We start from the raw sequence: 57,050 nt of genomic DNA on the forward strand, positions 1-57,050 counted from the left end.
CACAAGGTGTCAGCCGTTCGAGCAGCCGTTCCCCATCACGCGGTATTCGAGAATGTGCTTCTGGCCCTTGGAGTCCTCGTAGGTCATGCGGGCTGGCACGACTTCGCACACATTGGGCACTTCGCTCATGGAAATGACGCGGGCAATGTCCAGGTGCTGCGAGTAACTGTACTGTTCAACCGGAATCTGCTCGGCATCTTTGGCTTCGCCGGCCATCGCCGCGCCGCAAAGACTGCCAAGTACCAATACCAGTAAAGCTTTCATTTTCAATTTACCTGTCTAAGGTCGTGAGGGGGCACGCGGCGCTTATGGCGCCGCGAGTATTGCTAGTTTCAACTATCGGGTTTGGATGGGGATTAACGCTTGCCTTCGTGGGGGCTGTTACCAGTTGTTAATCGCCTTGCCGTTGCTGGCGAAGTGAATTTTATGGCTGCCGCCAAGACTGAAACAGTGGGTCTTTTGATAAAGTGTTTTGACAGAATCTGTAACAATCCTCTGATAAACCGCCCCCGTATTTTCTCGTCTGGGCTGTAAGGTGCGTGCCAGAGCGCTTTGTCGGGACGGGCGTACCAAATTACTACCAACGTCGAATGGCTTTTGTCGCTCTGGTACAGTTACAAACGGTTCCATACAAAAACAACTATTACACCGAGGTAACACAGATGAGTGCGGCTCCACTGTATCCCGTTCGTCCCGAGGTTGCGGCCACCACCCTGACCGACGAGGCCACTTACAAGGCCATGTACCAGCAATCGGTGATCAACCCGGACGGCTTCTGGCGCGAGCAGGCCCAGCGCATCGACTGGATCAAGCCGTTCACCAAGGTCAAGCAGACCTCCTTCGACGACCACCACGTCGATATCAAATGGTTCGCCGACGGCACTCTGAACGTTTCCTCCAATTGCCTGGACCGCCACCTTGAAGAGCGCGGCGACCAGCTGGCCATCATCTGGGAAGGCGACGACCCTTCCGAGCACCGCAACATCACCTACCGCGAACTGCACGAGCAGGTCTGCAAGTTCGCCAACGCCCTGCGTGGCCAGGACGTGCACCGTGGTGACGTGGTCACCATCTATATGCCAATGATCCCCGAGGCCGTGGTCGCCATGCTGGCCTGTGCCCGTATCGGTGCGATCCATTCGGTGGTGTTCGGCGGCTTCTCGCCCGAGGCGCTTGCCGGCCGTATCATCGACTGCAAGTCCAAGGTCGTGATTACCGCCGACGAAGGTGTGCGCGGTGGCCGGCGTACCCCGCTCAAGGCCAACGTCGACCTGGCGCTGACCAACCCTGAAACCAACAGCGTGCAGAAGATCATCGTGTGCAAGCGCACCGGCGGCGACATTGCCTGGCACCAGCACCGCGATATCTGGTACGAAGACCTGATGAAGGTCGCCTCCAGCCACTGTGCACCGAAAGAGATGGGTGCCGAGGAAGCGCTGTTCATCCTTTATACCTCCGGCTCCACCGGCAAGCCGAAGGGCGTGCTGCACACCACTGGCGGCTACCTGGTATACGCCGCGCTGACCCATGAGCGCGTGTTCGACTATCGCCCGGGCGAGGTGTACTGGTGCACCGCCGACGTGGGTTGGGTCACTGGCCACAGCTACATCGTCTACGGCCCGCTGGCCAACGGTGCCACCACCCTGCTGTTCGAAGGCGTGCCGAACTATCCCGACATCACCCGTGTGTCGAAGATCGTCGACAAGCACAAGGTCAACATCCTTTACACCGCGCCAACCGCCATCCGCGCGATGATGGCCGAAGGGCAGGCTGCTGTTGAAGGTGCCGATGGCTCCAGCTTGCGCCTGCTGGGCTCGGTGGGTGAGCCGATCAACCCCGAAGCCTGGAACTGGTACTACAAGACCGTGGGCAAGGAGCGTTGCCCGATCGTCGACACCTGGTGGCAGACCGAGACCGGCGGCATCCTGATCAGCCCGCTGCCGGGCGCTACCGGCCTCAAGCCGGGCTCGGCAACCCGCCCGTTCTTCGGCGTTGTGCCGGCGCTGGTGGACAACCTGGGCAACCTGATCGAGGGCGCTGCCGAAGGCAACCTGGTGATCCTCGATTCCTGGCCGGGCCAGTCGCGTTCGCTGTACGGCGACCACGACCGTTTCGTCGATACCTACTTCAAGACCTTCCGTGGCATGTACTTCACTGGTGACGGTGCGCGCCGCGACGAGGATGGCTACTACTGGATCACCGGCCGCGTGGATGACGTGCTGAACGTGTCCGGTCACCGCATGGGTACTGCCGAGATCGAAAGTGCCATGGTGGCGCATGCGAAAGTTGCCGAGGCCGCGGTGGTGGGTGTACCGCACGACATCAAGGGGCAGGGCATCTATGTGTATGTCACCCTCAACGCCGGTATCGAGGCCAGCGAGCAGCTGCGCCTGGAGCTGAAGAACTGGGTGCGCAAGGAAATCGGCCCGATCGCCTCGCCGGATGTGATCCAGTGGGCGCCGGGGCTGCCGAAGACACGGTCGGGCAAGATCATGCGCCGCATCCTGCGCAAGATTGCCACGGGTGAGTACGATGCCCTGGGTGATATCTCGACCCTGGCCGACCCGGGCGTGGTGCAGCACCTGATCGATACGCACAAGGCCATGAGCCTGGCTTCGGCCTGATAGAGGGCTGGTGCACGCTGAAGGCTTTGTGCGATCCCTGTGGGAGCGGCTTTAGCCGCGGAGAGCCCAGCGCGGTGGATGGCACCGGCGTTGCCGGTGTTCGCGGCTGAAGCCGCTCCCACAGGGTAAGGCGTGTGCTGTACCAATAAAACCCCGCCCGGGAAACCGGCGGGGTTTTTGCTTTACTGTTACCCGACATTCATCGGTAACTATTCTGTCACCGGCGCCGCACAAGATCGGGGCGCCAGGAAACAATTCCGGCCTGTTTCGGTGCGTTTTCACAGCCTTTTTTTGCAACGCAGCACGCTGCACTTGCCGTAATACAAGGCTTTGCCAATAATAGGCCCGGGAATTGCTAGTACTATAGGTTCTATTTCTTGCGCTCTTGCATATTTTGCAATGGCTGTCAACATCGCCCGCTTCGGTTTCAAGCGCTTCTGTAAGTAGTTGTCGCTTTGAAGAAATATCGACTACCGGGCTGTCGTTAAAATGCCACTCACTCGCTCGTGGTCTGCGACCTTGGTCGAACCCTGCGCGGCTCGCGTTGTACCCATTCGCATATCGGGCAGCCGTTACCTGCCTTGTATTGCCCAGTACCGATGGAGTTACCTGATGAAGAAGCTCGCACTGCTTGGCGCCCTGGCGCTGTCCGTGTTTTCCCTGGTGTCGCAGGCCGATGAAAAACCGCTGAAAATCGGCATCGAAGCCGCCTATCCACCCTTCGCCTTCAAGCAGCCAGACGGCAGCATTGCCGGTTTTGACTACGACATCGGCAACGCCCTGTGCGAAGAGATGAAGGCCAAGTGCACTTGGGTCGAGCAGGAGTTCGACGGCCTGATCCCGGCGCTGAAAGTGCGCAAGATCGACGCTATCCTGTCGTCCATGTCGATCACCGACGACCGCAAGAAATCGGTCGACTTCACCAAGCGCTACTACCTGACCCCGGCGCGCCTGGTGATGAAGGAAGGTACCGCCGTCAGCGACAGCCTGGATGAGCTCAAGGGCAAGAAGATTGGTGTGCAGCGCGGCTCGATCCACGACCGCTTCGCCAAGGAAGTGCTGGGCGCCAAAGGTGCCACCGTGGTCCCTTACGGCACCCAGAACGAAATCTACCTGGACGTGGCGGCTGGCCGCCTCGATGGCACCGTGGCTGACGCCACCCTGCTGGAAGACGGCTTCCTCAAGACCGACGCCGGCAAGGGCTTCGCCTTCGTAGGCCCGTCCTTCACCGACGCCAAGTACTTCGGTGACGGCATCGGTATCGCCGTGCGCAAGGGTGACAAGGCCAACGTCGACCGCATCAACGCGGCGATCGATGCCATCCGTGCCAACGGCAAGTACAAAGAAATCGAGAAGAAGTACTTCAACTTCGACATCTACGGTCCAGACTCGAACTAAGACGTCGGGTTTCACCTGTGCAATGGTGCAAACAGCAGAAGCTCTGAGGTTTGCACCATTTTTCATTCTCTAGGTCGAGGACCTCATCATGTTGAAAGGCTACGGGGCAGTCATCCTCGACGGGGCGTGGCTGACGCTTCAGCTCGCCCTGTCGTCGATGGCCCTGGCCATCGTGCTCGGCCTGATCGGTGTGGCGCTGCGCTTGTCGCCGGTGCGCTGGCTGGCCTGGCTGGGCGATCTGTATTCCACGGTGATTCGTGGTATTCCGGACCTGGTCCTGATCCTGCTGATCTTCTACGGCGGGCAGGACATCATCAACCGGGTTGCGCCGCTGCTCGGTTATGAAGACTACATCGACCTGAATCCGCTGATCGCGGGTATCGGTACCCTGGGCTTCATCTTTGGTGCTTATCTTTCGGAAACCTTCCGCGGTGCATTCCTCGGTATCCCGAAAGGCCAGGCCGAAGCGGGCGTGGCGTATGGCATGAGCAACCGCCAGGTGTTCTTCCGCATCCAGGTGCCGCAAATGATTCGCCTGGCGATCCCGGGCTTCACCAACAACTGGCTGGTGCTGACCAAGGCCACCGCGCTGATTTCGGTAGTGGGCCTGCAGGACATGATGTTCAAGGCCAAGCAGGCGGCCGACGCCACCCGCGAGCCTTTCACCTTCTTCCTGGCGGTGGCGGCCCTGTACCTGGTGCTGACCAGCATCTCGCTGCTGGCCCTGAAGTATCTCGAGCGCCGCTATTCGGTGGGCGTCAAGGTGGCTGAACTATGATCTTCGACTACAACGTCGTCTGGGAGGCACTGCCGATGTACTTCGGCGGCCTGCTGACCACCCTCAAGCTGCTGGCGATTTCGCTGTTCTTCGGGCTGCTGGCGGCCATTCCGCTGGGCCTGATGCGGGTGTCCAGGCTGCCAGCGGTCAACCTCGTGGCGTGGCTGTACACCTACGTGATCCGCGGCACGCCGATGCTGGTGCAGCTGTTTCTGATCTACTACGGCCTGGCGCAGTTCGAGGCGGTGCGCGAAAGCTTCCTGTGGCCGCTGCTGTCCAGCGCTACCTTCTGTGCCTGCCTGGCGTTCGGTATCAACACCAGTGCCTATACCGCCGAAATCATCGCCGGCAGCCTCAAGGCCACGCCCCATGGCGAAATCGAGGCGGCAAAGGCCATGGGCATGTCGCGCATGAAGATGTACCGGCGCATTCTGCTGCCGTCGGCCCTGCGCCGGGCGCTGCCGCAGTACAGCAACGAAGTGATCATGATGCTGCAGACCACCAGCCTGGCGTCGATCGTCACCCTGATCGACATCACTGGCGCTGCGCGCACGGTCAATGCGCAGTACTACCTGCCTTTCGAGGCCTATATCACGGCGGGCGTGTTCTACCTGTGCCTGACCTTCATCCTGGTGCGCCTGTTCAAGATGGCCGAACGCCGCTGGCTCGGCTACCTGGCGCCGCGCAAGCACTGACCGCTTTGTGAGAATCGACAGCATGTACAAACTCGAAGTCCAAGACCTGCACAAGCGCTACGGCAGCCATGAAGTGCTCAAGGGCGTGTCCCTGTCGGCCAAGGCAGGCGATGTCATCAGCATCATCGGCTCCAGCGGTTCGGGCAAGTCGACCTTCCTGCGCTGCATCAACCTGCTGGAGCAGCCGCACGCCGGCAAGATCCTGCTCAACAACGAAGAGTTGAAGCTGGTACCGGGCAAGGACGGCGCGCTCAAGGCCGCCGACCCGCGTCAGCTGCAGCGCATGCGCTCGCGCCTGTCGATGGTTTTCCAGCACTTCAACCTGTGGTCGCACATGACAGCGCTGGAAAACATCATCGAAGCGCCGGTGCACGTGCTGGGCGTGAACCGCAAGGAAGCCCTGGAAAAGGCCGAGCACTACCTGGCCAAGGTGGGTGTCGCTCATCGCAAGGACGCCTTCCCGGGGCACATGTCCGGCGGCGAGCAGCAGCGTGTGGCAATTGCCCGGGCGCTGGCCATGGAGCCGGAGGTCATGCTGTTCGACGAGCCGACCTCGGCGCTGGATCCGGAATTGGTGGGCGATGTGCTCAAGGTGATGCAGGCGCTGGCCCAGGAAGGCCGCACCATGGTGGTGGTTACCCACGAGATGGGCTTTGCCCGTGAAGTGTCCAACCAACTGGTGTTCCTGCACAAGGGCCTGGTGGAGGAAACCGGCTGCCCGCGCGAAGTGCTTGCCAACCCGCAGTCGGAGCGCCTGAAGCAGTTCCTCTCCGGCAGCCTGAAGTAAAAACTGCAAATTTGCACCAGAATAGGGCATGCTGCGCGGCGAGCGCAGCCTGACCCGGCGCACAGACTCGAACGACCTCAGGTTTCGGACCGCACCCTATGACCACCCAGCGAATCGGTTTTCTCATCTGGCCCAGCACCAGGCCCTTGACCCTGGCGCTGGCCGAGGAAGTGTTGCAGGTGGCGCAGCGGGTGCACCCGGAGGTGGCCTACGAGCTGGTCTTCCTGCAGGCGGAGCCGGCGCAAGAGGGTAGCTGGCGCTTGCCGGGCGAACCGTGGAACGGCCGCCTTGAGGGGTGCCACAAGCTGTTCCTTTTGGCTGACGAGCAGCCGTCGGCGGTGGGGGCGGCGTTGTCGGCGGCGCTCAAGCAGTTGGCGCGCAGTGGCTGCATGATCGGTGGCCTGTCGGCAGGGGTCTACCCCCTGGCGATGCTGGGCCTGCTCGACGGTTACCGGGCTGCGGTGCACTGGCGCTGGCAGGATGATTTTGCCGAGCGCTTCCCCAAGGTGATCGCCACCAGCCACCTGTTCGACTGGGACCGTGATCGCCTGACCGCTTGTGGCGGCATGGCCGTGACCGACCTGCTGCTGGCGGTGCTGGCTCGTGACCATGGAGCGGAGTTGGCCGGAGCGGTGTCGGAGGAGCTGGTGGTCGAGCGCATCCGCGAGGGTGGCGAGCGCCAGCGCATTCCGTTGCAGAACCGCCTGGGCTCCAGCCATCCCAAGCTGACCCAGGCGGTGCTGCTGATGGAGGCCAACATTGAAGAGCCACTGACCACCGACGAAATTGCCCAGCACGTGTGCGTTTCGCGCCGGCAACTGGAGCGTATCTTCAAACAGTACCTCAACCGCGTGCCGAGCCAGTACTACCTGGAGCTGCGCCTGAACAAGGCGCGGCAGATGCTGATGCAGACCAGCAAGTCGATCATCCAGATCGGGCTGTCCTGCGGCTTTTCCTCAGGGCCGCATTTTTCCAGTGCCTACCGCAACTTCTTTGGCGCAACGCCGCGGGAGGATCGCAACCAGCGGCGTAGCAGCAGCCCGTTCGAACTGAGCTCGGCGCCTGCCGAAAAAGGCTGATTGCCCTGTAGTCTGTACTGGCCCTATCGCTGGCAAGCCAGCTCCCACAGAATCACCACAGGCCTTGATGGTTACGGGGCACTTGTGGGAGCGGGCGAGCCCGCGAATCGGCCGGTACAGGCAACCACGCTTCTATATGTGTACACCCGTTCACCCAGCCCCCTCTCTCCCGTACACTGCGCGATTGCGACAGTGTTTGTCGCATTGCCGAAAGCCTTGTCAAAACTGGGTTTTGCGCTGTAACAAGTTGTCGCTTGGCCGCAAGGACAGGCGCGGATCAGTCCTTACAATCCCCCCATCGCTCGCCACTTCCAGGCCAGCGTTCCTCTTCAGGAGACTCAGATGTCCGTTGAGCAAGCCCCGGTGCAACGTGCCGATTTCGACCAGGTCATGGTCCCCAACTATTCTCCGGCGGCCTTCATTCCTGTGCGAGGCGAGGGTTCCCGCGTCTGGGACCAGTCGGGTCGCGAATTGATCGACTTTGCCGGTGGCATCGCGGTCAACGCCCTGGGCCACTGCCACCCGGCACTGGTCAAGGCCCTGACCGAGCAGGCCAACACCCTCTGGCATGTATCCAACGTGTTCACCAACGAGCCGGCCCTGCGCCTGGCCCACAAGCTGGTGGACGCAACCTTTGCCGACCGAGCGTTCTTCTGCAACTCCGGCGCCGAGTCCAACGAGGCCGCCTTCAAGCTGGCCCGTCGCGTTGCGCACGACCGCTTCGGCCCGGAAAAGCACGAAATCATCGCCACCGTGAACAGCTTCCACGGCCGTACCCTGTTTACCGTCAGCGTCGGTGGCCAGCCGAAGTACTCCGATGGCTTCGGCCCGAAGATCACCGGCATCAGCCATGTGCCGTACAACGACCTGGAAGCGCTGAAGGCACAGATTTCCGACAAGACCTGCGCCGTGGTGATCGAGCCGATCCAGGGCGAGAGCGGCGTGGTGCCGGCCGACAAGGCCTACCTGGAAGGCGCGCGCAAACTGTGTGACGAACACAACGCCCTGCTGATCTTCGACGAAGTGCAGACCGGCGTTGGCCGTACCGGTTCGCTGTATGCCTACCAGCACTACGGCGTTACCCCGGACATCCTGACCAGCGCCAAGAGCCTGGGCGGCGGTTTCCCTATCGGTGCCATGCTGACCACCACCGAGCTGGCCAAGCACCTGGCCGTCGGCACCCACGGCACTACCTACGGCGGCAACCCGCTGGGTTGCGCTGTCGCCTGCGCGGTGCTGGACGTGGTCAACACCCCGCAAACCCTGGCCGGCATCAAGGCCAAGCATGAGCGCTTCAAGGTCCGCCTGGAGCAGATCGGCCAGAAGTACAACCTGTTCAGCCAGGTGCGTGGCGTTGGCCTGCTGCTGGGCTGCGTGCTGACCGAGGCCTGGAAAGGCAAGGCCAAGGACGTGCTCAACGCCGCCGAGAAAGAAGGCGTGATGGTGCTGCAGGCCGGCCCGGACGTGGTCCGATTCGCGCCTAGCCTGGTGGTTGAAGACGCCGACATCGACGAAGGCCTGGACCGCTTCGAGCGCGCCGTGGCCACCCTGACCAAGGGCTGATCCGCCTGCAGTCCCTTCACCGGCCCTGGCCCAGGCTCAACCCGAGTCTGCACCGGGCCGGTGATACCCGATTCCAGTGCAGGTGCCGGTGCACCTGCCGTTTTCCCGTGCTGCCGTGAGCGGCCCGTATTCCAAAGGAGTGACACCATGCTGGTGATGCGCCCCGCGCAAATGGCTGATCTGAACGAAGTGCAGCGCATGGCTGCAGACAGCCCCATTGGTGTCACCTCGCTGCCGGACGACACCGCTCGCCTGGGCGACAAGATCGCCGCATCCGAGACTTCCTTCGCCGCCGAGGTCAGCTTCAACGGTGAAGAAAGCTACTTCTTCGTGCTCGAGGACAGCGAAACCGGCAAGCTGGCCGGTTGCTCGGCCATCGTAGCTTCGGCCGGCTACTCCGAGCCGTTCTACAGCTTTCGTAACGAGACCTTCGTGCACGCCTCGCGCGAGCTGAAGATCCATAACAAGATCCACGTGTTGTCGCTGTGCCATGACCTGACCGGCAACAGCCTGCTGACCAGCTTCTATGTGCTGCCGGAACTGGTGAACAGTGGCTGGGCCGAGCTCAATTCACGTGGCCGCCTGCTGTTCATGGCCGCTCACCCGGAGCGTTTCGCCGACTCGGTGGTGACCGAGATCGTCGGCTACAGCGACGAGCAGGGTGAGTCGCCGTTCTGGGATGCCATCGGCCGCAACTTCTTCGACCTCAATTACGCCGACGCCGAGCGCCTGTGCGGCCTTAAAAGCCGCACCTTCCTCGCCGAACTGATGCCGCACTACCCGATATACGTGCCGCTGCTGCCTGACCTGGCTCAGGAAGCCATGGGCCAGGTACATCCGAGGGCGCAGATTACCTTCGACATCCTCATGCGCGAAGGCTTCGAGACCGAGCACTACATCGACATCTTCGATGGTGGCCCGACCTTGCATGCGCGTACCTCGGGCATACGCTCGATCGCCCAGAGCCGGGTGGTGCCGGTGAAGCTCGAGGACACCCCGGTCAAGGGCGGGCGCCCGTACCTGGTGTGCAACGGCCAGTTGCAGGACTACCGCGCTGTACTGCTGGACCTGGACTGGGTGCCGGGCAAACCCGTCAGCCTGAGCCCTGCAGCCGCCGAGGCGCTGGGGGTGGGCGAGGGGGCCAGCGTGCGTCTGGTTGCGGTCTGAGGTCTGGCGACAGACGTTTCGGGATTGATGCGTTAGAAGAGTTTCGCGCCGGCCGCCGCCGCCGCAAAAGGAGATAGCATGATCGTTCGTCCTGTACGCAGCAGCGATTTGCCTGCGTTGATCGAATTGGCACGCAGCACCGGTACCACCGGGCTGACCACGCTGCCGGCCAACGAAGAGCGCCTGGGGCATCGTGTTGGCTGGGCGGAAAAGAGCTTCCGTGGCGAAGCCGAGCGTGGCGACACCGACTACCTGTTCGTGCTGGAAAACGACGAAGGCATGGTGGTGGGCATCAGTGCCATCGCCGGTGCCGTCGGCCTGCGCGAACCTTGGTACAACTACCGGGTCGGCCTGACCGTCAGCGCCTCGCAGGAGCTGAAGATCTACCGCGAAATCCCCACCCTGTTCCTGGCCAACGACCTGACCGGCAACTCCGAGCTGTGCTCGCTGTTCCTGCGCAGCGACTATCGCTCCGGCCTCAACGGCCGCCTGCTGTCGCGGGCGCGCATGCTGTTCATCGCCGAGTTCCCCGAGCTGTTCGGCAAGAAGATCATCGCCGAAATGCGCGGCATGTCCGACGAGCAGGGCCGCTCGCCGTTCTGGGAAAGCCTGGGCCGGCACTTCTTCAAGATGGAGTTCAGCCAGGCCGACTATCTCACCGGCGTGGGCAACAAGTCGTTCATTGCCGAACTGATGCCGAAGTTCCCGTTGTACACCTGCTTCCTCTCCGAAGCGGCGCGCAACGTGATCGGTCGCGTGCACAAGGACACCGAGCCGGCGCTGGCCATGCTCAAGCAGGAAGGCTTCAACTATCAGGGCTACGTCGACATCTTCGATGCCGGCCCCGCCATCGAGTGCGACACCTCCAGGATACGCGCCGTGCGCGAAAGCCAGACCCTGGTGCTGGCGGTGGGCACGCCGGGCGATGACGCGACGCCTTACATCATCCACAACCGCAAACGCGACGACTGCCGCATAACGGCCGCACCTGCGCGGCTGGCTGCCGGTACCCTGGTGGTCGACCCTCTGACCGCCAAGCGCCTGCGCATGGGTGCCGGCGACAACGTGCGCGCCGTGCCGCTGTCGGCAAGCCGGGAGGCCCAGTAAATGACCACGCATTACATCGCAGGCAATTGGCAGGTTGGCCAGGGTGAAACCCTGCAGTCGCTCAACCCGGTGACGCAAGCCGTCGTCTGGGAGGGGCAGGGCGCTGACGCCGGCCAGGTGGATGCCGCCGTGCAGGCTGCGCGTCAGGCCTTCCCGGCCTGGGCGCAATTGAGCCTGGAAGCGCGTATCGATGTGCTGGAGAAGTTTGCCACGCAACTGAAAGCGCATGCCGAAGCCATGGCCCAGTGCATCGGCGAGGAAACCGGCAAGCCCCTGTGGGAGTCGGCGACCGAAGTCACCAGCATGATCAACAAGGTAGCGATCTCGGTGCAGAGCTACCGCGAGCGCACCGGCGAGAAGAGTGGCCCGCTGGCCGATGCCACGGCCGTGCTGCGGCACAAGCCCCACGGTGTGGTGGCGGTGTTCGGCCCGTACAACTTCCCCGGCCACCTGCCCAACGGCCATATCGTGCCGGCGCTGCTGGCGGGCAACTGCGTGGTGTTCAAACCCAGCGAGCTGACGCCCAAGGTCGCCGAGCTGACCGTCAATTGCTGGATTGCCGCCGGGCTGCCGGCGGGGGTGCTCAACCTGGTGCAGGGCGCGCGCGAAACCGGTGTGGCGCTGGCCGCCAACCCGGGGATCGACGGCCTGTTCTTCACCGGTTCCAGCCGCACCGGCAACCTGCTGCACCAGCAGTTCGCCGGCCGCCCGGACAAGATCCTGGCCCTGGAAATGGGCGGCAACAACCCGCTGGTGGTGGATGAGGTCAAGGACCTGGATGCGGCGGTGTATACCATTATCCAGTCGGCGTTCATTTCCGCCGGCCAGCGCTGCACCTGCGCCCGTCGTCTGCTGGTGCCGCAAGGCGCCTGGGGCGATGCGCTGATCGCGCGGCTGGTCGAGGTGAGCCGATCCATCACGGTCGGCGCGTTCGATCAGCAGCCTGCGCCGTTCATGGGCTCGGTGATTTCACTGCAGGCAGCGCGAGCGCTGATTGCAGCCCAGGCCGAACTGGTCGCCAAGGGTGCCGTTAAGCTGCTGGAAATGACCCAGCCACAGGCCGATGCCGCGCTGCTGACCCCGGGCATTGTCGATGTTACCGCTGTGGCCGAGCGCCCGGACGAAGAGTTCTTCGGCCCGCTGCTGCAGGTGATCCGCTATGCCGACTTCGATGCCGCCATCGATGAGGCCAACAACACCCAGTACGGCCTGGCCGCCGGCTTGCTGTCCGACTCCCGCGCCCGTTACCAGTACTTCTGGCTTCGCAGCCGCGCAGGCATCGTCAACTGGAACAAGCAATTGACCGGTGCCGCCAGCAGTGCACCGTTCGGCGGCGTGGGCGCCAGTGGCAACCACCGCGCCAGCGCCTATTACGCGGCGGACTACTGCGCTTACCCCGTGGCTTCGCTGGAGACCGCCAGCCTTGCCTTGCCGGCGACCCTGACGCCGGGCATCACCCTATAACAACAGGTCACGGAGCCTAGCCGATGAAATCCTACGAAGTGAATTTTGATGGCCTGGTGGGGCCTACCCACAACTATGGCGGCCTGTCCTACGGCAACGTGGCTTCGCAGAGCAACAGCCAGCAGGGGTCCAACCCGCGCGAAGCCGCGCGCCAGGGCCTGGCGAAGATGAAAGCGCTGGCCGACATGGGCTTCAAGCAGGGCGTGCTGGCGCCGCAGGAGCGCCCGGACGTGGCCGCACTGCGCCGCCTGGGCTTCGGCGGCAGCGACGCCGAAGTGATCCAGCGCGCCGCCAGGGAGGCCATGCCATTGCTGGTGGCCAGCTGCTCGGCCTCGAGCATGTGGGTAGCCAACGCTGCCACAGTCAGCCCCAGTGCCGACACCGCCGATGGCCGCGTGCACTTCACCGCTGCCAACCTCAACTGCAAGTACCACCGCAGCATCGAGCACCCAACCACCAGCCGCGTGCTGGGTGCCATGTTCAGCGATGACAAGCACTTTGCCCACCACGAGGCACTGCCTGCCGTGGCGCAGTTCGGTGACGAGGGTGCGGCCAACCACACGCGCTTCTGCCGTGCGTATGGCGAGGCCGGCGTGGAGTTCTTCGTCTACGGCCGCAGCGCCTTCGACAGCCGCTACCCGGCGCCGCAGAAGTACCCGGCCCGGCAAACCCTGGAAGCCTCACAGGCCGTGGCCCGGCTGCATGGCCTGCGCGATGACGGCGTGGTCTACGCTCAACAGAACCCGGCCGTGATCGACCAGGGCGTGTTCCACAACGATGTGATTGCGGTGGGCAACGGCGAGGTGCTGTTCTATCACGAGGACGCTTTCCTCGACACTGACGCGGTACTTGGCCAGCTGCGAGCTAAACTGGCCAGCAAGGGTGGCAACTTCCAGGCCATCTGCGTGCCACGGGCAGCGGTGACGGTGGAGGACGCGGTGCGTTCCTATCTGTTCAACAGCCAGCTGCTCAGCCGCGACGACGGCTCCATGCTGTTGGTGGTGCCGGAAGAGTGCCGCAACAACGAGCGGGTCTGGGCCTACCTGGGCCAGTTGACCAGCCAGGGCGGCGCGGTGAAAGAGGTCAAGGTATTCGACCTCAAGCAGAGCATGCAGAACGGCGGTGGGCCGGCTTGCCTGCGTTTGCGCGTGGCGTTGAAGGAAACGGAACTGGCAGCGGTCAACCAAGGCGTTATCATGACCGCCTCGCTGTACGACACCCTGCTGCTGTGGGTCGACAAGCATTACCGCGATCGCCTTGGCGAGGCGGACCTGGCCGACCCGCAATTGCTGGTGGAATGCCGTACGGCACTGGACGAATTGACCCAGATCCTGAAGTTGGGCTCGGTGTATCCGTTCCAACGCCAACCTTGAAGAGAGACTTTGCAATGACCGACGCCCTGCGCCTTATCCTGGAAGATGAAGACGGCACCCAGCTGGAAACTTCCTGCACCCGCTTTGCCGTGGTCTGGCAAGGCAAGGAAGTGTGGATTCAGCAGGATGGTCGTGGCCAGCTGTTGATCGGCGTGGATGTCGAGGAAGACGACACCGAGTACGCCAACCTGCTGCTGCGCCCGATGGCCACCAACCTGGTCAGCCTGCAGCTGGAAATGGAACCGGCGGAGGTCGGCGAAGACGACGATCACGTCCATGGCCCCGACTGCGGCCACCACCACTAAGGAAGTACCTATGCTCGCCCTTGGCAAATTGCTTGAGCTGACCCTCACCGATCACGAACCGGCCGAGAAGACCCAAGTGACAACCAAGGGCGCGCGTTTGCGCTGGCTGGGGGAGGGCGCGCTCGAAGTGCGCCCGGCCGAAAACGAGGATTGCGGGCTGGATTTGCTGTTGTCAGCCGGCATTCATGGCAACGAAACGGCACCGATCGAGTTGCTCGAGCGGCTGCTGCATGGCGTGGCCAACGGCAAGATCATACCCAAGGCCCGGGTGCTGTTCCTGTTCGGTAACCCGGCAGCGATCCGCAAGGGCGAGCGCTTCATCGAGCAGGACATCAACCGCCTGTTCAACGGGCGCCACGAGCTGTCCAGTGGCTTCGAGGCATTGCGTGCCGCCGAGCTTGAACAGTTCGCCCGGGTGTTCTTCAGCAAGCCGGGGCGCAGCCGCCTGCACTACGACCTGCATACCGCCATCCGTGGCTCGAAGATCGAGCAATTTGCCTTGTACCCTTATAAAGAGGGGCGCAAGCATTCCCGTCGCGAGCTGGTACGGCTGGCGGCGGCGGGCATGGAGGCAGTGTTGCTGCAGAGCAAGTCTTCAATCACGTTCAGCGCCTTCACCTACGAGCAGCTGGAGGCCGAGGCCTTTACCCTGGAACTGGGCAAGGCCCGACCGTTCGGGCAGAACGAGCTGGTCAACCTCGACAAGCTGGAAGCGAGGCTGATCCGCATCATCGAAGACACCGAGCCGCAGGGCGAAAGCTCGCTGGATGGCCTGCAGCTGTTCAGCGTGTCCCGCGAGATCATCAAGCACAGCGACAGCTTCCACCTGCATCTGCCGGCGGACATCGAGAATTTCTCCGAGCTGAGCAAGGGCTACCTGCTGGCCGAGGACCTGGCCGAGACGCGCTGGGTGGTCGAGGAGGAGGGCGCGCGCATCATTTTCCCCAACCCCAAGGTCAAGAATGGCCTCAGGGCGGGGATTCTGATCGTTCCTGACTCCGGCCAGCGACTGGGCTGAGCTGGCCCCGGTACCCTGGGCTCACGGCTGTGTCCGCAGTTCCAGTTGCAGCGCCTGGCGCAGCCCGTTTTCAGTGAAGGCGGGTGGGTTGGTGTTCAGGACGGTGCTGCCGCCAAATGTGAACTTGCAATCGGTGGGCAAGCCGATGCTCTGCAGCAGCAGGTTGTCCACCGGATAAGTGCCGTTTTTCCCTGGAACCTCGGTCTGGCCCGGAAAGACGGTGCCAGTCATCGAGTTCCAGCCTTGGCACAGACAGCGGTACAGGTCGAGTAGCGGCAGTTGCGCAGCGGTCGACCAGCCAGGGTTGTAGGCCAGGGTGCCGCCGCTGTAGCCCCAGCTACTCTGGTTTTCGTCGATGATGAAGTGGCCTTCGTCTTCATCTTCTTCGTGGTCGCTGGGTGTATAGGTCGTGAATTGGTGTCTGGATGCTTCGATCAGGCTGATCGGTGTCCCGGACTGCCCGGCCTTTTTATCCAGGGCCGCCAGCAGCGCCTGGCCGCAGGGTAGTTTGCGCAGTAGCTCCAGCGCATCCTGTGCTGCTTGCCTGAACGGGTCGCTACCCGTCACTCGCACACCGATATTGCCCAGGGCCTGATGTTCGACCGTCACGGGCCGGGCCAGTCGTGCATCGTTTTCGGTATCACGGTAGAGCTCGACCCTGGAGGACCCGCGGCCAAGCAGGCGGTGCCCCGTGACGTTGACAACCGCGTCGCCCTTGTCGATGAGTACCGGGCCGCTACCGACCACAATCTGGTGCGTGCCGGTATGGGCGTCGATGTGGACGATACCTGCGCCGGTGTCGATCCTGTTGCCGCTCCCTATCATGTCGATCAGCACCGTCTTCTTCACCTCCGGGGCGATGACGACGTGGTGATTGCCATCGGTGAGGCGAATGGCGATGGCTTGGGCGGTATGCGCGACGACCATGAATACCGCATCGTTGATGGTCACTTCCAGCAGGCATTCGCGAGGGGCAATACGTACGCGCTTTTGCTGCCCATCCGCGCGCAGCGCACGCGGGGCCACGTTGAAGACCAGCAGTTCGCTGTTCTGGGTGTTGCGGCGATAGCGTCGCCCCAGCGGGTAAGTGTGTTCCAGGGTGATTCGCACGTTGGGGTCAGCCTGGATGTACTTGACCTCGGTCTGCTGCTGGGGGTTGTCTTCATTGGGAAAGGCGGTCTGGGCGTAACCAGGTTCGCGAGCATCTATGTAGTAGATCGGGTTCGGATTGGCCAGGGTAGCCTCGTGAGGCAGTGGGTGTGGATCCGAGTGGAGTTTGGACAGGTTCAGCTCAGGCATGGAGGGCTCCGGCAGCGAAGGTGGGCCAGCAGGATCCCGTTCCGCTGCGCGGGTCAGGTGTTGCTTATGTACCGCATGGGCAGGCCTGCAGGTCCGCTTTGCCGCCTTGGGCGTGCTCATGAACGGCTTTTCATCCGCCGATTGCTGTTCTGGTGTACAAACACACTGTATCTCCCGTTCAGGCTGGCTATAATGGCGCCCTTTGCCGTCGTTTCGTCGATTCGACGTATTAGCCCAAACGGCCGCCGTTTCCGTGGAAGAACCTATGAAAAGCGCAGAAATCCGTGAAGCCTTCCTTCGCTTCTTCGAAGAGCAGGGACATACCCGAGTCGCCTCCAGTTCGCTGATCCCGAACAACGACCCGACCCTGTTGTTCACCAATGCCGGCATGAACCAGTTCAAGGACTGCTTCCTCGGTGCGGAGAAGCGTGCCTACACGCGTGCCGTCAGCAGCCAGAAGTGCGTGCGCGCCGGCGGCAAGCACAACGACCTGGAAAACGTCGGTTACACCGCGCGCCACCATACCTTCTTCGAAATGCTGGGCAACTTCAGCTTCGGTGACTATTTCAAGCGCGATGCCATTACCTTCGCCTGGACCTTCCTGACCTCGGAAAAATGGCTGAACCTGCCAAAGGAAAAGCTCTGGGTCACCGTCTACGCCACTGACGACGAAGCCTACGATATCTGGACCAAGGAGGTCGGCGTGCCGGCCGAGCGCATGGTGCGCATCGGCGACAACAAGGGCGCCCCGTACGCCTCCGACAACTTCTGGACCATGGGCGACACCGGCCCGTGCGGCCCGTGCACCGAGATCTTCTACGACCACGGCCCGGACATCTGGGGCGGCCCACCCGGTTCGCCGGAAGAAGACGGCGATCGCTACATCGAGATCTGGAACAACGTCTTCATGCAGTTCAACCGCACCGCCGATGGCGTGCTGCACCCGCTGCCTGCGCCGTCGGTGGATACTGGCATGGGCCTGGAGCGCGTCAGCGCCGTGCTGCAGCACGTGCACTCGAACTACGAGATCGACCTGTTCCAGAACCTGCTTTCCGCCGCGGCCAAGGCCATCGGTTGCAGCAATGAGGGGCAGGCCTCGCTGAAAGTGGTCGCCGACCACATCCGTTCGTGCGGCTTCCTGATCGCCGACGGCGTGCTGCCGTCCAACGAAGGCCGTGGCTACGTGCTGCGCCGCATTATTCGTCGCGCCTGCCGCCACGGTAACAAGCTGGGTGCCAAAGGCAGCTTCTTCTACCAGATCGTTGCCGCGCTGGTCGCCGAAATGGGTGAGGCCTTCCCGGAACTGAACAGCCAGCAGGCGCACATCGAGCGCGTGCTCAAGGCTGAAGAAGAACAGTTCGCCAAGACCCTGGAGCAGGGCCTGCGCATCCTCGAGCAGGACCTGGCCCAGCTGAAGGGCGACGTGGTGCCGGGCGACGTGGTGTTCAAGCTGTACGACACCTACGGCTTCCCGATGGACCTGACCGCCGACATTGCCCGCGAGCGCGAGCTGACCATCGACGAAGCCGGTTTCGAGCGCGAGATGGACGCCCAGCGTGAGCGTGCCCGTTCCGCCAGCGCCTTCGGCATGGATTACAACAGCCTGGTCAAGGTCGACAGTGCCACCGAGTTCCTCGGCTACGAGGCCACCGAAGGCCAGGGCAAGATCATCGCCCTGTACAAGGACGGCCAGGCCGTCGACCAGCTGGGTGAAGGCGAGCAGGGCGTGGTCGTGCTCGATCGCACGCCGTTCTACGCCGAATCCGGTGGCCAGGTGGGCGACACCGGCTACCTGCAGGCTGGCGCTGCGCGCTTCGATGTGCGCGACACTACCAAGACCGGTGGTGCCTTCCTGCACCATGGCGTGGTTGCCAGCGGCGCGCTGGTGATCGGTTCGCCGGTCGAGGCCAAGGTCGATGCCGAGGTGCAGCACGCCACCTCGCTGAACCACTCTGCCACCCACCTGCTGCACGAAGCGCTGCGCCAGGTACTGGGCGAGCACGTGCAGCAGAAAGGCTCGCTGGTCGACAGCCAGCGCCTGCGTTTCGACTTCAGCCACTTCGAAGCGGTGAAACCGGAGCAGATCAAGGCCCTGGAAGACATCGTCAACCGCGAAGTGCGCAAGAACACTGCGGTGGAAACCGAACTGACCGACATCGAAACCGCCAAGGCCAAGGGTGCCATGGCGCTGTTCGGCGAGAAGTACGGCGACACCGTGCGTGTGCTGAGCATGGGCGGCGATTTCTCGGTGGAGCTGTGCGGCGGTATCCACGCCAAGCGCACCGGTGACATCAGCCTGTTCAAGATCATCAGCGAAGGCGGCGTGGCCTCTGGCGTGCGCCGCATCGAAGCGGTCACCGGCGCTGCTGCGCTGGCCTACCTGAACGCTGCCGAAGAGCAGGTCAAGGAAGCCGCCCAGCTGGTGAAGGGTAACCGCGACAACCTGATCGACAAGCTGTCGGCTGTGCTCGAGCGCAACCGCCAGCTGGAGAAGCAGCTGGAACAGCTGCAGGCCAAGGCCGCCAGCGCCGCCGGGGATGATCTCTCCAACGCGGCCGTTGAGGTCAAGGGCGCCAAGGTGCTCGCCGCCCGCCTGGATGGGCAGGACGGCAAGGCCCTGCTGGCGCTGGTCGATCAGCTGAAGAACAAGCTCGGCCACGCAGTGATCCTGCTGGGCAGCGAGCATGAGGGCAAAGTCGTGCTGGTGGCCGGCGTGACCAAGGACCTCTCCAGCCAACTCAAGGCTGGCGATCTGATGAAACAAGCCGCTGCGGCGGTGGGTGGCAAGGGCGGTGGCCGTCCGGACATGGCCCAGGGTGGCGGCGTCGACGTCGCTGCACTGGACCAGGCCCTGGCGCTGGCCGTGCCATTCGCAGAGCAGGGACTTTGAGATGAAGGGGCCGACGGTCTAGTCGCGGCCTCTTCATGTTGGATTGTTTTTTGGGGCCCTGTATGGGCTGAGGCACCATTGAAATGGCGTTGATCGTACAGAAATTTGGCGGCACCTCTGTCGGTTCCATCGAGCGGATCGAGCAGGTAGCCGATAAGGTCAAGAAACACCGTGAGGCGGGCGACGACCTGGTGGTTGTGTTGTCGGCAATGAGCGGTGAAACCAATCGCCTGATCGACCTGGCCAAGCAGATCACCGATCAGCCGGTTCCGCGTGAACTGGATGTGATCGTGTCGACCGGTGAGCAGGTCACCATTGCCCTGCTGACCATGGCCTTGATCAAGCGTGGTGTGCCAGCGGTGTCCTACACCGGCAACCAGGTGCGCATTCTCACTGACAGCGCGCACAACAAGGCGCGCATCCTGCAGATCGACGACCAGAAGATTCGTGCCGACCTCAAGGAAGGCCGCGTGGTCGTGGTAGCGGGCTTCCAGGGCGTCGACGAGCACGGCAGCATCACCACCCTGGGCCGTGGCGGCTCCGACACCACGGGTGTGGCCCTGGCGGCTGCGCTGAAGGCTGATGAGTGCCAGATCTACACCGACGTCGATGGCGTCTACACCACCGACCCGCGCGTTGTGCCACAGGCCCAGCGCCTGGAGAAGATCACCTTCGAAGAGATGCTGGAAATGGCCAGCCTCGGTTCCAAGGTGCTGCAGATCCGTTCGGTGGAGTTCGCCGGCAAGTACAACGTTCCGCTGCGCGTGCTGCACAGCTTCAAGGAGGGTCCGGGTACCCTCATTACCATTGATGAAGAGGAATCCATGGAACAGCCGATCATTTCCGGTATCGCCTTCAACCGTGATGAAGCCAAGCTGACCATTCGCGGCGTGCCGGACACTCCGGGCGTGGCCTTCAAGATCCTCGGCCCGATCAGCGCCTCGAACATCGAGGTCGACATGATCGTGCAGAACGTTGCCCACGATAACACCACCGACTTCACCTTCACCGTGCACCGCAACGAGTACGAGAAGGCGCAGAGCGTGCTGGAAAACACTGCCCGCGAAATCGGTGCCCGTGAAGTGATCGGTGACACCAAGATCGCCAAGGTCTCGATCGTTGGCGTCGGCATGCGTTCGCACGCCGGTGTTGCCAGCCGCATGTTCGAAGCCCTGGCCAAGGAGAGCATCAACATCCAGATGATCTCCACCTCCGAGATCAAGGTTTCGGTCGTGATCGAAGAGAAGTACCTGGAGCTGGCCGTGCGCGCGCTGCACACCGCGTTCGAACTCGACGCTCCGGCACGACAGAGCGAGTAATACGCTGCCTGGAAGGGCGCGGCTTGCCGCGCCCTTCGCGTTTCTGCTCGCCACGCAGGCCTGTCCTGCCCTGGGTGACGAGCAACCGGGCCCTGGTCGTCGTCCACGACCAGGCCGCGACACCCAAGACTGTTACCCCTGAATGTTTTGCGTAAGGAGAAAGCTATGTTGATTCTGACTCGTCGGTGCGCCGAGAGCCTGATCATTGGAGACGGCGAGATCACCGTGACGGTGCTCGGCGTCAAAGGCAACCAGGTGCGTATTGGCGTCAGCGCCCCGAAGGAAGTGGCTGTGCACCGCGAGGAAATCTACCTGCGGATCAAGAAAGAGAAGGACGAGGAGCCAAGCCTTTAATTTTTTTGAAGTTTTTTTCAAAAAAAGGGTTGCAAACGAGGAAGAGCCTGTTTAATATTCGCCTCGTGTTGCGGTGAGGTGGCCGAGTGGCCGAAGGCGCTCCCCTGCTAAGGGAGTATACCTCATAAGGGTATCGGGGGTTCGAATCCCCCCTTCACCGCCATTATTCGCTTAGGGCGCTGTAAACGGTAAGAACGCTAAGTAGTTGATTTTAAACGAAAAAGTTCTTGCAAAAATGTTTCAGCGACCTATAATGCGCGGCAAGACACGGACTCATAGCTCAGCTGGATAGAGTACTCGGCTACGAACCGAGCGGTCGGAGGTTCGAATCCTCCTGAGTCCGCCACTTTTGAAGTGGCTTTGTTTGCAAGGCTACTTCAATCAACCAGTGGTAATCTGGTCTAAAAATACCATCGCGGACTCATAGCTCAGCTGGATAGAGTACTCGGCTACGAACCGAGCGGTCGCAGGTTCGAATCCTGCTGAGTCCGCCACTTTTTGAAGTGGCTCTGCTTGCAAAGGCACTTCAGTCAACCAGTGGTAACCTGGTCTAAAAAGTACCACCACGGACTCATAGCTCAGCTGGATAGAGTACTCGGCTACGAACCGAGCGGTCGGAGGTTCGAATCCTCCTGAGTCCGCCACACAAAATCAAGAAGCCCGCTCAATAGAGCGGGCTTTTTGTTTTTCTGCGCCAATGAATTGTTGCTGATGTCCATCTACGCTCTTCTGTAATGATTGTGGTGTAGCTCGGGGCCGCCATGCGGCCCATCGCCGGCGAGCCAGCTCCCACAGGACTCGCGCTGCTCTCTGGACTGTGTCGTCCCTGTGGGGGCTGGCTTGCCGGTGAAAGGGCTGCAAAGCAGCCCCGAATTCGATCAGGTATCGCATACACATCCAGGCACACAACAAATGTGCTTTAACCGCCAGACCCACCGTCGCACTGATAGCTTCGAGCGTTGTCCCAGCTTTATCACGCAAACGATTGTTCTGGCCAAAATTTTAAGCGATCTGACAGCTTTAGCAGTGTATGATTGCGCCCGTCAGCCCCGCCGGGGCTTGTGGAAAACCACCATGGACTTACCCAGTAGTTACTCGCTAACAAGATTCATACAGAAAGATCTGACCGATTGATTCTCCCGGCGTGCTCCGCTGCTGGGAGTGGAGTTCGCCTATGACTGAAGTAGAAGTAAAAAAAGCGCAGGAAAGCCTGCAGGACCGCCTGGCCCAGGTGGTCGAACTGCTGCAACGCCAGCGCGTGGTCGAAGACCTGACCCACCGTCAGGAAGGCGCCCACAACGACCTGGTGGAAAACCTGGTCCACCGCCAGAACCTCGTCGAGCTGCAGCGCAAGCTCGATGACCTGCACCCCGCCGACATCGCCTACATCCTTGAAGCCTTGCCACTGGAAGACCGCCTGACGGTCTGGCAGCTGGTGCGCTCGGATCGCGATGGCGACATCCTGCTGGAAGTGTCCGACGCCGTGCGGCAATCGCTGATCGCCGACATGGACGATCACGAACTGCTCGCCGCCGCCAAGGAAATGGACGCCGACGAACTGGCCGACCTGGCTCCTGAGCTGCCGCGAGACGTTGTTCACGAGCTGATGGAAACCCTCGATGCGCAGCAACGCGAGCGCGTGCGTTCGGCGCTGAGCTACGACGAGGAGCAGGTTGGTGCGTTGATGGACTTCGAGATGGTCACCATCCGCGAAGACGTCAGCCTCGAAGTGGTGTTGCGCTACCTGCGCCGTTTGAAAGAACTGCCGAACCACACCGACAAACTGTTCGTGGTGGACTATGACGGTATTCTGAAGGGCGTATTGCCGATCAAGCGCTTGCTGGTCAACGACCCGGAGAAGAAGGTGGCGGAGGTCATGGCGACCGACCCGGTTTCCTTCCACCCCGACGAAGATGCCTATGACGCGGCGCAGGCCTTCGAGCGTTATGACCTGGTATCTGCGCCGGTCGTGGACAAGAACGAACGCCTGATCGGCCGCTTGACCATCGACGAAATGGTCGACCTGATTCGTGAAGAAAGTGAAAGCGAAGTGCTGAACATGGCCGGTTTGCGCGAGGAAGAAGACATCTTCGCCTCGGTCTGGCGTTCGCTGCGCAACCGCTGGGCCTGGTTGGCCATCAACCTGATTACCGCTTTCGTTGCGTCGCGTGTGATCGGCCTGTTCGAAGGTTCGATCGAGAAGCTGGTCGCCCTGGCTGCGCTGATGCCGATCGTGGCGGGTATTGGTGGCAACTCCGGTAACCAGACCATCACCATGATCGTGCGCGCCATGGCGCTGGACCAGGTGTCGCCGGGCAATACCAGCCGCCTGATGCGCAAGGAGCTGGCGGTATCGCTGCTCAACGGCCTGATCTGGGGCGGGGTGATCGGTGCGGTGGCGTTCTGGTTGTATGGCAGCTGGTCGTTGGGCTTGGTGATGACTGCGGCGATGACCTTGAACCTGCTGTTGGCGGCCTTGATGGGGGTGTTGATCCCGATGACCCTGACACGCCTGGGGCGCGACCCGGCGATGGGGTCGAGCGTGATGATTACTGCCGTTACCGACAGCGGTGGCTTCTTCATCTTCCTCGGCCTGGCCACACTGTTCCTGCTGTAACCGATTAGGTCTCTGTGGGAGCGGCCTTGTGTCGCGAAAGGGCTGCGAAGCAGCCCCGGAAATTTGTGCGGCGCTGCAGACATCGTGGGGCCGCTCTGCGGCCCTTTCACGATACAAGGCCGCTCCCACGGAAATAGTGATCCCACAGCCGTGGTGAGCCCACAAAAAAGCCAGCTTTCGCTGGCTTTTTTGTGTTCGGCTGCAAACCTCAGGAGGCGTCGGTAGCCATTTCCACATCGTGAGCGATGAGGGCGACCAGCGCGTTCTGCTGGCGGTGCGACAGTTGACGGAAGCGTTGCAGCAACTCGCGTTCATGCAGGGACAGTTCGGGGCTGTCCAGGCGCATGCTCAACTCGTCACCCAGCGCACCTTCCTGGATAAGGCTCTGTTCCAGGCGCGCGATGATTTCGGAGTTCATGCTGCGGTGATGGTTGCGCGCTACCTCGGCAATGCGCTCACGCATCCCGTCTGGCAGGCGGACGACGAACTTGTCAGCGGTGCGGCTCGAATAAATAGCCTGTTTCATTGGGCGCATATAAATTGACCGGATTTTGGTTCAGGGGAAGCGGTTCTCAAATTGGCCGCACGGGGTGGTAGTACGACCGTAGCGACGATGAAATGTTCAACCGTCTGTGAAAAATGGATGCTCATCTTGCCTCATGGTCGCCGTTTCCTTGGCGTCAATTCTGTGACAAATAGTGAGCCGGATAAAGGCTTTATGCCAGTACCAATTATCAGAAATGAGTACTGGTTTGAAAAGTTTTACATGCTCAGGCTTACTCGATCGTCAGACTTTTGCCGTCAAAAACTGGTAAAACGCAGCAAAAGGCCGGTAACCCCCCTAGAATGTGCCGATTTCCCTCCATAGAGCATAGTGGCTATGCAACATGACGCAAGCGACCGCCAATCAGGGACGGGCCGATTGATATATCTGGTAGGACCGTCGGGTTCCGGGAAAGATTCCCTGATCGACGCTTCTCGTGAGCGGTTGGCAGCCGCGGGGGTGGAAATCGCCCGTCGCGTCATTACCCGGTCGGCCGAAGCAAAGGGCGAAGCCGCCCATGGAGTTACGTCCGAACAGTTCGAAGCACTGCGCGAGCAAGGGGCGTTTGCCATGCATTGGCGGGCCAATGGTCTGGATTACGGTATCCCACTACAGGTGGACCGGTGGCTGGCGGAGGGCAGGGCGGTGCTGGTGAATGGTTCGCGGGCATATCTGGCCGAGGCACGCCGGCGCTACCCGAACCTGTTGGCAGTGCTGGTCGAGGTCAGGCACGAGGTATTGCGCGAGCGCCTGGTGGCCCGCGGCCGGGAAAGCGCAGAGGAAGTCGAGCAGCGCCTGGCACGAAATGCACGCTTGCAGGCGCTGGCCGATCCGTCGCTGCATGTGCTGGACAACTCCACCACCCTGGAAACCGCGGTCGAGGGACTGTTCGTGCTGCTGCGTGATGAAGGCGTGCTGCCACAGGTGTAGCATTGGCAGAAAAGGATTACGCGAAAAAGCCCGCTTGAGGCATGACAAACGCCAGCGTGCTGGTTAACATGCTGGCCGTCCTGCTGTGCAGCGTCCGCTGCCGGCACTTGCGTCTCAGTAGCTCAATTGGATAGAGCATCCCCCTCCTAAGGGGAAGGTTGCAGGTTCAATTCCTGCCTGGGACGCCATTTCCTTTCGTTCCCTTACCGCGTCCACCCAGTGTTGATGACGCGAAATAGGGAAGCCTTGAACCTGCGTATTTCTACATCCCCAGATGCTTCAAGGCCCACAGCACTCCCATGCCCACAATCAGCGTCAGCATTGTGCTGCGCGTGCGCCACGCCACCAGCGCGGCCAATATCGCTGCCGGTATCTGCGGGTTCATCCAGTCGAACCCCGCCTGCCGATCGGGCAACACCACCGCCGGCAGTACCAAGGCGGCCAGCACGCTGGCCGGCACATACGCCAGGGCGCGGCGAAACAGTGGGGGGATGCGCAATACCGTATGCAACTCGATGAACGACAAGCGGATGGCGAAGGTGCCCAGGCCGATCAGAATGAAGGTTATCCACTGGGTCGTTTCGCTCATGATGCTTCCTGTTCGGTATTGGCTGCTGCCGCAGATTGCTGCTTTTGCCTGTTCTCGATGGCCAGCCCGGCGATGATGCCGCCCAGCGCGCCAGTCAGCAGGCCGAGGTTGTAGGGCAGGTTGGCGGCCAGCACGGCGAGCACGCCGCCGGTCAACGCTGCGCCAAGCGTGGCCGCATTGCGAATGCCAGGTACCAACAGCGCCAGGAATGACAATGGAATTGCAAAGCCCAGCGACCAGTCCTCAGGGATGCTCGCGCCCAGGTACATGCCCGCCAGCACCGAGAGGTTCCAGCCGAAGAACATGGTGATTGCCGTACCGGCATAGTAGGGGTAGGCAGACTGCCCGAGCCCGCCCGAGCCCATCTTCAGCGTGCACAGGGCGAAGGACTGGTCTGACAGCATGTACGCCATCGGCCACTTGTGGCGACGCGGCAGCTGGCCCAGGTGTGGCGCCAGGCTGGCGCTGTACATCAGGAAGCGCAAATTGATCACCAGCGCGGTGACTACCATGGTCACCGGCAGGGCAGCGCTTTGCATCAGCTGCATCACTACCATTTGCGCGGACCCGGAGTAGAACAGCAAGGTCATGCCGATGGCATCGGTTGGCGACAGGCCTATGCCGATCGCCGTCACCCCGGTGATCAGGCCGAAGGGCACGATGCCGGAGGTCAATGGCAGGGCGCTGTGGGCACCTTGCCTGAACGCTTGGGTCCCGCTTGGATACGGCATTTGAAATCCTTGAAAGTGTGCAGACGGTGCAAGGGCGGCACGTCCACGTTAATGCGCGCGACAGTTGGCCTCAACGTCAGATTTCTGGAATAGTAGGCCTAAAAAAAATAGGCCTGAAAGCGTGTACCTCGATACTCCTACCCGGCACTCGCTGCAGCTCAATGCCCTGCGTGCCTTCGAAGCTTCAGCCCGCCTGGGCGGTTTTGCCCGTGCCGCACTCGAACTGAAGGTGACCCCGGGGGCCATCGCCGCCCTGGTCAAGACCCTGGAAAGCGAATACGGCGCGGCCTTGTTCGAGCGCCACGCAAAAGGCGTGCGCCTGACGCCCTTGGGCGAAAGCGTGAAAGGCCAGTTCACCGAGGCGTTCGACGCCGTGGAGGCCGCTGCGCGCACGCTGCGCCGTCTGGCCGCACCACAGCGGGTGCATATCGTCACATCGCCTGCCCTGGCGCAGTTGTGGATCGGGCCACGCCTGCCGGAACTGACCCGACTGCTGGCACCCATCGAGATCTCGGTGACGGCGGTGGATGAACCGCCCAACCTGAAGCGCAGCCCGTTCGACCTGTGCCTGTTCTACACCGAAAAACCCGAGCGCTGGCAACGCAGGATAGCCACGGAAGAAATCCTGCCCGTGTGTGTGCCGGCCTTGGCCGCCAGCATCGCCAAGCCCGAGGACCTTGCCGACGCCCGTTGCATTGCCGACGTGGGCTGGAACGACTGGGCAGTGTGGACGGGAGCGGTGATGCCCGGGCACAAGTTCGTTGCCCGCGGGCCGGGTTTTTCCCTGTACTCGATCGCCTTGCAGCAAGCGCTGCTGGCCGCCGGGGTGCTGATAGGGCGCAGAAGCCTGGTGCAGCGCTACCTCGACAGCGGCGAACTGGTCGCCCCCATCGACCTCGCGGTGCCACTGGGTGTGACCATCGCCGCATGGCGGCTGCCAGGTGCCAAGGGCAACCAGGTGGTTGCTGCAGTGGAGGAGGCGCTGTTGCATCTGGCTTGAGCGTCCTCAATCCATGCCCGTCCTCAGCACCGCCAAAACAGGGCGTCGGGGCTATTCTGTTCGGGTGCGCCAGGAGCCAGGGGGAGCGTCCATGAGTCAGGGAACCCGGCCGGTACCCACCGGCTTCAGTGAACACCAGTTGCATACGTTGTTCGATCTGATCAGCGATGGCATCTGGGACTGGAATGCTCTAACAAGCGCCTGGTGGCGCAACTGGAGCAAAGGAACCAGTCGCTGGAAAGCCAGGTGGCCGAACGCACCCGCGAGCTGTCCTGGGTGAACCAGCAGTTGCAGCGGCAGCTGGACGAAAACCGCGAGCTGGCCGAGCGCGATGCATTGACCCGCATTGCCAACCGCTATCGGCTGGAGAAGGCGCTGCAACTGGAGTGCGAGCGTGCCCAGCGCTTTCGCCAGCCGTTGTCGCTCATTGCCATGGACCTGGACGACTTCAAACCGATCAATGACCGCTTTGGCCATGCCCGTGGCGATGCGGCGCTGGTGCGAGTGGTCGACGTCCTGCGTACCTGTCTGCGGCAGCAGGACCTGCTGGCGCGCTGGGGTGGGGACGAGTTCGTCATCGTATTGCCGCAGGCCTCGCTGGGCGAGGCGCTGGAGGTGGCAGCACGCTTGCGTCAGGCGATGGTGCAGGTGGAGCCGGTGGGCGATTGCCGGCTGACCATGAGCTACGGCGTGGTGCAATGGCAGGAAGGAGAGGACCAGCATGCACTGCTGGCGCGTGCCGACACGGCGCTGTACCGGGCCAAGGGGAACGGCAAGAACGCGATAGCCCAATAGATCGCGATCATTGTGGGAGCGGCCGCGGTGGTTTCAGGTTTTGTGTTGGACCACCGTAAGGCCTGAACGAAAAAAGACCCGCAACGCCTTGGGGCGCTGCGGGCCAAATCGGCCTCGGCCGCTTCAGTGTCAGATATGCAGGGCGTGCCCCAGGGCGCGCAGTGCCGCTTCCTGTACCGCCTCACCCAGTGTCGGGTGGGCATGGATGGTACCGGCCACATCCTCCAGGCACGCGCCCATCTCCAGCGACTGGGCAAACGCCGTCGACAACTCGGAAACCGCTACGCCAACCGCCTGCCAACCCAGGATCAGGTGGTTGTCACGGCGCGCCACCACGCGCACGAAACCGCTTTTCGATTCCAGGCTCATGGCTCGCCCGTTGGCGGCGAACGGGAACTGCGCGACGATGCAGTCCAGCCCTTGCTGGCTGGCCTGCTCCGGGGTCTTGCCGACCACCACCACTTCCGGGTCGGTGAAACACACTGCGGCAATCGCACTGGGTTCGAAACGGCGTGCTTTGCCGGCGATGATCTCGGCGACCATCTCGCCCTGGGCCATGGCCCGGTGCGCCAGCATCGGTTCGCCGGCCACGTCGCCGATGGCCCAGACGTTGCGCATGCTGGTCTGGCAGCGCTCGTCGATGGCGACGGCAGCGCCATTCATCTTAAGGTCCAGGCACTCCAGGTTGAAACCTTGTGTGCGCGGCCTACGGCCCACGGCCACCAGCACCTGGTCGGCTTCCAGGCGCAGTTGGCCACCCTGGCCATCACGGGCCAGCAGGCAGCCACCTTCGTAACCTTCGACGCTATGGCCCAGGTACAGGGTGATGCCCAGCTTCTTCAGCGATTCGGCCACGGGGGCGGTCAGCTCGCTGTCGTAGGTCGGCAGGATGCGCTCGCGCGCTTCCACCACGCTGACCCGAGCGCCCAGCTTGCGGTAGGCGATGCCCAGCTCCAGGCCGATGTAGCCGCCGCCCACCACTACCAGGTGCTGCGGCAGGGTTTTCGGCGCCAGGGCTTCGGTCGAGGAAATGATCGGCCCGCCCAGTGGCAGCATCGGCAGTTCGACACTGCTGGAGCCAGTGGCCAGCAACAGGTGCTCGCACTGGATACGCTGACCATCGACCTCGACCTGCTTGCCGTCGAGCACTTTCGCCCAGCCATGGATCACCTTGACCCCGTGCTTTTTCAGCAGGGCTGCGACGCCGGTGGTCAGGCGGTCGACGATGCCGTCCTTCCAGGCCACGCTCTGGCCGATGTCCAGGCGCGGCGAGGCGACGCTGATGCCCAGCTCCGACGGGCCGGCAAAGCGCGAAGTCTGGTGGAACTGCTCGGCCACGTGGATCAGCGCCTTGGACGGGATGCAGCCGATGTTCAGGCAGGTACCGCCCAGTGCCTGGCCTTCCACCAGCACGGTGGGGATGCCCAGTTGCCCGGCGCGGATGGCAGCCACGTAGCCGCCAGGGCCGCCGCCGATGATCAACAGGGTAGTCTGGATAGTCTGTTGCATGCTCACTCCACGAACAGGCAGGCGGGTTGTTCGAGCAGGCCGCGCACGGCCTGGATGAACAGCGCGGCGTCCATGCCATCGACCACGCGGTGGTCGAACGAGCTGGACAGGTTCATCATCTTGCGCACGACGATCTGGCCATCGATCACCACAGGTCGCTCGACCATGCGGTTGACGCCGACGATCGCCACTTCCGGGGTGTTGACCACCGGCGTGCTGACGATGCCGCCCAGGGCGCCCAGGCTGGTCAGGGTGATGGTCGAACCGGACAGCTCGTCGCGGCTGGCCTTGTTGTTGCGGGCAGCGTTGGCCAGTCGCGAGATCTCGCCTGCGTTGCTCCACAGGCTGCCAGCTTCGGCATGGCGCAGCACCGGTACCATCAGGCCGTTGTCGCCCTGGGTGGCGATACCCACATGTACCGCGCCATGGCGGGTGATGACCTGGGCTTCGTCGTCATAGGTGGCGTTGATCTGCGGGAAATCGCGCAGTGCCACGACAAGGGCACGCACCAGGAACGGCAGCAGGGTCAGCTTGCCGCGGCTGTCGCCATGCTTGCTGTTGAGTTGCTGGCGCAGGGCTTCCAGGGCGGTGACGTCGATTTCTTCCACATAGCTGAAGTGCGCGACCCGGCGCTTGGCGTCCTGCATGCGCTGAGCGATCTTGCGGCGCAGGCCGATCACCGGCACCTGCTCGCTGTCGGTGCGCTTGGCATAGCCGCTCGGGGCTTGTCCGCCGGCGCTGTGCGGCTTGCTCATGAAGGCGTCGAGGTCTTCGTGCAGGATGCGCCCGGCCGGGCCGCTGCCATGCACGTAACGCAGTTCGATACCTGCATCCAGAGCACGCTTGCGCACCGCCGGCGAGGCCAGCGGCTTGTCGCCTGGCTGGCGTGGCACGATCGGGGCTGCCTCGTGGTTGACGGGCGTCTGGTACGCGGCCGGTCTTGCTTCCTTCTGCGGCTCTGGCTTGGCGGCTACCGGGGCATCGGGGGCCTCGACCTGTTCGCGCTTGGGCACATCCTTGGTGGGCACATCCACATGGTTGCCGCTGCCTTCCACTTCGATGCGGATCAGCTCGCTGCCGACCGCCATCACTTCACCTGGTTGCCCACCCAGTGCCAGCACCTTGCCGCTGACCGGCGAAGGGATTTCCACGGTGGCCTTGTCGGTCATGACGTCGGCGACTACCTGGTCTTCGGCGATCATGTCACCGACCTTGACGAACCACTCGACCAACTCGACCTGCGCGATGCCTTCGCCAATGTCCGGCATCTTGATGACGTGCGTGCCCATTCAGACCTCCATGACCTTTTTCAATGCCGCACCTACCCGCGAAGGCCCTGGGAAATAAGCCCATTCCTGTGCGTGTGGGTAGGGGGTGTCCCAGCCGGTGACGCGCTCGATCGGCGCCTCCAGGTGGTGGAAGCAGTGTTCCTGCACCAGCGACACCAGTTCGGCGCCGAAACCGCAGGTGCGGGTAGCCTCGTGTACCACCACGCAGCGGCCAGTCTTTTTCACAGACTCGACGATGGTGTCCAGGTCCAGCGGCCACAGGCTGCGCAGGTCGATCACCTCGGCGTCGACGCCGGTTTCTTCGGCGGCCACCTGGGCCACGTACACCGTGGTGCCGTAGGTCAGCACGGTCACGTCATTGCCGGGGCGGGTAATGGCCGCCTTGTCCAGCGGCACGCTGTAGTAGCCATCGGGCACGGCGCTTTGCGGGTGCTTCGACCACGGCGTGACAGGGCGGTCGTGGTGGCCGTCGAACGGGCCGTTGTACAGGCGCTTGGGTTCCAGGAAGATCACCGGGTCATCGCATTCGATCGAGGCGATCAGCAGGCCCTTGGCGTCATAGGGGTTGGACGGCATGACAGTCCGCAGGCCGCACACCTGGGTGAACATCGCTTCCGGGCTCTGGCTGTGTGTCTGGCCGCCATAGATCCCGCCACCGCAGGGCATGCGCAGGGTCAGCGGGGCGATGAATTCGCCGGCCGAACGGTAACGCAGGCGCGCCATCTCGGAAACGATCTGGTCGGAGGCCGGGTAGAAATAGTCGGCGAACTGGATTTCCACCACCGGGCGCAGGCCGTAGGCACCCATGCCCACGGCGGTGCCGACGATACCGCTCTCGGAGATCGGCGCGTCGAACACACGGGACTTGCCGTACTTGGTCTGCAGGCCTTCGGTGCAGCGGAACACGCCGCCGAAGTAGCCGACGTCCTGGCCGTAGATCACCACATTGTCGTCGCGCTCGAGCATGACATCCATGGCCGAGCGCAGGGCCTGGATCATGGTCATGGTAGTGGTGGCCATGGCGGTTTCCGGGTTGATGCTGTTGTTGTGGTCGTTCATCTCAAACCCCCAGTTCCTGGCGTTGACGGCGCAGGTGGTCGGGCATTTCCTTGTACACGTCCTCGAACATCGAGGCGGCACTCGGGATGTGACCATTGGCCAGGGTGCCGTACTGCTCGGCTTCTTTCTGCGCGGCGATCACCGCGGCTTCCAGCTCGGCAGTGGTGGCCTGGTGCTCTTCCTCGGACCAGTGGCCGATCTTGATCAGGTGCTGCTTCAGGCGGGCGATCGGGTCGCCGAGCGGGAAGTGGCTCCAGTCATCGGCCGGGCGGTACTTGGACGGGTCGTCCGAAGTGGAATGCGGGCCGGCACGGTAGGTGACCCATTCGATCAGGCTCGGGCCCAGGCCGCGACGGGCGCGTTCTGCGGCCCAGCGCGAAGCGGCGTACACGGCGACGAAGTCGTTGCCGTCAACCCGTAGCGAGGCAATGCCGCAACCCACGCCACGGCCGGCAAACGTGGTCGACTCGCCACCGGCGATGGCCTGGAAGGTGGAGATCGCCCACTGGTTGTTGACCACGTTGAGGATCACCGGGGCACGGTACACGTGGGCGAAGGTGAGGGCGGTGTGGAAGTCCGACTCGGCGGTTGCGCCGTCGCCGATCCACGCCGAGGCGATCTTGGTATCGCCCTTGATCGCCGAAGCCATGGCCCAGCCGACCGCCTGCACGAACTGGGTCGCCAGGTTGCCGCTGATGGTGAAGAAGCCGGCCTCGCGTACCGAATACATGATCGGCAGCTGGCGGCCCTTGAGCGGGTCGCGCTCGTTGGACAGCAGCTGGCAGATCATCTCGACCAGCGACACGTCGCGGGCCATCAGGATGCTTTGCTGGCGGTAGGTGGGGAAGCACATGTCGGTGCGGTTCAGGGCCAGGGCCTGGCCGCTGCCGATGGCCTCTTCACCCAGGCTCTGCATGTAGAAGGACATCTTCTTCTGGCGCTGGGCGACCACCATGCGGCTGTCGAAAATCCGCGTCTTGAGCATGGCGCGCATGCCCTGGCGGAGAACTTGCGGGTCGATGTCTTCGGCCCACGGGCCTTGCGCGTCGCCTTGCTCGTCGAGCACGCGGATCAGGCTGTAGGACAGGTCCGCAGTGTCGGCAGCGTCGACATCGACTGGCGGTTTACGGGCTTGACCTGCATCGTTCAGGCGCAGGTAGGAGAAATCGGTCTGGCAGCCTGGCCGGCCGGTAGGCTCGGGCACATGCAAACGCAGGGGGGCGTACTCGTTCATGCTTTTTACGCTCGCTCGGGTATTTGTTTTTGTGAGCTCTGAAGCGGCCGCCGCTGAGTACCGGCTTGTGACTGGTAGGTCAGCGTCCCCTACATCTTAGTGGGCCAGCAGGAGAATTTTTCTCTCAAGTTGATTGCCTTTGCCGAGCAGGGCAGATAAACATTCCGCATAAACACAAAAAACCGGTGATTTTGTCTCATGCGCAAACTCGATCGTACCGATATCGGCATTCTCAACAGCCTGCAGGAAAATGCCCGCATCACCAACGCCGAGCTGGCCCGCTCGGTGAACCTGTCCCCCACACCCTGCTTCAACCGAGTGCGGGCAATGGAGGAACTGGGGGTGATCCGCCAGCAGGTGACCTTGCTGTCGCCCGAAGCGCTGGGGCTGGATGTGAACGTGTTCATTCATGTGAGCCTGGAGAAGCAGGTGGAGCAGTCGCTGCACCGCTTCGAGGAAGAGATTGCCGAGCGGCCCGAGGTGATGGAGTGCTACCTGATGACCGGTGATCCGGACTACCTGTTGCGGGTGCTGCTGCCCAGCATCCAGGCGCTGGAACGGTTTCTCGATTACCTGACGCGGCTGCCAGGGGTGGCCAACATTCGGTCGAGCTTTGCCTTGAAGCAGGTGCGCTACAAGACGGCTTTGCCGTTGCCGGCCAATGGCATGACCTTGCGGGAATAGGTGTAGCCTGGCTGATGATTGGCGGTAGCAATGCCTCTTTGGTTCTGAGAGGCAGGGCACCTTCTGGCAGGGCCTTCGCAGGTGTGATGCTGGGTGTCAGGCTAGCCGGATGTTCTTCAGGTAGAACGTGAGTATTTGTCCCGGCGTTGCGCTTGCATTCAAAAAACTGTCAAAGGTAAGGGACAGGTCTGTGGATGCATCTTCAGGCCTTGTCGATGCAACACGATGGCCGTGTTTGTCACGCAGGTAGAACGGAATTTCTTCAGCGCTCCGCAGGTCGCCGTCCCAGTCATCGAATGAATCGATCTTCCAGTAGTCGCCAAGGCCTGCCAGTTGCGGCTTGAAGTTCGCCACGGCATCCGTGACTCTGCCTATGACGCCTGTTCCATACAAGCCGAGCCAGCCTCTCGGATTTTGCTCAAGCCTCGCGCCCGCGAATTTCCAGTGGTTGTTGCATGAGATGTAGTAGAGGTCTCGTCCCTTCTCCGATTTGATGTAGGTGAAATCAAACGCGATACGTACGATCTCGTCCCGCGCATGCTTATTTCGGTGATTATCGACGCACAACCAGCCATCCTCATCCAGCCATGTGAATGGGTGTTGCCCGATGGATGATTCTGCGACTACCACTCGGCCTGCATGGGTATGCAGTTCGGCGGTGAAATCAGCTTTGATCATGTAAACCTCCTGTCTCAATTGATCCCGGGATGGGTAGAGGCAAGCTAACCCTTCGGTTGTTGAACAATGAGATGGAAACGCTTGGAGCGCAGCTTGGGCCCATGAGGCAAGTGCATGATCACGACATGACCGACACTGGACGCGCCCTTGATACGCGATTTGTCAGGCAGGGGACTGCGCCGCAGCAATTTTGCTTTTATGCTTGGCTGCAACCCATCGCCACCTGACCCGGGAGCCGCAAGGGACCTATGCGAAATATATGGAAGCCGTTTCAGTCGTTGTATTTCGCCGCGCTGATGATGTTGATCGGCTCGGGCCTTCTCAGTACTTACCTGGCCCTGCGCCTGGCAGCTGATCATGTCGACAGCCTGTGGGTGGGTGCCTTGATGGCAGCCAACTACTTTGGCCTGGCGGTAGGCGGCAAGGTGGGCCACCGGCTGATTGGCCGGGTAGGCCACATTCGTGCCTATGCCACTTGCGCCGGCATCGTCGGCGCGGCTGTGCTCGGCCATGGCCTGACCAGCTGGTTGCCGGCCTGGGTCGGGCTGCGGATGATCGTCGGCCTGGGGATGATGTGTCAGTACATGGTCATCGAGAGCTGGCTGAACGAGCAGGCTGATGTGAAGCATCGCGGCGCGGTATTCAGCGGCTACATGATCGCCTCGTACCTGGGCCTGGTGCTTGGCCAGCTGATCCTGGTGGTGCACCCACAGCTTGGCCTGGAGTTGCTGATGCTGGTCGCCATGTGTTTCACCCTGTGCCTGGTACCGGTCGCGATGACCCGGCGCATTCACCCGGCGCCGTTGCGCCCGGCACCCATGGAGCCGAAGTTCTTCATCAAGCGCGTGCCGCAGTCGCTCAGCACGGTGCTGGGTTCGGGGCTGATCGTCGGCTCGTTCTATGGCCTGGCGCCTTTGTATGCCTCCAGCCAGGGCATGACTACTGAGCAGGTTGGTCTGTTCATGGGTAGCTGCATTTTTGCCGGCCTGTTGGTGCAGTGGCCGTTGGGCTGGTTGTCTGACCGCTACGATCGGGCCGTGCTGATCCGCAGCGTGGCGGTGGGGTTGGCGCTGGCCTCGGCGCCGCTGGCGATGTTGCCCAGCGTGCCGCTGGAGTTGCTGTTCGGCATAGGCTTCGTGATTTCGTTGCTGCAATTCTGCCTGTACCCGCTGGCTGTGGCGTTTTCCAACGACCATGTGGAAAGCGAACGGCGGGTGTCGCTGACCGCGATGCTGCTGGTGACCTACGGCGTGGGCGCGTGTATCGGGCCGCTGGCCGCAGGTGTGCTGATGAAGGTGCTGGGCCCGCAGATGCTGTATGCCTTCTTCGTGTTCTTTGCCCTGGTGCTGGTGTGGCGCATCCGGCCGAAGGCGGTTACCGGGCTGCATCAGGTGCAGGATGCACCTTTGGGCCACGTTGCCATGCCGGCTGCAGGTTCACCGTTGTCGGCGGCGCTGGACCCACGGGTGGATGAACAGACGGTACAGGAGGTGATGCAGGCGCCGGTGGCGGCGGAGGATACCGAGGCGGAAGAGAAGGCGGCTGACAAGGAGCCTGAGCCGGAAGGTGAGGTCAGCAAGCCGGTGTAGGTCTGTGCCGGCCTCTTAGCGGGTTTACCCGCGAAAGCGCCAGCATAGGAGAAACACAAAACCGCAGCGACTCACGCTGCGGTAAATCATCCGTTGTCAGGCGGCGCGGATGTCACGCAGCTTGAAACGTATCTTTCTGTCCTGAGCTCCTTTGTTCACGCTCACATAGTAGGCACGTGTATGGCTGGTGGTTGGTAATTTGCCGATGCCGGTCGGCGTGACGGACTCGTGTACGTAGGATTCTATCGACATCGCCTGGCCGTACCTGTCCAGTAGATGCAACTCCACGTTCTCCAACGTCTTCAAATCACCATCCCAGTCGGTCAGTGCCTGAATTTGCCAGCGCGGATCCACGCCACGGTGGTTGACGGCTGTAACATAATCTACAAGCCTGCCGACTACACCCAACCCGTACAGGCCCACCCACCCGTTAAGGCTTGTCTGGACCATTGCGCCGGTATAGGCCCAACCCTCTGCAGCGTGGATGTGATAGAACCTTTTCCCGTTACGTTCATCTTGCAAGGTGAACGTAAACCTCATGGGTGAATATTGTTTGTGTTTCCGGGGGCATAGCCAGCCGTCCTGACGTGGATTCAGGGTGGAGTCAACGACCCCGATGGTTCCTTGATCGTAAGCCAGTTCTGCGGTGAATTTGGTAGCTTTCATAAAACCTCATGCGCAAGAGGCACTCGATGGTGAGTGCGAGCCCGTACAATCAGTTCAGGGCTGTGCGCAAGGCAGTGGGAAGCTTGGCCATGGTGATAAAAGGCAGGAGGAAGAAGTGAAGTCCGGGGGAGGTAGGATGGACGTGCGAACGACGCCCATCCGCGACGGTATCAATAATCGTCCTTGTCGAACCGCCGCGCCTCACGCTGCAGCTGGTAAACAAAGCTCTCGACCTTGCGCTGCGCCTGCCCGTTGAGGTTGTGGAAGCGCACCCCGGCAAAGGTGGTGTTGATCCGCTCTTCATAGTGCAGGTGACGCAGCTCGACCATGGTGTCGACCAGGCCCAGCGGGTTACCCGCCTTGAATCGCTCGTACACCTGGCCCAGTTGCAGGCGATCTTCGACATTGCCTTCGAAGCGCAGCTTGCAGCCGGTGGCGGAGATGTCCAGCAGCTTGCCACGCAGGGCGCCGTTGCCCTTGAGGTGGGTACCATCAAGGATGATATCGACCAGCTGCGACAGCTTCAGCGCGGCACGGAAGGCGTTGCGGCGCTGGTGGTAGGTCATTTCCTGGGGCATGGCGCCGCGGTAGCAACGGTGGCCGTCGACTTCGCTGATCTTCAGCTCGTGGTTGCAGTCCCAGGCGATACGCACGCCATCGTGGAAGCCTTCGACGCGAAAGTGTTCGCCGTTCTCGATGAACTTCTCACCGTCGCGCGGGATCATCTCGTCCAGCGCCAAAGTGTTGCTTTCACGGTCCACGTGCACCACGTAGCTCTGGAAGCGCTGGCTGCGGTCGTGGAAGGTGATGATCAGAGGGTCATGGCTTTCCTGCAGCTGCCGCAAGTTGGCCGCAATCTCCAAAGGGGTGTTCAGCACCTTTGGCGGCTGCGGGGCATCGGATTCATTGAACACGGCTTATCGTTCTCCAGGCAAAAGCGACACACGCAATTAACGGCATTTTGCCAGTATGTTCCGTGCCTTGATAGAAAAAATCACACTTGGCTGAGCGCCCGTGGCTTGGTCAGCGGCGAGGTGCTGCCGCGGCTGTCGTAGAGCGAAGGGGCTTCGCCGCCCATGAGGATCCGGATCTGGTTGTTGGTGACGTGTTGCTGCACCTGGATGATCCGGCCATTGGTCTCGTTGAGCTGCTGGCAGGCTTGCATCAACTGGCTGATCACATCGAGTTGTTGCAGTAGCAGCTCACCGTTCGGCGATTGGGCCGCCACGGCTTCCACTCCGGCGCGATCAGGGCTCAGGCCAAGGCTGGCAAGCAGGTTGTTGCGCCGCAGGCCTTGCTGCTCCAGCAGCACGATCAAAGACTGCTTGCGGGCCAGGATGTTCTCCAGTGGCGCCATGTCGCGGCCATGCAGGGCGATCGCTTCTTTTTGCAGAAGCTCCAGCAGTTCCTGCATGGGGGCAATGTCATCTTCGATCAGTTGCAGCAAGGTGGTGTCGTGCATGGCTAACTCTTGGCTTTTCTAGCGTCCATGAAGTCAGCGCGCCGAACGGTCAGCGCTGGGCTTCGAAATCGAGCAGTTTGCTGGCGACCCGGCCGGCATCGACCTGGTAGCTGCCGTCGGCGATCGCCTGTTTCAACTGGGCCACACGGGCACTGTTGACCACCGGCTCGTCGCGCAGCTTGTCGCTGATCTTCTGCAACTGCTGGGCCTCTTGGCTGAGGTGTACCGCTTCTCCGCTGGCGCTGGTGGCGGTTGCCGCTTCCTGGCTGGCTGCCGGTTTTTCGGCGCTGCCGCTCGCGGTGTTGCCGCGCACGCCGCCCGTTACGGACGGAGAGTTATTCAAACGACTGAAGTCGATGACCATGATCAGAAACCTCTGGGTATTTGGACGCTTGCCTTGTTTTCGGCCAACCCGAAAGAAACTTTAGGCACAAATGCATAGCCGCCTGTCAGCAAGCTCGCGAACCCGTTTTCTGACACAGTTTAGGAAAAGCGGTTCCTCACCGCCAGCGCAAATCAATGGGCTGGCTACATACTTACCTCGACCTGGCCGGGGCCGGTCACCCTGGCCTTGATCACCCGTTTGGAATTGAGATTGCGCACCCGGATCTGTTCGCTCAGGCCGCCCTTGCTCAGGGCTTCTCCGGGCATGCGCACACTCAGGCTGCCACTGCGTGCGATGATCACCACGTGGTCGCCCTTGCGCACCACCTCGGCCTGTTCCAGATGTTGCGGGGTGAGTACCTGGTCGATCACCGTGGGGCGCAGCATCTTCATGCCCACCGCCTGTTCCAGTTCGGTCAAAAAGCCTTGGCCCAGGGTGCCGACATCGCGCTCGCGCAGGGCCACGTCGCCTTCGCCCACCACGTTGTCGCGCTTGAGCGGCCGGGTCACCACCACCACATCGCGGAACAGCCGCACGGTGGCCGGCACGAATACGGTCCATGGCGCAGTGCCTTCGCAGCGTACCTTTACCGTGACGCGGCCCAGCGGCTGGGCCGGGCTTTCCAGCGAGGCGTCCAGCTGCTGGCTGCACAGCGGCATGCGCAGGCGCGGGTCCAGTGGGTTGACCTGGATCTCGTAACGGCCGGCGGTCTGGGTGGTGGCCAGATAATCTTCGACGCTGAATTCAAGAAACCCTTGAGTGACACCGATAAGCTGTTCAGGCAAGGTAAACGCGTCCGCTACCGTGCGAGCGCCGGGCACCATCAGGCACAGCAGGGCCAGCGAGCCAGTCAGCAGGCGTGTCAATCGTCGGAAAAATGTCGTTTTCGTGTACATGGCGCTCAAAAAAGCAAAGCCCGTGCCGACTCGCTACCTGAGTTGCAACGAAAGGCTGAAACATAAAGGAGTCTGGCATGGCAGGTGTTATGGATTCGGTCAACCAGCGCACGCAGCTGGTGGGGCAGAATCGCCTGGAATTGCTGCTGTTCCGCCTCAATGGCGAGCAGCTTTACGGCATCAACGTATTCAAGGTCAGGGAGGTGCTGCAATGCCCTGCGCTGACCCTGCTGCCCAAGGCGCACCCGGTGGTGCGCGGTGTTGCCAATATTCGCGGGGCGACCATCCCGATCCTCGACCTGTCGATGGCCACCGGGTTGCGGCCGCTGCAGGAAGACACGCGCAACAGTTTCGTGATCATCACCGAGTACAACACCAAGACCCAGGGCTTCCTGGTGCACTCGGTGGAGCGCATCGTCAACATGAACTGGGAAGAAATCCATCCGCCACCCAAGGGCACCGGCCGTGACCACTACCTGACGGCGGTCACCCGGGTGGACAACCGCATGGTCGAGATCATCGATGTGGAGAAGGTGCTGGCCGAAGTGGCGCCGTCGTCCGAATCGGTGTCGGCCGGGGTGATCGATGCCGAGGTGCAGGACAAGGCCGTGCTGTTGCGGGTGCTCACCGTCGACGATTCGTCGGTGGCGCGCAAGCAGGTCAGCCGCTGCCTGCAGACCGTGGGGGTCGAGGTGGTAGCGCTCAACGACGGCCGTCAGGCCCTGAACTACCTGCGCCAGCTGGTGGATGAGGGCAAGAAGCCGGAAGAAGAGTTCCTGATGATGATCTCGGACATTGAAATGCCGGAAATGGACGGTTATACGCTGACGGCGGAGATCCGCAGCGATCCGCGCATGCAAAAATTGCACATCTGCCTGCATACTTCGCTTTCCGGGGTGTTCAACCAGGCGATGGTCAAGAAGGTCGGTGCCGATGACTTCCTGGCCAAGTTCAAGCCGGACGACCTGGCCCAGCGGGTAGTCGACCGGATCAAGGCAGCGCATTGAAGCAGCCGGGGGCAGGCCCCCGGCACCAGTGATTTAAAAGAGGCGGCAGTAGTGTCTACGGGTAATTTGGATTTCGAACAGTTCCGGGTCTTCCTGGAGAAAGCCTGTGGCATCCTGCTGGGCGAGAATAAGCAGTACCTGGTCTCCAGCCGTCTCAACAAGCTGATGGAGCAACAGGGCATCAAGAGTCTGGGCGAGCTGGTTCAGCGGATCCAGGCCCAGCCGCGCGGCGGCTTGCGTGAGCAGGTGGTCGATGCCATGACCACCAACGAGACCCTGTGGTTTCGCGATACCTATCCGTTCGAGGTACTGAAGAACAAGGTCATACCCGAGTTCATTCGCAACAACCCCGGCCAGCGCCTGCGCATGTGGTCGGCGGCCTGTTCGTCGGGGCAGGAGCCGTATTCCATCTCGATGGCCATCGACGAATTCGAGCGCAGCAACCTCGGCCAGTTGAAGATGGGCGCGCAGATCGTTGCCACCGACCTGTCCGGCACGATGTTGACCAACTGCAAGACCGGCGAGTACGACAGCCTGGCGATTGCCCGTGGCTTGTCCCAGGAGCGCCTGCAGCGCTACTTCGACACCAAGGGGGCGGGGCGCTGGGCAGTCAAGCCTGCGATTCGCAGCCGCGTCGAGTTCCGCTCGTTCAACCTGCTCGACAGCTATGCCAGCCTGGGCAAGTTCGATGTGGTGTTCTGCCGTAACGTGCTGATCTACTTCTCGGCGCAGGTGAAGAAGGACATCCTGTTGCGTATCCACAGTACCTTGAAGCCGGGCGGGTATCTGTTCCTCGGGGCTTCCGAGGCGCTGAACGGGCTGCCGGACCATTACCAGATGGTGCAGTGCAGCCCGGGAATCATCTACCAGGCGAAGTAAGCACAAAGGCCGGCAGCGAAAGTTGCCGGCCTTTTTGTTTGCCTGTGCCGGCCTCTTCGCGGGCATGCCCGCTCCCACAGGTACCGCGCCGACCTTGAAAGCTGTGCAGAACCTTGTGGGAGCGGGTTTGCCCGCGAAGAGGCCGGCACAGGAGAAATGCTGACGTCAATTTTTTGTTTTGCCGCTTTTGCCGCCCGGCAATTGCCGCTTTCGCCGCCCAAGGCGGAAGGCCTTTGCCGCTTTTCTGGCATCACTCTGGCAGCATCTCGCCCTGCAAGCCCGTATTTCCGGGGTTTCTGTTGGTTGGCACAGCACTTGCTATACCTTGCCCAACGATATTCCGGTCAACCTCCGAAGGTTTCCCCGACATGAGCATCAGTTTCGACAAGGCGCTTGGTATTCACGAAAAGGCCCTGGGCTTCCGCGCTCAGCGTGCCGAAGTGCTGGCCAACAACATCGCCAACGCCGACACGCCCAACTACAAGGCGCGCGACATGGACTTCGCCTCGGTGCTCGCTGCCGAAAGCGACAAGCAGCAAAGCGGCGGCCGTTTCAGCCTGGATCGTACCAACAGCCGCCATATCGAGGCCGAGGGCCTGGCCATGGCTGACGATACCCTCAAGTACCGCACGCCAACGCAGCCGTCGATCGACCAGAACACCGTGGACGCGCAGATCGAGCAATCGAACTACACCGAAAACGCCGTCGGCTTCCAGGCCAGCTTCACCTTGCTCAACAGTAAATTCAAAGGGCTGGTTTCGGCCCTGCGGGGAGAATGACCATGTCCCTTTCCAGTGTCTTCAATATTGCCGGTAGCGGCATGAGTGCGCAGAACACGCGCCTGAACACCGTTGCGTCCAACATCGCCAACGCCGAGACCGTTTCCTCGAGCATCGACCAGACCTACCGCGCCCGCCACCCGGTGTTCGCCACCACCTTCCAGGACGCGCAGGCCGGCGGCAGCCAGTCGCTGTTCGAAGACCAGGGCGAGGCAGGGCAGGGCGTGCAGGTAAAAGGCATCGTTGAGGACCAGAGCAACCTGGAGGCCCGTTACGAGCCCAACCACCCGGCGGCGAACAAGGATGGCTACGTCTACTACCCGAACGTCAACGTGGTTGAGGAGATGGCTGACATGATCTCCGCCAGCCGCGCGTTCCAGACCAATGCCGAGCTGATGAACACGGCCAAGGCCATGATGCAGAAGGTCCTGACCCTCGGTCAGTGATAAGGAAACCAGACCATGGCAATCGATACCAACGGTGTGAACCTCAACGACGTGCTGGCGGCGTCGGGTGTAGGTACCAGCACCAAGAAGACCACGGACACCGCATCCAAGACCGGCAACGACTCGCTCGGCAAGGACGCGTTCCTGCAATTGCTGGTCACCCAGATGCAGCACCAGAACCCGCTGGACCCACAGGACAACGGTGAATTCGTTGCCCAGTTGGCGCAGTTCAGCAGCCTGGAAGGCATTACCTCGCTGAACGAATCGGTCAACTCCATCACCAGCGCCATGGCCTCGTCCCAGGCCCTGCAGGCATCGTCGCTGGTCGGGCGTTCGGTGGTGGTGCAGAACGACAAGGCCGTGGTCGACACCGCAGAAAGCTTCAATGCGCAGTTCGTCGTACCACAAGCCATCGGTGAAGCGAAGATCACCATCAAGGACAAGGACGGCAATACCGTCAAGACCATCGAGCTGGGTGAACAGAAAGCCGGTTACGCCGACTTCATCTGGGACGGTACCAACAACAGTGGCGAAAAAGTCGACCCTGGTACCTACACCTTCACTGCCACCACCACGGTGGATGGCAAGTCGGTGCAGATGAACACGCTGTTGCCAGCCAAGGTGACCAGCGTCAGTTTCAGTGCCGCCGGCGAAATGGTGCTCAACCTCGCCGGTGTCGGCAAAGTGTCCCTCTCCGACGTGCAAACCATCGGTATCTAAGGCCCGCTAGAGCGGCAAAAGGAGCGAATTCATGTCTTTCAATATCGGCCTTAGCGGTCTGTACGCAGCAAACAAGCAACTGGATGTCACTGGCAACAACATCGCCAACGTCAACACCAACGGCTTCAAGTCGTCGCGTGCCGAGTTCGCCGATGTCTATGCAGGTTCCAACCGCCTGGGCGTGGGCAAGAACCAGGTAGGTAACGGCGTGCGCCTGGCAGCTGTTTCCCAGCAGTTCACCCAGGGTGACGTCAATACCACCGGCAACGTGCTGGACATGGGGATTCAGGGGCAGGGCTTCTTCGTGCTGTCTGATAACGGCTCGCGCGTGTACACCCGTGCGGGTGCTTTCCAGGCCAGCAAGGACAACTTCGTGGTTACCTCGGATGGCCTGCGCCTGCAGGGCTATGCCGCCGACTCGACTGGCAAGATCCAGAAGGGTGTGCTGACCGATCTGCAGATCGATACGTCGTCGCTGCAGCCAAAGGCAACGTCCCTGATCGACCAGGGCATCAACCTGAACTCTTCGGCCGCCGACATTCCGTTGGAAGTGGATGATGGTACTGGCGCGATGGTGCCGAACCTGCCGTTCGATCCTTCCGATCAGACGACTTACACCAAGTCTTTCCCGACCAAGGTGTACGACAGCCAGGGTAACGAGCACACCATGGAGCAGTTCTATCGCAAGACTGGCACCAATGAGTGGACCATGTACACCCTGGTCGATGGGCGCAACCCGTTTTCGCCATCCTCCACCGCGCCGCTGACTGGCACCATCAGCTTCAACAGCGATGGTTCGGTCAAGAGCATGACTGCGGACAATACCGGCCACCCGGCGGGCTCGTCGTTCACCGTGACCAACAACACCTTCACCATGACTGGCTGGGTGCCGGCGGTTGAAGATTCTGCGGGTAACTGGATCTCCAACGGCGCGGTGGGCAATGCCGATGGCATGCGCCTGGCGATGAACAGCACCACCTCCTACAACACCGAGACCGCGCGCATGTCGCAGTCCCAGGACGGCTACGCGACCGGTATCCTGTCGAGCCTGAGCATCGACTCGACGGGTGTGCTGTTCGCCAGCTTCAGCAACCAGCAATCCCGCGCCATTGGCCAGGTGGCCCTGGCCAGTTTCGCCAACGAGCAGGGCCTGCAGCAGATTGGTGGTACCCGCTGGACCGAAACCTACACGTCCGGTATCCCGGGCATCGATGCGCCGAAGACAGGTACCCTGGGCAGCGTCGAGTCCAACGCGCTGGAAGGCTCGAACGTGAACCTGACGCAGGAGCTGGTAGAGCTGATCAAGGCGCAGAGCAACTACCAGGCGAACGCCAAGACTATCTCCACTGAAAGCACCATCATGCAGACCGTCATCCAGATGGCCTGATGGTCGCTGGCTGAGTGCATGTGGGCGAACCCCTTTGTCATGAAGGGGTTCGTCGTCTTTGCCGGAGGGGTCATGAAAAGGCTGGTTGTCACATTGTTCGCTGCTTTTTGCCTGTACCAGGCCCAGGCCGGTACGGCGCCCTGGTGGCGCTGGGAAAGCCAGGTGGATGGGCGCCTGGTCTGCTCGCAATGGCCGCCGGGGGAGGGCTGGAAGAAATTCGCCGGGCCTTACAGCAATGGTGGTTGCCGCGAGCCTTGAATAAACCTGTACCGGCCTCTTCGCGGGTTCACCCGCGAAGAGGCCGGTACAGGTTTGCCGCCATCGGCAACCAAGCGCCGGATAACCGGCGTCCAACACACCGACTGCCCCCTCGAAAGCCCGTATCCACGGGCTTTTTCATGATTTCGCAAAGTTGGTTCGGAACTTGCTTTCTAGCTCGCATAGCAACGGCGAGCGGCAAACGACCGCCAGTGCAATGGAGGATGACTGTGGACAAGATGCTTTACGTGGCCATGACCGGTGCCAGCCAGAATGCGCTGGCGCAGAAGGCGCACGCCAACAACCTGGCGAACATTTCCACCAACGGTTTCCAGCGAGACCTGGAGCAGGCTCGCTCGATGCCGGTGTTCGGCGACAGCTTTCCGTCGCGCGCCTTTGCCATGACCGAGCGCCCGGCCACCGACTTCAGCGAAGGTCCTATGGTGGAAACCGGCCGCGATCTGGATGTGACGGTGACCGGCAAGGGCTTCATCGCCGTGCAGGCGCCCGATGGCAGTGAAGCCTACGTACGCACCGGCAGCCTGAACATCGATGCCCTCGGTGTGCTGCGTGCCGGCAACGGCATGCCGGTAATCGGCAACGGCGGCCCGATTGCGATTCCGCCAGAGCAGAAGGTCGAAGTCGGCGCCGATGGCACCATCAGCATCCGCTCCATGGGGGAAGACCCGCGAGTGATGGCCGAAGTCGACCGCATCAAGCTGGTCAACCCCGATACCAAAGGCCTGACCAAGGGCCTGGATGGCCTGATCCATACCCGCGACGGCCAACCGGCCGACGCCGACGTCAACGTACGGGTGGTGTCGGGCTTCCTGGAAGGCAGCAATGTCAACGCCGTGGAAGAAATGACTTCGGTACTGGCGCTGTCCCGTCAATTCGAACTGCACGTCAAGATGATGAACGCGGCCAAGGAAGGCGACGAAGCCATGGCGCGTGTTTTGCAAATCGGCTAATCACTTTTGAACGGGTGCCGTAAAACAGGCGCACGAGGAGAACTTACATGCTTCCGGCTCTTTGGGTCGCTAAAACCGGCCTGTCCGCCCAGGACACCAACCTGACGGTCATCTCCAACAACCTGGCCAACGTCTCGACCACCGGCTTCAAACGGGATCGCGCCGAGTTCCAGGACCTGCTGTACCAGATCAAACGCCAGCCAGGCGCGCAGTCCACCCAGGATAGCGAGCTGCCTTCCGGCCTGCAGGTCGGTACTGGTGTGCGCATTGTCGGCACCCAGAAGAACTTCCAGACCGGTAGCCTGCAGACCACGGAAAACCCGCTGGACATGGCGGTCAACGGTCGTGGCTTCTTCCAGGTATTGCAGCCGGACGGCACCGTTTCGTACACCCGTGACGGTACCTTCCACCTGAACTCCGACGGCCAGATCGTCACCGCCAACGGCTTTGCGCTGGAGCCTGCCATCGTCGTGCCGAACGACGCGCAGACCTTCACCGTCGGCCAGGACGGCACCGTGTCGATCACCACCGCCGGCAACCCGGCTGCGCAGGTGATCGGCAACATCCAGACCGCCGACTTCATCAACCCGGCCGGCCTGCAGGCGATTGGCGACAACCTGTTCCTCGAGACCGCCGCCAGTGGCGCGCCGCAAGTCGGCACCCCGGGCCTGAACGGTTTCGGCACCACCCTGCAGCAGACCCTGGAAAACTCCAACGTCAGCACCGTGGAAGAGCTGGTGAACATGATCACCACCCAGCGTGCCTACGAGATGAACTCCAAGGTCATTTCCACCGCTGACCAGATGCTGTCGTTCGTTACTCAACAGCTCTGAAGCAGGCAGCTCTAACCCCGTCACTCCGTTGCACCCGTGAGGTAAGCGTCATGAATCGTCTGTTGTCCGTTTTCGCCCTGGGGGGGGCGGTGTTGCTGGCAGGTTGCGTCGCGCCGACGCCCAAGCCCAACGACCCGTACTACGCGCCGGTACTGCCGCGCACCCCGTTGCCGGCAGCGGCCAACAACGGTTCGATCTACCAGGCCGGCTTCGAGCAGAACCTGTACAGCGACCGCAAGGCTTTCCGGGTGGGTGACATCATCACCATCACCCTCAACGAGCGCACATCGGCCAGCAAGAACGCCGGCTCGCAGATCCAGAAAAACAGCAACGCCAACATCGGCCTGACATCGTTGTTCGGCACCACGCCGAACACCAACAACCCGTTCGGCAGTGGTGACCTGTCGCTGGAGGCCGGCTACAGCGGCGAGCGCGCCACCAAGGGTGACAGCAAGGCCACTCAGGGCAACACCCTGACCGGTTCGATCACCGTGACCGTGGCCGAAGTGCTGCCCAACGGCATCATCGCCGTGCGCGGCGAGAAGTGGCTGACCCTGAACACCGGTGAAGAGCTGGTGCGCATTGCCGGCATGATCCGCGCCGATGACATCGCCACCGACAACACCGTGCCGTCCACCCGTGTGGCCGATGCGCGCATTACCTATTCCGGTACCGGCTCGTTCGCCGATGCCAGCCAGCCCGGGTGGCTGGACCGCTTCTTCATCAGCCCGCTTTGGCCTTTCTGAGTACGGATGACCATGTTCAACGTGAGGCAGCTGATTGCCGCAACCCTGCTCCTGTCCTGTGCCTTTGGCGCCCAGGCCGAGCGCCTGAAGGACATCGCCAGCATTTCTGGCGTGCGCTCCAACCAGCTGATCGGCTACGGCCTGGTGGTGGGGCTCAACGGCACGGGTGACCAGACCACCCAGACGCCGTTCACCCTGCAGACCTTCAACAACATGCTGTCGCAGTTCGGCATCAAGGTGCCGGCCGGCTCCGGCAACGTGCAGCTGAAGAACGTTGCTGCAGTGTCGGTGCATGCCGACCTGCCGGCGTTCGCCAAGCCAGGCCAGGTGGTGGACATTACCGTGTCCTCGATCGGTAACTCCAAGAGCCTGCGCGGCGGCAGCCTGCTGATGACCCCGCTCAAGGGTATCGATGGCAACGTCTATGCCGTGGCCCAGGGCAACCTGGTGGTGGGTGGCTTCGATGCCGAGGGCCGTGACGGTTCGAAGATCACCGTCAACGTTCCGTCGGCCGGTCGTATCCCTGGCGGTGCTACCGTCGAGCGTGCAGTGCCGAGCGGCTTCAACCAGGGCAACAGCCTGACCCTGAACCTCAATCGCCCCGACTTCACCACCGCCAAGCGCATTGTCGACAAGGTCAACGACCTGCTCGGCCCGGGCGTGGCCCAGGCCGTGGACGGCGGTTCGGTGCGTGTCACTGCGCCGATGGACCCGAGCCAGCGCGTGGACTACCTGTCGATCCTCGAGAACCTCGAGATCGACCCTGGCCAGGCAGTCGCCAAGGTCATCATCAACTCGCGCACCGGCACCATCGTCATTGGGCAGAACGTCAAGGTGTCGCCGGCCGCAGTGACCCACGGCAGCCTGACCGTGACCATTACCGAAGACCCGATCGTCAGCCAGCCGGGGCCGTTCTCCAATGGCCAGACCGCCGTTGTGCCGCGCTCGCGGGTCAACGCCGAGCAGGAAGCCAAGCCGATGTTCAAGTTCGGCCCGGGCACCACGCTGGATGAAATCGTCCGCGCGGTGAACCAGGTGGGCGCAGCGCCCAGCGACCTGATGGCCATCCTCGAAGCCCTGAAACAGGCCGGCGCCTTGCAGGCCGACCTGATCGTGATCTGAGGACGGCGCGCATGAACAGCAAAAGCCTGGTTTCTGGCAGTGCCGACAGCGGCGCCTACACCGACCTCAATCGCCTGAGCTCGCTCAAGCATGGCGACCGCGACAGCGATGCCAACGTGCGCAAGGTGGCCCAGGAGTTCGAGTCGCTGTTCATCAGCGAAATGCTCAAGGCCTCGCGCAAGGCTAGCGACGTGCTGGCCGACGACAACCCGATGAACACCGAAACGGTGAAGCAGTACCGCGACATGTACGACCAGCAGTTGGCCGTGAGCATGTCCCGCGAAGGTGGCGGCATCGGGCTGCAGGACGTACTGGTGCGCCAGCTGTCGAAGAACAAGGGCACGCCGGCCAACACCAGCCCGTTTCCGCGTATCGAGGGCAATGCACCGACGTTGTGGGGCAACAAGGTGGCCGAGCCCGTGCATGCCGTGCAGTCGACTGCCACCCGCAACGACGTCGCCGCGCTCAATTCACGACGCCTGGCGCTGCCGAGCAAGCTCACCGACCGCCTGATGGCCGGCATCGTGCCGTCGGCGGCCAGCACCAATACCGCAGCCGTGCCGGCCCGTGACGGCCAGCAAGTGGCCAAGGCCTTCGCCGTGCCGGATAACGGCTTGCGCATCCTCGGGCGCGCCGTGGCCCAGCCACCGCTGGCACCGAAAAAGGCCTTTGCCGACAGCGACGAATTCGTCGCCACCATGCTGCCGATGGCCGAGCAGGCAGCCAAGCGCATCGGTATCGACCCACGCTACCTGGTTGCGCAGGCCGCCCTGGAAACCGGCTGGGGCAAGTCGGTCATGCGCAACACCGATGGCAGCAGCAGCCACAACCTGTTCGGCATCAAGGCAACCGGCAACTGGGAGGGTGGCGAGGCGCGTGCGATCACCAGCGAGTTCCGCGATGGCCAGTTCGTCAAGGAGACAGCGGCGTTCCGCTCCTACGATTCCTACCAGGACAGCTTCCACGACCTGGTCAGCCTGCTGCAGAACAATTCGCGCTATCAAGATGCGGTGAAGGCCGCCGATAAACCAGAGCAGTTCGTGCAAGAGTTGCAAAAGGCCGGGTACGCCACCGACCCGAATTACGCCAGCAAGATCTCGCAGATCGCAAGACAGATGAAGTCGTACGAGCACTACGCAATGCTCGGTACCGCAACGAAACTTTAAGGGCATGGAACCATGGCGAGTCTGATCAACATTGGTATGTCGGGGCTTGGCGCCGCGCAATCGGGGATGTACACCCTCGGTAACAACATCGCCAACGCCGATGTCGAAAGCTACTCGCGCCAGCAGAACGTGCAGAAGACCAAGGGCGGCCAGCAAGTCGGCCAGGTGTTCATTGGCAGCGGTACTACCTTGGCGGATGTGCGCAGGGTCTATAACGCGTTCCTCGAGAACCAGCTGCGCAGCACCACCTCGCTGAGCAGCGATGCCACCTCGTACCTGAACCAGATCACGCCGCTGGATACCGCCCTGTCGAGCAGCGACACCGGTATCACCGCTGCACTGAAAAGCTTCTTCAGCGCCATGCAGGATGCTGCGGCCAAGCCGACCGAGGACGCCTCGCGCCAACTGCTGCTGACCAGCGCGCAGTCCCTGGCCAAGCGCTTCAACACCCTGTCGGCGCAGCTCAACCAGCAGAACAGCGACATCAATGCCAACATGGCGTCGATCGCTGACAAGGTCAACGCGCTGACCAAGTCGATTGCCGACCTCAACGGCCAGATCTCCAAGATGACGGCCGTCAATGGCCAGCCCAACGACCTGCTCGACCAGCGCGACGGCGCGGTGCGCGAGTTGTCGGCGCTGATCGGTGCCGATGTTGTAGAGCAGAAGAACGGCAACTACGACATCTACCTGAAGAACGGCCAGGCCCTGGTGCTGGGCAACACCACCCAGACCATCGGTGTGCAGCCGAGCGCCACCGACCCGACTCGCATGAGCCTGATCCTCAATCGCGGCTCGACCAAGATGGACATCACCAGCAGCACTACCGGTGGTGAGCTCGGCGGCCTGATCCGCTACCGCAAGGATACCCTCGACCCGGCGCTCAACGAGCTCGGTCGCGTGGCCTTGGTAGTAGCCGATGCGATCAACAGCCAGCTGGCCCAGGGCATCGACAGGAATGGTGACTTCGGTGCCACCCTGTTCGGCGATATCAACAGCGCCGCGGCCATCAGCCAGCGTAGTGTCGCCAAGACCGGCAACAGCGCAGGTTCCGGCAACCTCGATGTGACCATCAAGGACACTGGCAAGCTCAGCACCAGCGATTACCAGGTGACCTTCACCAGCGCCACTGGCTACAGCGTGCGCAAGCTGCCAGAAGGCACCGACATGGGCAGTTTCGACCTCACCGACACCCCGCCCCCGGTGATCGACGGGTTCACCCTGTCGCTCAATGGTGGCGGCCTGAGTGCTGGCGACAGCTTCAAGATCACCCCGACCCGCAATGCGGCCGCAGGCATCGACACTGTCCTGACCGACCCAAAGCGCCTGGCCTTGGCTTCGCCGCTGACCGCCACCAGCGGATCGGGCAACAAAGGTACCGGCGTCATCACTCAGCCGACGCTGACCTCGGAGATGGACATCTACGATGCCGCCCAACGTTCGCAATTGCAGACTGGCCTGAAGTATTCGACCCCGGTCAAGCTGGTGTTCGGCGATGACACCAGTTCGCCTCAGGCCTACAAGATGTACGACGCCAAGGGTACCGAGATCGGCAGCGGCACCATCGTGCCTGGCCAGGAGAACAAGTTGCAGCTGTCGGTGCCGATGGTCGATGGCAGCGGCAATTCGCTGGGCGGCAATTTCACCTTCGAGATGAGCGTTTCCGGCGCACCGAAGAACGGCGACAGCTATACCGTGGCGCTGACCGGCGCAGGTTCGGCGGACAACCGCAACGCCTTGTCGGTGATCGACCTGCAGACCAAGTCCACGGTCGAGGTTGGCGCCAACGGCAAGGGCATCAGCTTCACCGATGCCTACGCCAAGCTGGTCTCCAACGTTGGCGGCAAGGCCGGCCAGGCGCAGATGGACAGCGATGCAACCACAGCCTTGCATACCTCTGCTGTGGAAAGCCGCAACGGCCTGTCGGGTGTGTCGATCGATGAAGAGACCGGCAACCTGATCAAGTTCCAGCAGTACTACACCGCGTCGTCGCAGATCATCAAGGCGGCCCAGGAAACCTTCGCCACCCTGATCAACAGTCTTTAAGGAGCCGTAGATCGTGAGCGTACGCATCTCTACTTCGCAGTTCTACAACACCAACCAGGCCAACTACCAGAGCAACTTTGCCAAGACGGTGAAGAGCCAGCAGGAGGCAAGCGATGGCATTCGCGTGCGTTCGGCCAAGGATGACCCGGTGGGGGCGGCGCGCCTGCTGCAGCTGGAGCAGCAGCAGAACATGCTGAAGCAGTACAGCAGCAACATCGTCAACGTGCGCAATGCCTTGGGCACTGCCGAAAGCACCCTCAACTCCATCGGCACCATCCTGCAGCGGGTCAACGAGCTGGCGGTGAGTTCTGGCAACGGTACATTCACCGATGCCGACCGCAAGGCCAACGCCGACGAACTGGCGTCGCTGGAAGACCAGCTGTTCTCCTTGATGAACAGCAAGGACGAGAACGGCAAGTACATCTTCTCTGGCTCCAAGGGCGATACCCCGCCTTACGCGCGCAATGCCGATGGCACCTACAGCTACCAGGGCGACCAGGGCAAGCTCAACCTGCAGGTGGGTGACATGCTCAGCCTGGCGGCCAATGAAACCGGCTACGATGCCTTCGAGCAGGCGCTGAACACCAGCCGCAGCCAGACCAGCCTGACCGCGCCGGCGACCGACGATGGCCGCGTCAGCCTGTCCAACGGCCAGGTCTCCGGCAACAGCCTGTACAACGATCGCTTCCGCAGTGGCGAGCCGTACACCATCGAATTCCTCAGCAGCACCGAATACAAGATCACCGACGTCGACGGCAATGACGTCACGCTCGAGGCCAGCCAGGGCGGCAAGTTCGACCCCAATGGCGACAACACCAGCATCAGCTTCCGCGGTGTCGATCTGCGCCTGGACATCACCTTCAAGGATGGCGACAAGGGTAATGAAGATGCCGCTATCGCAGGGCATACGTTCAGCCTGAGTTCCAAGGCCGATGAGGTTTCCGGCACCCGTAGCCCCGGCAATACCTCTTCCGAGCAAGTGACGGGCGCGACCATCACCGATGAGGCTGCCTACAAGGCCGCTTTCCCTGGCGGTGGCGCGGTACTCAAGTTCACCGGCAGCAGCACCTTCGAGCTATACGCCGCACCGGTCACTGCTGACAGCCGCCCGGTGGCATCGGGTGCACTGGGCGGGCCGAACGGCACCACCGCCACCGCGGCAGGGGTCAGCTTCGAGCTGTCCGGTGCGCCGAATGCCGGGGACTCGTTCGCAGTCAAGGTCGATACCCACCAGACCCAGAACATCCTCGACACCATCGGCAAGCTGCGTACCGCACTGACCAGCCCGGTGGACAACGACCCGGTGGCGCGGCAGAACTTCCTCGCCGCGCTGGATTCGGCGGTTGGCAACATCGCCAGTGCGACCAACCAGGTGTCGTCGTCGGTCAGTGCGATCGGCGGCCGTGGCCAGGCGCTGGATGTGCAGGCCGAAACCAACGAGGCGCTGAGCACCGAGAACACCAAGACCCAGAGCTCGATCCGCGAAAGCGACCCGGCTGAAGTGATGCTGCGCCTGCAGATGCAGACCAACATGCTGCAAGCGTCGCTGCAGGCCTATGCCAAGGTCGCCAGCCTGTCGTTGGTCAACTACATCTGATTTCACCTCTCTCGCGTCATCCGGCGTGTGCCAGCCCATTCGGTGCTGGTCACGCCACCTCTTCAAGGTCTTCGCCGTGAATCAACAGACCCTCGTCAGCATCGCCATCCCAGCCTTCAACCCCGAGTTTTTCCGCGCCACCTTGCTCAGCGCGCTCAACCAGGATTACTCGACACTGGAGGTGCTGGTCTGCGATGACAGCCGTGGCCTGGAGATCCAGCGTATCGTCGACGAGGTAGTGAGCCAGACCGGCAAGCCGGTACGCTACGTGCGCAACCCACAGACCCTTGGGTTCGCCCGCAACCTGCTGGCGTGCCTGGAGCATGCTGAAGGGCCGCTGATCAAGTTTCTCTGTGACGACGACCGACTGTTCCCTGAATGTGTCGGCCTGCAGGCCGCGGTCATGGAACAGCATGCCGATGTCAGCATGACCATCTGCCAGCGCATGCTGTGCGCAGCCGACGATGCCTTGCTACCGCCGCGCATGCTCAATGCAGTGATGTGCCCGGAGGATGCGGTAGTCAAGGGCAGCGACTTGCTCGAAGCGTTGGAGACGAACGCACCCAACCTGTTCGGCGGCCTCAGCCATGCACTGATGCGCCGTGACCTGGTGGCCGAGTTCCTGCCGGCGCTGGTGCAGGAGGGCAGCGGGTTTGCCGCGCGCCTGGACATGGCGCTGTACATTTGCCTCATGCGCCGAGGCAATCTGGGGCATCTGTCACGCTTTCTCAGCATGGAGCGTCTGCACCCTGCACGTTTGAGTCACCAGGCAAGCATGACCCTGGCCTTCCCGATCGAGACCGACTGGATAAAGGCAATGCTGGCTGCGCGGGCAAGCGAGGCCGCACCAGCCAGTGGCTGGGTGCGCTATCTGTCACTGGAGCGGTACCAGGGCGAGCAGGGCGCGCAGTGGGACGAGTACGAACTCAACCGCCTTTACGGGGCTCAGCAGGCCCGCCAGGCGCAGCAGGTTGGCACTGACTGCCTGTCGTTTGAAGAGGTGTATGCCCAGTGGCTGGAGTGCCGTGACCTGTCGGCTGCACAGCTCAAGGCCCTGCCCAAGCGCTTCGAGCAGTGGGCCCGGCAGCCGCGTATCGTCCCGGTGATCTGGGCCGAGGCGGGTGATGAACTGGCCCTGCGCGCGACCCTCGACAGCCTTGCTGCGCAGTCCTATTCCGCAGCTGGCTGCTGGCTGCTGGCGCCTGCGACGCTGGAATTGGCAGGCCACCCGGTCGGGGTTGAGCGCATGCTGGTGCAAGGCAATGGCCTGGCCCAGTTGCAGGCGCGCCTGACACGCGCCGGCGATGCCGACTGGGTATTGCTGTTGCGCGCTGGCGACCGCCTCGTGCCCCATGCCCTGGCGATCATGGGCGAGCGCATGGCACTTCGCGAGCGGGCCTGTATCTATGTCGACGAAGGTAGCCATGACGGGCTGCGCCCGACAACCCCCATCTTCAAGCCGGACTTCAACCTCGACCTGATGCGCAGCCTGCCGTATGTAGGACGCGTACTGGCATTCAACTGTGCGGCGCTGCGCGAGGTCGGCGGCTTCGACACGGACTTCGATACCCTGGCACCCCACGACCTGCTCTGGCGTCTGGCGGAAAGCCAGGGCCTGCAAGTCATCGAGCACATCGACGAACTCCTGGTGCATTGCCAGCATGACTTTGGCCAGTGGCTGCGCGACCCGCGTTGCGTGCAGCAGGCGCCACGCGTGGTGCGAGCCCATCTGCGGCGCCTGGGTGTCGATGCCGAGGTTGTCGGTGCCGAAGGCATGTCGTTGTGCCGGGTGGCGTACCGGCACCCGGAGCAAGCCCTGGTCTCGATCCTGGTGACGCTCGGTGACGACCTGAGCGCGGCAATGCGTTGTGTCGAGTCCCTGTTCGAACACACCCAGTATGGCCAATTCGAGGTACTGCTGATCGCCTCGCCGGATACGCCTGCCGACCTGCGTCAATGGCTGCAGGCCATGCAGGGGCTGGGCAGCAGCCAATTGCGGGTGATCGAGGTGGTCAGCGGCAGCCAGCTGGCGCAGTTGAACCAGGCCAGCGAGGCTGCCCGTGGCGACTACCTGCTGATGCTCGACAGCGCCTGCGCCGCCTTCGACCGGCCCTGGCTGGAGCAGTTGATGGTTCAGGCCCAGCGCCCGGAGGTCGGCGTGGTGGCGCCCAAGCTATGTACCCAAAGCGGCGAGATCTTTGGCGCCGGGCTGGTCCTGGGGCTGCATGGTGGCGTCAGCAGCCCGTTCGTTGGCATGCCGGCTGACAGCGGCGGCTACATGCTCCGGCTCAATGCCGTGCAGAACTGGAGCGCGCTTAGCCTGGACTGCCTGCTGGTGCGCCGCGAGCTGTTCGCCACGCTGGGCGGTTTCGATGTGCAGGGACTCAAGGGCGGCCTGCAGGACGCCGACCTCTGTCTGCGCATCCGCGAGCAAGGTTATCTGGCGGTATGGACACCCCTTGCGGTGCTCGTGCGCTTCGCTTCGACCCGCGACGTGCGGATCGACAGCCAGCGCAAGGTGCTGGACAAGGACATCTTCCATGAACGCTGGTTGGCCAAGGTTGCCCGCGACCCTGCCTACAACCGCAACCTGAGCCTGAAGATGGCCAGCTTCAACCTTGATGCCGGACAGCGTCGTGGCTGGGACCCGTTCATCAGCCGTGTGCTGCCGTCGGTGTTGGCGCTGCCGATCAACACCTCGGCGGTCGGTCACTACCGGGTGGCACAGCCGTTCACCGAGCTGGAGCGTGCGGGCTGGATCCAGGGGCGGCTTGATTACAGTACCCCGGAGATGATCGATATCGAACGCGAGAAGCCCGATGTGATGATCTTGCAGTGTCGCTACACGGTCAATTCGATCGATGAAATGACGCGCTTCAAGCGCCTGTCGAACGCCCGGCGCATCTACGAGATCGACGACTACATCATCGAGGTGCCGGAAAAGAACGCCCATGCCCGGAACATACCGGCCAACATGCGCGAGCTGGTCAGCCAAGGCATTGCCTTGTGCGACCGGGTGGTGGTGTCGACCCAGCCGCTGGCTGATGCACTGTCGAGCATGCACCACGATATCCGGGTAGTCCCCAACATGCTCGCCGCCCCGCTGTGGGCCGGGCTGGCCAGCGAGCGCCAGACTAGCGCGCGGCCACGCGTTGGCTGGGCGGGGGGCACCAGCCACCGGGGCGATCTGGAGCTGTTGCTGGACGTCATCAAGGC

Annotated in this window: 51 protein-coding genes, 5 tRNA genes and 1 pseudogene (1 of these 57 running past the window's edge); 42 read left to right on the top strand and 15 right to left on the bottom strand. The window is 62.2% G+C overall.

All coding sequences use genetic code 11. From position 1 onward, the window contains the following. Positions 1–9 precede the first annotated feature (9 nt). Positions 10–264 carry a DUF2790 domain-containing protein gene (locus ACK1U9_RS02750; protein WP_003260110.1) on the bottom strand — a complete coding sequence of 85 codons (255 nt, stop codon included), beginning with the start codon at positions 262–264 and terminating at the stop codon, positions 10–12. A gap of 398 nt (positions 265–662) precedes the next feature. Here ACK1U9_RS02750 and acs point away from each other — a divergent pair, with 398 nt between their 5' ends. From acs to astE, 13 genes are all read left to right on the top strand, one after another. Continuing rightward, positions 663–2,624, top strand: a complete 1,962-nt coding sequence (gene acs / locus ACK1U9_RS02755; RefSeq protein WP_015271271.1) for an acetate--CoA ligase — start codon at positions 663–665, stop codon at positions 2,622–2,624. Between the two features lie 612 nt (positions 2,625–3,236). Further along, the gene (locus ACK1U9_RS02760; protein ID WP_046614631.1) at positions 3,237–4,022 is read left to right on the top strand and encodes an ABC transporter substrate-binding protein; all 786 of its coding nucleotides are present in this window, start codon (positions 3,237–3,239) and stop codon (positions 4,020–4,022) included. A gap of 88 nt (positions 4,023–4,110) precedes the next feature. Further along, a complete protein-coding gene (locus ACK1U9_RS02765; RefSeq protein WP_003260113.1) occupies positions 4,111–4,800 on the top strand; it encodes an ABC transporter permease in 690 nt (229 codons plus the stop codon). Further along, on the top strand, positions 4,797–5,495 hold the full coding sequence (locus ACK1U9_RS02770; protein ID WP_046614630.1) for an ABC transporter permease: 699 nt from the start codon (positions 4,797–4,799) through the stop codon (positions 5,493–5,495). The genes ACK1U9_RS02765 and ACK1U9_RS02770 overlap by 4 nt, the downstream gene beginning before the upstream one ends. A gap of 22 nt (positions 5,496–5,517) precedes the next feature. Next, positions 5,518–6,282 carry an ABC transporter ATP-binding protein gene (locus ACK1U9_RS02775; RefSeq protein WP_025340127.1) on the top strand — a complete coding sequence of 255 codons (765 nt, stop codon included), beginning with the start codon at positions 5,518–5,520 and terminating at the stop codon, positions 6,280–6,282. 98 nt (positions 6,283–6,380) lie between these two features. Next, positions 6,381–7,361 (top strand): transcriptional regulator ArgR, encoded by a 981-nt coding sequence (gene argR / locus ACK1U9_RS02780; RefSeq protein WP_108481255.1) that lies wholly within the window; start codon positions 6,381–6,383, stop codon positions 7,359–7,361. A 342-nt stretch (positions 7,362–7,703) separates the two neighbouring features. After that, positions 7,704–8,924, top strand: coding sequence for an aspartate aminotransferase family protein (locus ACK1U9_RS02785; RefSeq protein ID WP_046614628.1), 1,221 nt, complete (start codon positions 7,704–7,706; stop codon positions 8,922–8,924). Positions 8,925–9,071: 147 nt separating this feature from the next. Then, positions 9,072–10,091, top strand: a complete 1,020-nt coding sequence (gene aruF, locus ACK1U9_RS02790) for an arginine/ornithine succinyltransferase subunit alpha (protein WP_085601600.1) — start codon at positions 9,072–9,074, stop codon at positions 10,089–10,091. Between the two features lie 78 nt (positions 10,092–10,169). Next, a complete protein-coding gene (gene astA, locus ACK1U9_RS02795) occupies positions 10,170–11,198 on the top strand; it encodes an arginine N-succinyltransferase (RefSeq protein WP_013973651.1) in 1,029 nt (342 codons plus the stop codon). Beyond that, positions 11,199–12,662: a succinylglutamate-semialdehyde dehydrogenase gene (gene astD / locus ACK1U9_RS02800; protein WP_046614626.1), complete on the top strand. Its 1,464-nt coding sequence runs from the start codon at positions 11,199–11,201 to the stop codon at positions 12,660–12,662. Between the two features lie 23 nt (positions 12,663–12,685). After that, positions 12,686–14,035: an N-succinylarginine dihydrolase gene (astB, locus tag ACK1U9_RS02805; protein WP_046614625.1), complete on the top strand. Its 1,350-nt coding sequence runs from the start codon at positions 12,686–12,688 to the stop codon at positions 14,033–14,035. A gap of 14 nt (positions 14,036–14,049) precedes the next feature. Then, the gene (locus ACK1U9_RS02810) at positions 14,050–14,340 is read left to right on the top strand and encodes a topoisomerase II (RefSeq protein WP_003256592.1); all 291 of its coding nucleotides are present in this window, start codon (positions 14,050–14,052) and stop codon (positions 14,338–14,340) included. Between the two features lie 10 nt (positions 14,341–14,350). Beyond that, complete coding sequence (gene astE / locus ACK1U9_RS02815; protein ID WP_046614624.1) at positions 14,351–15,358, top strand: succinylglutamate desuccinylase; 1,008 nt, start codon at positions 14,351–14,353, stop codon at positions 15,356–15,358. A 21-nt stretch (positions 15,359–15,379) separates the two neighbouring features. On the opposite strand, the gene ACK1U9_RS02820 is transcribed toward astE, so the two are convergent. Beyond that, entirely contained in the window at positions 15,380–16,657 is a 1,278-nt protein-coding gene (locus ACK1U9_RS02820) for a M91 family zinc metallopeptidase (protein ID WP_046614623.1), read from the bottom strand. A 265-nt stretch (positions 16,658–16,922) separates the two neighbouring features. On the opposite strand from ACK1U9_RS02820, the gene alaS reads away from it, so the two are divergent. From alaS to mgtE, 8 genes are all read left to right on the top strand, one after another. Beyond that, complete coding sequence (alaS, locus tag ACK1U9_RS02825) at positions 16,923–19,547, top strand: alanine--tRNA ligase (RefSeq protein ID WP_046614622.1); 2,625 nt, start codon at positions 16,923–16,925, stop codon at positions 19,545–19,547. 83 nt (positions 19,548–19,630) lie between these two features. Next, a complete protein-coding gene (locus ACK1U9_RS02830) occupies positions 19,631–20,866 on the top strand; it encodes an aspartate kinase (RefSeq protein ID WP_013973645.1) in 1,236 nt (411 codons plus the stop codon). Positions 20,867–21,031: 165 nt separating this feature from the next. Beyond that, entirely contained in the window at positions 21,032–21,220 is a 189-nt protein-coding gene (gene csrA, locus ACK1U9_RS02835; protein WP_003254503.1) for a carbon storage regulator CsrA, read from the top strand. A 72-nt stretch (positions 21,221–21,292) separates the two neighbouring features. After that, positions 21,293–21,383, top strand: a tRNA-Ser gene (locus ACK1U9_RS02840). A 106-nt stretch (positions 21,384–21,489) separates the two neighbouring features. Beyond that, positions 21,490–21,566: transfer RNA gene (locus ACK1U9_RS02845), tRNA-Arg, on the top strand. A gap of 71 nt (positions 21,567–21,637) precedes the next feature. Continuing rightward, positions 21,638–21,714, top strand: a tRNA-Arg gene (locus tag ACK1U9_RS02850). A 73-nt stretch (positions 21,715–21,787) separates the two neighbouring features. Then, positions 21,788–21,864: transfer RNA gene (locus ACK1U9_RS02855), tRNA-Arg, on the top strand. Positions 21,865–22,394: 530 nt separating this feature from the next. Continuing rightward, positions 22,395–23,837, top strand: coding sequence for a magnesium transporter (mgtE, locus tag ACK1U9_RS02860; protein ID WP_046614621.1), 1,443 nt, complete (start codon positions 22,395–22,397; stop codon positions 23,835–23,837). Between the two features lie 208 nt (positions 23,838–24,045). On the opposite strand, the gene ACK1U9_RS02865 is transcribed toward mgtE, so the two are convergent. After that, positions 24,046–24,372 (bottom strand): Arc family DNA-binding protein, encoded by a 327-nt coding sequence (locus tag ACK1U9_RS02865; RefSeq protein ID WP_012273554.1) that lies wholly within the window; start codon positions 24,370–24,372, stop codon positions 24,046–24,048. A 345-nt stretch (positions 24,373–24,717) separates the two neighbouring features. Here ACK1U9_RS02865 and phnN point away from each other — a divergent pair, with 345 nt between their 5' ends. Both phnN and ACK1U9_RS02875 read left to right on the top strand, forming a co-directional pair. Further along, a complete protein-coding gene (gene phnN, locus ACK1U9_RS02870) occupies positions 24,718–25,311 on the top strand; it encodes a phosphonate metabolism protein/1,5-bisphosphokinase (PRPP-forming) PhnN (protein ID WP_046614620.1) in 594 nt (197 codons plus the stop codon). Positions 25,312–25,422: 111 nt separating this feature from the next. Further along, positions 25,423–25,499: transfer RNA gene (locus ACK1U9_RS02875), tRNA-Arg, on the top strand. Between the two features lie 74 nt (positions 25,500–25,573). Here the strand turns inward: ACK1U9_RS02875 and ACK1U9_RS02880 are convergent. Next, on the bottom strand, positions 25,574–25,900 hold the full coding sequence (locus ACK1U9_RS02880) for an AzlD domain-containing protein (protein ID WP_046614619.1): 327 nt from the start codon (positions 25,898–25,900) through the stop codon (positions 25,574–25,576). Beyond that, a complete protein-coding gene (locus ACK1U9_RS02885) occupies positions 25,897–26,631 on the bottom strand; it encodes an AzlC family ABC transporter permease (protein ID WP_046614618.1) in 735 nt (244 codons plus the stop codon). Before ACK1U9_RS02885 ends, ACK1U9_RS02880 begins: the two co-directional genes overlap by 4 nt. Before the next feature lie 121 nt (positions 26,632–26,752). Between ACK1U9_RS02885 and ACK1U9_RS02890 the strand changes: the two genes are divergently transcribed. Next, positions 26,753–27,631, top strand: a complete 879-nt coding sequence (locus ACK1U9_RS02890; RefSeq protein WP_085601605.1) for a LysR family transcriptional regulator — start codon at positions 26,753–26,755, stop codon at positions 27,629–27,631. A 91-nt stretch (positions 27,632–27,722) separates the two neighbouring features. Further along, a pseudogene (locus ACK1U9_RS02895) lies at positions 27,723–28,426 on the top strand (GGDEF domain-containing protein). Between the two features lie 129 nt (positions 28,427–28,555). Here the strand turns inward: ACK1U9_RS02895 and lpdA are convergent. The 4 genes from lpdA to ACK1U9_RS02915 are packed head-to-tail and all read right to left on the bottom strand — an operon-like array spanning position 28,556 to position 33,517. Continuing rightward, on the bottom strand, positions 28,556–29,935 hold the full coding sequence (gene lpdA / locus ACK1U9_RS02900) for a dihydrolipoyl dehydrogenase (protein WP_108481250.1): 1,380 nt from the start codon (positions 29,933–29,935) through the stop codon (positions 28,556–28,558). Between the two features lie 2 nt (positions 29,936–29,937). After that, on the bottom strand, positions 29,938–31,224 hold the full coding sequence (locus tag ACK1U9_RS02905) for a dihydrolipoamide acetyltransferase family protein (RefSeq protein WP_046614615.1): 1,287 nt from the start codon (positions 31,222–31,224) through the stop codon (positions 29,938–29,940). After that, entirely contained in the window at positions 31,225–32,283 is a 1,059-nt protein-coding gene (locus ACK1U9_RS02910; RefSeq protein WP_108481249.1) for an alpha-ketoacid dehydrogenase subunit beta, read from the bottom strand. Between the two features lies 1 nt (position 32,284). Then, positions 32,285–33,517 (bottom strand): 3-methyl-2-oxobutanoate dehydrogenase (2-methylpropanoyl-transferring) subunit alpha, encoded by a 1,233-nt coding sequence (locus tag ACK1U9_RS02915; RefSeq protein WP_013973636.1) that lies wholly within the window; start codon positions 33,515–33,517, stop codon positions 32,285–32,287. A 198-nt stretch (positions 33,518–33,715) separates the two neighbouring features. Here ACK1U9_RS02915 and bkdR point away from each other — a divergent pair, with 198 nt between their 5' ends. After that, positions 33,716–34,201: a Bkd operon transcriptional regulator BkdR gene (gene bkdR, locus ACK1U9_RS02920; RefSeq protein WP_012273540.1), complete on the top strand. Its 486-nt coding sequence runs from the start codon at positions 33,716–33,718 to the stop codon at positions 34,199–34,201. A 96-nt stretch (positions 34,202–34,297) separates the two neighbouring features. Here the strand turns inward: bkdR and ACK1U9_RS02925 are convergent, their stop codons facing one another. Then, positions 34,298–34,879 (bottom strand): hypothetical protein, encoded by a 582-nt coding sequence (locus ACK1U9_RS02925; protein WP_108481248.1) that lies wholly within the window; start codon positions 34,877–34,879, stop codon positions 34,298–34,300. Positions 34,880–35,127: 248 nt separating this feature from the next. Between ACK1U9_RS02925 and ACK1U9_RS02930 the strand changes: the two genes are divergently transcribed. Continuing rightward, on the top strand, positions 35,128–36,468 hold the full coding sequence (locus ACK1U9_RS02930) for an MFS transporter (RefSeq protein WP_108481246.1): 1,341 nt from the start codon (positions 35,128–35,130) through the stop codon (positions 36,466–36,468). A gap of 96 nt (positions 36,469–36,564) precedes the next feature. On the opposite strand, the gene ACK1U9_RS02935 is transcribed toward ACK1U9_RS02930, so the two are convergent. The 5 genes from ACK1U9_RS02935 to flgA all read right to left on the bottom strand — a co-directional run bounded on the left by ACK1U9_RS02935 (position 36,565) and on the right by flgA (position 39,877). Beyond that, the gene (locus ACK1U9_RS02935) at positions 36,565–37,134 is read right to left on the bottom strand and encodes a hypothetical protein (protein WP_108481245.1); all 570 of its coding nucleotides are present in this window, start codon (positions 37,132–37,134) and stop codon (positions 36,565–36,567) included. Between the two features lie 170 nt (positions 37,135–37,304). Beyond that, positions 37,305–38,048 carry a flagellar brake protein gene (locus tag ACK1U9_RS02940; RefSeq protein ID WP_046614612.1) on the bottom strand — a complete coding sequence of 248 codons (744 nt, stop codon included), beginning with the start codon at positions 38,046–38,048 and terminating at the stop codon, positions 37,305–37,307. An 80-nt stretch (positions 38,049–38,128) separates the two neighbouring features. Further along, positions 38,129–38,596, bottom strand: coding sequence for a flagella synthesis protein FlgN (locus ACK1U9_RS02945; protein WP_108481244.1), 468 nt, complete (start codon positions 38,594–38,596; stop codon positions 38,129–38,131). 49 nt (positions 38,597–38,645) lie between these two features. Continuing rightward, positions 38,646–38,960 (bottom strand): flagellar biosynthesis anti-sigma factor FlgM, encoded by a 315-nt coding sequence (gene flgM, locus ACK1U9_RS02950; protein ID WP_015271247.1) that lies wholly within the window; start codon positions 38,958–38,960, stop codon positions 38,646–38,648. A 164-nt stretch (positions 38,961–39,124) separates the two neighbouring features. Continuing rightward, on the bottom strand, positions 39,125–39,877 hold the full coding sequence (flgA, locus tag ACK1U9_RS02955; protein ID WP_108481242.1) for a flagellar basal body P-ring formation chaperone FlgA: 753 nt from the start codon (positions 39,875–39,877) through the stop codon (positions 39,125–39,127). Between the two features lie 77 nt (positions 39,878–39,954). Here flgA and ACK1U9_RS02960 point away from each other — a divergent pair, with 77 nt between their 5' ends. The 15 genes from ACK1U9_RS02960 to ACK1U9_RS03030 form a co-directional block, all read left to right on the top strand. Then, positions 39,955–40,884: a chemotaxis protein CheV gene (locus ACK1U9_RS02960; RefSeq protein ID WP_013973629.1), complete on the top strand. Its 930-nt coding sequence runs from the start codon at positions 39,955–39,957 to the stop codon at positions 40,882–40,884. 51 nt (positions 40,885–40,935) lie between these two features. Continuing rightward, positions 40,936–41,763, top strand: a complete 828-nt coding sequence (gene cheR / locus ACK1U9_RS02965) for a protein-glutamate O-methyltransferase CheR (protein ID WP_046614609.1) — start codon at positions 40,936–40,938, stop codon at positions 41,761–41,763. A gap of 368 nt (positions 41,764–42,131) precedes the next feature. Then, a complete protein-coding gene (gene flgB, locus ACK1U9_RS02970; RefSeq protein ID WP_015271243.1) occupies positions 42,132–42,542 on the top strand; it encodes a flagellar basal body rod protein FlgB in 411 nt (136 codons plus the stop codon). Positions 42,543–42,544: 2 nt separating this feature from the next. Continuing rightward, positions 42,545–42,988, top strand: a complete 444-nt coding sequence (gene flgC / locus ACK1U9_RS02975) for a flagellar basal body rod protein FlgC (protein WP_003257260.1) — start codon at positions 42,545–42,547, stop codon at positions 42,986–42,988. Positions 42,989–43,003: 15 nt separating this feature from the next. Continuing rightward, the gene (flgD, locus tag ACK1U9_RS02980; protein ID WP_085601608.1) at positions 43,004–43,708 is read left to right on the top strand and encodes a flagellar hook assembly protein FlgD; all 705 of its coding nucleotides are present in this window, start codon (positions 43,004–43,006) and stop codon (positions 43,706–43,708) included. Between the two features lie 31 nt (positions 43,709–43,739). Further along, positions 43,740–45,095, top strand: a complete 1,356-nt coding sequence (gene flgE / locus ACK1U9_RS02985; RefSeq protein WP_046614607.1) for a flagellar hook protein FlgE — start codon at positions 43,740–43,742, stop codon at positions 45,093–45,095. A 72-nt stretch (positions 45,096–45,167) separates the two neighbouring features. Beyond that, the gene (locus ACK1U9_RS02990) at positions 45,168–45,353 is read left to right on the top strand and encodes a hypothetical protein (protein ID WP_108480459.1); all 186 of its coding nucleotides are present in this window, start codon (positions 45,168–45,170) and stop codon (positions 45,351–45,353) included. Positions 45,354–45,583: 230 nt separating this feature from the next. After that, entirely contained in the window at positions 45,584–46,324 is a 741-nt protein-coding gene (locus tag ACK1U9_RS02995) for a flagellar basal body rod protein FlgF (RefSeq protein ID WP_015271240.1), read from the top strand. 47 nt (positions 46,325–46,371) lie between these two features. Next, on the top strand, positions 46,372–47,157 hold the full coding sequence (gene flgG, locus ACK1U9_RS03000) for a flagellar basal-body rod protein FlgG (RefSeq protein ID WP_015271239.1): 786 nt from the start codon (positions 46,372–46,374) through the stop codon (positions 47,155–47,157). 50 nt (positions 47,158–47,207) lie between these two features. Beyond that, positions 47,208–47,903 carry a flagellar basal body L-ring protein FlgH gene (gene flgH / locus ACK1U9_RS03005; RefSeq protein ID WP_015271238.1) on the top strand — a complete coding sequence of 232 codons (696 nt, stop codon included), beginning with the start codon at positions 47,208–47,210 and terminating at the stop codon, positions 47,901–47,903. Between the two features lie 12 nt (positions 47,904–47,915). Further along, positions 47,916–49,025, top strand: a complete 1,110-nt coding sequence (locus tag ACK1U9_RS03010; protein WP_015271237.1) for a flagellar basal body P-ring protein FlgI — start codon at positions 47,916–47,918, stop codon at positions 49,023–49,025. Positions 49,026–49,036: 11 nt separating this feature from the next. Then, the gene (flgJ, locus tag ACK1U9_RS03015) at positions 49,037–50,191 is read left to right on the top strand and encodes a flagellar assembly peptidoglycan hydrolase FlgJ (protein ID WP_046614605.1); all 1,155 of its coding nucleotides are present in this window, start codon (positions 49,037–49,039) and stop codon (positions 50,189–50,191) included. Positions 50,192–50,203: 12 nt separating this feature from the next. Further along, positions 50,204–52,237 (top strand): flagellar hook-associated protein FlgK, encoded by a 2,034-nt coding sequence (flgK, locus tag ACK1U9_RS03020; RefSeq protein ID WP_108480456.1) that lies wholly within the window; start codon positions 50,204–50,206, stop codon positions 52,235–52,237. A 13-nt stretch (positions 52,238–52,250) separates the two neighbouring features. After that, positions 52,251–53,834 carry a flagellar hook-associated protein 3 gene (locus tag ACK1U9_RS03025; RefSeq protein WP_046614603.1) on the top strand — a complete coding sequence of 528 codons (1,584 nt, stop codon included), beginning with the start codon at positions 52,251–52,253 and terminating at the stop codon, positions 53,832–53,834. A gap of 76 nt (positions 53,835–53,910) precedes the next feature. Continuing rightward, positions 53,911–57,050, top strand: partial view of a glycosyltransferase gene (locus ACK1U9_RS03030; RefSeq protein WP_108480455.1) — the 5' portion only. It continues 436 nt past the right edge of the window; only the first 3,140 of its 3,576 coding nucleotides appear in the window; its start codon is at positions 53,911–53,913; its stop codon lies beyond the right edge, outside the window.

The sequence above is a fragment of the Pseudomonas sp. XP1 genome, from assembly GCF_053557675.1.

Coding starts and splice junctions, on each gene's coding strand:
- ACK1U9_RS02750 (WP_003260110.1), bottom strand. CDS start 264: ATGAAAGCTTTACTGGTATTGGTACTTGGCAGTCTTTGCGGCGCGGCG.
- acs (WP_015271271.1), top strand. CDS start 663: ATGAGTGCGGCTCCACTGTATCCCGTTCGTCCCGAGGTTGCGGCCACC.
- ACK1U9_RS02760 (WP_046614631.1), top strand. CDS start 3,237: ATGAAGAAGCTCGCACTGCTTGGCGCCCTGGCGCTGTCCGTGTTTTCC.
- ACK1U9_RS02765 (WP_003260113.1), top strand. CDS start 4,111: ATGTTGAAAGGCTACGGGGCAGTCATCCTCGACGGGGCGTGGCTGACG.
- ACK1U9_RS02770 (WP_046614630.1), top strand. CDS start 4,797: ATGATCTTCGACTACAACGTCGTCTGGGAGGCACTGCCGATGTACTTC.
- ACK1U9_RS02775 (WP_025340127.1), top strand. CDS start 5,518: ATGTACAAACTCGAAGTCCAAGACCTGCACAAGCGCTACGGCAGCCAT.
- argR (WP_108481255.1), top strand. CDS start 6,381: ATGACCACCCAGCGAATCGGTTTTCTCATCTGGCCCAGCACCAGGCCC.
- ACK1U9_RS02785 (WP_046614628.1), top strand. CDS start 7,704: ATGTCCGTTGAGCAAGCCCCGGTGCAACGTGCCGATTTCGACCAGGTC.
- aruF (WP_085601600.1), top strand. CDS start 9,072: ATGCTGGTGATGCGCCCCGCGCAAATGGCTGATCTGAACGAAGTGCAG.
- astA (WP_013973651.1), top strand. CDS start 10,170: ATGATCGTTCGTCCTGTACGCAGCAGCGATTTGCCTGCGTTGATCGAA.
- astD (WP_046614626.1), top strand. CDS start 11,199: ATGACCACGCATTACATCGCAGGCAATTGGCAGGTTGGCCAGGGTGAA.
- astB (WP_046614625.1), top strand. CDS start 12,686: ATGAAATCCTACGAAGTGAATTTTGATGGCCTGGTGGGGCCTACCCAC.
- ACK1U9_RS02810 (WP_003256592.1), top strand. CDS start 14,050: ATGACCGACGCCCTGCGCCTTATCCTGGAAGATGAAGACGGCACCCAG.
- astE (WP_046614624.1), top strand. CDS start 14,351: ATGCTCGCCCTTGGCAAATTGCTTGAGCTGACCCTCACCGATCACGAA.
- ACK1U9_RS02820 (WP_046614623.1), bottom strand. CDS start 16,657: ATGCCTGAGCTGAACCTGTCCAAACTCCACTCGGATCCACACCCACTG.
- alaS (WP_046614622.1), top strand. CDS start 16,923: ATGAAAAGCGCAGAAATCCGTGAAGCCTTCCTTCGCTTCTTCGAAGAG.
- ACK1U9_RS02830 (WP_013973645.1), top strand. CDS start 19,631: ATGGCGTTGATCGTACAGAAATTTGGCGGCACCTCTGTCGGTTCCATC.
- csrA (WP_003254503.1), top strand. CDS start 21,032: ATGTTGATTCTGACTCGTCGGTGCGCCGAGAGCCTGATCATTGGAGAC.
- mgtE (WP_046614621.1), top strand. CDS start 22,395: ATGACTGAAGTAGAAGTAAAAAAAGCGCAGGAAAGCCTGCAGGACCGC.
- ACK1U9_RS02865 (WP_012273554.1), bottom strand. CDS start 24,372: ATGCGCCCAATGAAACAGGCTATTTATTCGAGCCGCACCGCTGACAAG.
- phnN (WP_046614620.1), top strand. CDS start 24,718: ATGCAACATGACGCAAGCGACCGCCAATCAGGGACGGGCCGATTGATA.
- ACK1U9_RS02880 (WP_046614619.1), bottom strand. CDS start 25,900: ATGAGCGAAACGACCCAGTGGATAACCTTCATTCTGATCGGCCTGGGC.
- ACK1U9_RS02885 (WP_046614618.1), bottom strand. CDS start 26,631: ATGCCGTATCCAAGCGGGACCCAAGCGTTCAGGCAAGGTGCCCACAGC.
- lpdA (WP_108481250.1), bottom strand. CDS start 29,935: ATGCAACAGACTATCCAGACTACCCTGTTGATCATCGGCGGCGGCCCT.
- ACK1U9_RS02905 (WP_046614615.1), bottom strand. CDS start 31,224: ATGGGCACGCACGTCATCAAGATGCCGGACATTGGCGAAGGCATCGCG.
- ACK1U9_RS02910 (WP_108481249.1), bottom strand. CDS start 32,283: ATGAACGACCACAACAACAGCATCAACCCGGAAACCGCCATGGCCACC.
- ACK1U9_RS02915 (WP_013973636.1), bottom strand. CDS start 33,517: ATGAACGAGTACGCCCCCCTGCGTTTGCATGTGCCCGAGCCTACCGGC.
- bkdR (WP_012273540.1), top strand. CDS start 33,716: ATGCGCAAACTCGATCGTACCGATATCGGCATTCTCAACAGCCTGCAG.
- ACK1U9_RS02925 (WP_108481248.1), bottom strand. CDS start 34,879: ATGATCAAAGCTGATTTCACCGCCGAACTGCATACCCATGCAGGCCGA.
- ACK1U9_RS02930 (WP_108481246.1), top strand. CDS start 35,128: ATGCGAAATATATGGAAGCCGTTTCAGTCGTTGTATTTCGCCGCGCTG.
- ACK1U9_RS02935 (WP_108481245.1), bottom strand. CDS start 37,134: ATGAAAGCTACCAAATTCACCGCAGAACTGGCTTACGATCAAGGAACC.
- ACK1U9_RS02945 (WP_108481244.1), bottom strand. CDS start 38,596: ATGCACGACACCACCTTGCTGCAACTGATCGAAGATGACATTGCCCCC.
- flgM (WP_015271247.1), bottom strand. CDS start 38,960: ATGGTCATCGACTTCAGTCGTTTGAATAACTCTCCGTCCGTAACGGGC.
- flgA (WP_108481242.1), bottom strand. CDS start 39,877: ATGTACACGAAAACGACATTTTTCCGACGATTGACACGCCTGCTGACT.
- ACK1U9_RS02960 (WP_013973629.1), top strand. CDS start 39,955: ATGGCAGGTGTTATGGATTCGGTCAACCAGCGCACGCAGCTGGTGGGG.
- flgB (WP_015271243.1), top strand. CDS start 42,132: ATGAGCATCAGTTTCGACAAGGCGCTTGGTATTCACGAAAAGGCCCTG.
- flgC (WP_003257260.1), top strand. CDS start 42,545: ATGTCCCTTTCCAGTGTCTTCAATATTGCCGGTAGCGGCATGAGTGCG.
- flgD (WP_085601608.1), top strand. CDS start 43,004: ATGGCAATCGATACCAACGGTGTGAACCTCAACGACGTGCTGGCGGCG.
- flgE (WP_046614607.1), top strand. CDS start 43,740: ATGTCTTTCAATATCGGCCTTAGCGGTCTGTACGCAGCAAACAAGCAA.
- ACK1U9_RS02990 (WP_108480459.1), top strand. CDS start 45,168: ATGAAAAGGCTGGTTGTCACATTGTTCGCTGCTTTTTGCCTGTACCAG.
- flgG (WP_015271239.1), top strand. CDS start 46,372: ATGCTTCCGGCTCTTTGGGTCGCTAAAACCGGCCTGTCCGCCCAGGAC.
- flgH (WP_015271238.1), top strand. CDS start 47,208: ATGAATCGTCTGTTGTCCGTTTTCGCCCTGGGGGGGGCGGTGTTGCTG.
- ACK1U9_RS03010 (WP_015271237.1), top strand. CDS start 47,916: ATGTTCAACGTGAGGCAGCTGATTGCCGCAACCCTGCTCCTGTCCTGT.
- flgJ (WP_046614605.1), top strand. CDS start 49,037: ATGAACAGCAAAAGCCTGGTTTCTGGCAGTGCCGACAGCGGCGCCTAC.
- flgK (WP_108480456.1), top strand. CDS start 50,204: ATGGCGAGTCTGATCAACATTGGTATGTCGGGGCTTGGCGCCGCGCAA.